This is a genomic window from Kitasatospora sp. NPDC058170 (genome assembly GCF_042883905.1).
Lineage (GTDB): Bacteria > Actinomycetota > Actinomycetes > Streptomycetales > Streptomycetaceae > Kitasatospora.
Genome location: NZ_JBHVUV010000023.1, coordinates 1 through 56,657 on the forward strand (window position 1 = coordinate 1; position 56,657 = coordinate 56,657).

Genomic DNA, 56,657 nt, shown 5'->3' on the forward strand with positions numbered 1-56,657 from the left:
AAAGGTCCTCGCCGCCCAGGGCCCCGGCGCCTGGCCCGTCTGCTCCGTCAAGGCCGGCCTCACCAAGTAACACCCCCCACACCACCCCGCACCACACGACAACGCCGCTGCACCCACCCGGAACCACACCGGGCCCGGGTACAGCGGCGTCGTGGCGTTTCCAGGGCGGACTCCGCCACCGATCGGCGGCGCCGTCGCTCCGGGTCAGCGAGGGGAGAGCAGGCAGAACTCGTTGCCCTCCGGGTCGACCAGAATCCGCCAGGAGATCACGGACTGGTCGATCCCCGGGTCGGTGGCGCCCAGGGAGCGCAGTCGGGCCTCCTCCTCCGCCAGGTCCTGACCGCGGTAGGGAGCGACGTCGAGGTGGACGCGGTTCCACCCGCTCTTGGCGTCGGGGGTGCGCACGAACTCCAGGTAGGGGCCGACGCCCTGGGCGGAGCGCAGGGAGGCGTGGTCGTCGGCTACCTCGTGCACCGTCCAGTCCGTCGCCTCGCCCCAGAACCGGGCCATCGCGCGCGGATCGGTGCAGTCGACCACCACCGCGGCGATCGGCCCGGTGTCCCCGTAGACGGGGCGGGGCTCCAGCACGCAGAACTCGTTGCCCTCCGGGTCGGCCATGACCGTCCAGGGGACATCGCCCTGGCCCACGTCGGCGAGCGTCGCGCCGAGGTCCTTCAGGCGCGCGACCAGCTCCGCCTGGTGGGCGGCCGAGGTGGTGGCCAGATCGACGTGCACCCGGTTCTTCCCCGTCTTGGGTTCCGGGTGGGCGATGATGTCGATGCAGACGGCCGCGGGGTCGGGGTAGGCGAAGCCCACGGGTTCGAGGTTCGTCACGCCGGGTCCCTCGCTGTCGACACCCCAGCCGAGCGCCTCCGCCCAGAAGCGGCCGAGCACGGAGTCGTCCTGGGCCTTCATGTTGATCTGCACAAGTCGTGTTGCCATGCAGCAGATCCTAGAAGGTGCCGCGGCCCGGGCCGCGGCAATTAACGAGTGCTCCATCAGGTACCGTCCCTGGTCAGCCCCGTCGGGACCGTGCGCGTCAGCCGTCGGCGGCGCCCGTCGGCCGGCAGAGGTCGAGGCTGAGGGAGGCCCGGCACTCGGTCTGCGCGGGCACGACCCCCGACCCCGGACTCCCGACCCCCTACCACCGACCCGCGGACACCGCGGACGTCGCGCCGCAGACGCCGGTTCCGCCCCGGGCCCGCGGCCCCAGGGGCATCCTGGGCACCAGGGCTCACAGACCGGCCCCTCCGGGCGGGAGCCGCAGGTCACCCCCGCCGCGGGCTCCGGAGCGGCACACCCCGCCGGGGCCCCGCCTCGATCGCACCCGTCCCACCCGTCGACCCGGGTTTCGCCGGCACGGTTCCCATAGCCGGGACGGCGGCCTATGATCACGCGAAATCGCGAACCGCGGACTCCCCTTCGACCAAGGGGAGTTCGTTTGAGCTGCCCACAAGGTCCGTAGCTCGGGGGGAACATGCGCTACACAGTTCTTGGACCGTTGGAAGTGTTCGACCGGGACACCGTGGTTCCCATCGAACGGCCGCGCAGGCGAGCTGTTCTGACGTTCCTTCTGCTGAACGCCAACCACCAGGTGTGCATCGAGCAGCTGGTGGACGCGCTCTGGGGCGAGCGCCCGCCGCGCAGCGCCCGCGGCCAGGTGCACACCGCCGTCTCGGCCCTGCGCAAGCTGCTTCCCGGGGCCGCCGCCCCGGCCGGCCCGGGGGAGGACACCGGGCCGATCGCCTCGCTGGCGGGCGGGTACCGCCTGTCGGTCGGCCGGCACGACCTCGACACCGTGGACTTCTGCCGGGAGGTCGCGGAGGCCCGGCGGCTCACCGGACTGGGCGAGCACGCGCAGGCCGTCCGGCATCTGCGCAACGGGCTCGGCCTGTGGCGTGGCGGCGCGCTCACCGGGATCGACGCGCCGTTCGCGGAGCCGGTCCGGGCGCACCTGGAGGAGGAGCGCTTCGCCGCCTACGAGCTGCTGGCGGACATCGAACTCGGCGCCGGACGCCACCAGGAGCTGGTCCCCGAACTGACGGCCCTGGTGGACCGGTACCCCGACCGCGAGCGCCTGGTGGAGCGGCTGGTCCTCGCCCTGTACCGCAGCGGGCGGCAGACCGACGCGTTGGCCGCGGCCCGCCGCCTGCGGGCGCTGCTCGCGGACGAGTTCGGGCTGGACCCGGGGCCCGCCCTGGTGGAGCTCGAAAGTGCCGTCCTGCGCGGTGACCCGGATCTGCAGAGCCCGCGCCGGCACACCCGTACCTGTCTCCCCCGGCTCCGCCGGCTGTGCTGCCACCCGGCGCGCGTCCAGCCGTACCACCGGCGCACGGGCCGCTGACCGGTTCGACGGTCCTGGTCGCCCGGCGGACGCACTCGCCGGGGAGGTCAGGACCGTCGCGGCGCCGCGGGCCCCTGGAAGAGGTAGGCGATGTCGTCCCACCGCACCACCAGGGCGCCCGCGGCCGCGCCCGCGGCGAGGGCCACGGCCGCCGGTGCGCTCGCCACGGCGCCGCCGGGGGCCAGCCCCGCGGCGAGCGCACCGGCGGCGAGCAGCGCGTTGCGCAGCACGAAGCCGGCGGCGCCGCCCCGCGCGGCGGGCTTCGCCCGGCCGAAGCAGCGGCAGTCCGCCGCCCGCCCGGCTCGCAGGGTCGCGACGGTGAACCCGGCCAGCAGCACCAGCGCCGCCGCCGCGCCGGCCTGTCGTACGGTCGCGAGCAGCGCCACGGTCGCCAGTTCGGCGAGGATCACGCCGACGGCGGTCGGCCGCCGCAGGCCGTCCGGCAGCCAGCGGAAGCCGGCCAGGTCGGCGGCGAACGCGGCCAGGGCCGCACGGCTGCGCGCCTTGCCGAACAGCGCGGCGCCGAACACCACCACCAGCAGGGCGCGGGCGGCCAGTTGCAGCATCGTCATGCGGTCCTCCTCGATCCGTGGGTCGTCCGGTGCCCCGAGCGGTTCAGGGACTGCGCGGGCCGCCCGTCGCGGGCCATCCGGCGGACGGCGACCCCCAGCGCGGTACGGCTCGGGACGGTGCCGAAGGTCCGCGAGTCCAGGCTGCGCGGGCTGTCGCCGAGGACCGCGAGGTGGCCGGCCGGCACCGCCGGGCAGCCGTCCGCGGCCGGGTCGCCCGCCACGCCGCTGACCCGCTTCACCAGCCAGGGCGCGTCCCCCGGGGCGCGCGGCCCGTCCGGGACGGGGATGACCACCACGTCGCCGCGGCGGAACACCGCGGTGCGGCGCACCAGCACCCGGTCGCCGTCCCGCAGGGTCGGCTCCATGCTGCCGCCCTGTACGACGACCAGCTCGAAGGAGCGGCGGAGCAGCAGCACCGTGGCTGCCACCCCGGCCAGCGCCGCAGCGGCCGCGGCGGTCGCGGCGGTCAGCGGAAGGGCGCTCACCGCACTCCTCCGGGCCGCTCAGCCTCGGCGTGCGGCGCCGCGGCGTGCTCGGCCACCGCCCGCCCGGCCGGCCGGAGCCCCGCGGGGGAGGCGGCGTCCGCGCGGTAGCCCTCGGCCTGCGCGGCGAACATCTCCGCGTACCGGCCGTCGAGGGCCACCAGTTCGTCGTGGCCGCCGCGTTCCACGACCCGCCCCTCGAAGAGCACCGCGATCAGATCGGCCTCCCGCAGCGCGGCGAGCCGGTGCGAGATCAGCAGGCTGGTGCGCCCCGCCCGGTGGCGGCGCAGCGCCTGGTGGACCTCCCGCTCGGCGAGCGCGTCGAGGCCGGAGCTGGGCTCGTCCAGGATGAGCAGCTCGCCGTCCTCGCGCATCAGCGACCGGGCGAGCGCGACGCGCTGCCACTGGCCGCCGGAGAGCAGGACGCCGTCCTGCTCGTCCTCGTCGGTGAACGTCCGGCTGAGCATGGTCCGGTAGCCGCGGGGCAGCCGCTCCAGGCTCCGGTCGATGCCGGCGCGGGCGGCGGCGGCCCGGATCCGGTCGAGGTCCTCCCGGTGCTCGACGGCGCCCAGGCCGATGTTCTCGGCGGCGGTCAGGTCGTAGGTCATGAAGTCCTGGAAGGTCGCGCCGATCCTGCGCCGCAGCTCGTCGACGGGCATCGTGCGGATGTCGACGCCGTCCCACAGGATGCGCCCGCGGTCGGGGTCGTAGAACCGGCAGAGCAGCTTGACCAGCGTGCTCTTGCCCGCGCCGTTCACGCCGACCAGGCCGACCGCGTGGCCGTGCGGAAGGTGCAGGTCGACACCGCGCAGCGCCCAGGGCGCGTCGGGGGTGTAGCGGAACCACACGTCCTCGAAGGTGATGCCGTCCCGCAGCGGGGCCGGTACCACCGTGCCGTCCGGCAGGTCCGCGGGTGAGCCGAGCAGCGCGAGGTAGTGCCCGAAGAGGCGCAGTGCCTCCTCCGCGCGCCCGAGCTGCATCACGATGGCCGACAGCGCGCCCTGGACGGCGGCCACCGCGGCGGTGAACAGCGTCATGTCGCCGAGGGTGATCCGGCCGGCGAGCACCTGCCGTGCCACGACGACGGCCGCGGTTCCGGCGACGGCCGCGGTGAGCAGGGCGAGCCCCGACTGGACGAGGACGCCGCGGCGCAGGGCGGCCAGCCCGGCGCCGGTCGTCTCGCGGAGCCCCTCGACCGCCCGCCGGCGGAAGAGCGGCCCGGTGCCGAAGAGCCGGATCTCCTTGGCGGCCCGGGGGTCGACGAGCAGCGTCCGGTAGAAGTAGTACCGCCGGGTGGCGGGGACGACGGCGGCGGCGGTGTCGGCCAGGCCCCGGGAGGTGCGCAGATGGCCGGCGACGGAGACCGCGACGCAGAGCACCAGGAGCGCGCCCATCGGCGGCCAGAACACCAGCACCGTGCCGAGGAACCCGGCGATCGTCGCGGTGCTGCGGACCGAGTCGAGCAGGAAGTCGAGGACGTCGTGCGGTGCTCCCTGGGCCGCCGTCTCGGCGAGCCGGATGCGGTCCTGGGTCGCCGGGTCCTCGAACGGGCGCAGCCCTCGGTAGGCGTTGACCCGTTCGTAGAGCCGGTCCTGCACCTCCAGGTTCACGGCCCGGCCGACCATGGCGCCGATCAGCGCCGTGAGGTGGTTGAGGACGGCGGTCGCCCCGGCGAGGACGGCTCCCGCGGCCGCGAGCCACGCCACCCGGGTGCCGTCGGCCGCGCCGGGGCCGCCCGCGCCGGCGAGGTCGTCGACGAGCAGTTTGGTGGCGTAGGCCATCACGGCGGGGAGGGCGCCGGTGAGCAGGGCGAGCAGGAGCTGGAGCAGGATCCCCCGGGGAGAGGCCCGCCAGCCCAGCCGCAGTGCGGCGCCCGCGGTCCGGACCCGCCCGGCGACCGCCGTGATCACACCGTTTCCCGGACCGGGGCCGGGCGGTCGGCGCCCGCGCGGCGTGCCGCCGCGGGCACGACGTCGGCCAGGTCGTGCCCGGCCGCGGCGATCACGCCGTCCTTGAGCCGGAGCAGTGTCGGGAAGGCGCCGATCCGGCCGAAGGCCTCGGTGGCCGGGGACTTCTCGGCGACGACGGCCACCCGGCCGACGGCGTCCAGGGCGGCGGTCATCCTGCGGGTCTCCGGGTCCTCCGGGTCGCCGACGACGAAGAACAGCGGGTCGTCGGCCCCGGTGGCGGCGCCGCCGGCCAGGGACTCGATCAGCGTGCCGCAGGGCGTGCAGCCGACCATGACGAAGCCGGCGAAGGCGTCCCCGGCGGCCACGTCGGCCACGGTGAGCTCCTCGCCGTAGGTCGTGACGGCGCTGAACCCGGTGACGGCGGTGCCGACCGCCGGCAGGGCGTCGGGGGCGCCCGTGCCGCCCTCCTCCAGCGTCCGCATCCTGCGGATGACGGCGAAGGTGAGGACGAGGTTGGCCGCGGTGGCAAGGCCGAGCGCGACGGTGGAGGCGATGAGGGCGGTGAGCATGTCGGTTCCTCTCTGGGCCGTTCGAAGGGCGACGGAGGGCGGGGGCCGCCGGGTCGGGGCCCCCGCCCCGGGGCTTGTCTGACACAAGCCCGTGCAGTCGTCAGCAGCCGTACGCGACCTTCTTGTTGTACTGGAGGCCGCCGGTGCCCTTACAGGTGCCGCCGCAGTTGTAGTAGCCGTTGCACATCGGCTGCCACCACCAGCCGCCCGAGCAGTAGCCGCCCTGCGAGTTGCAGGCGACGACACCGCAGTAGTCCGGCGGGACGCACGCGCCGGCCTTCTTCTGCTTCAGCAGCGCACCCAGCATCCGGTCGCCGAACGACGTGAGGGTCCTGGTCATGTGACCTCCTTGTGGGGTGCGACCCGTCCGATCGAGCCGCCCCACCATGCTGTCCGGGGCCTCTCTCCATCGGCTCCTCATCGGCTCTGCGGGCCCATGACCGGGCAGGCCCGGAAACGGCGACGGCCCGCCCGTCACCGCTCCCGGGGTTTCCCGGGGCGGTGACGGGCGGGCCGTCACACGGTCAGCCGCGGCGTCGCGGCGTCATGGCGCCGCTGTCGCTTCCGACTCCGTGGGGCTCGAAGGCGCGGTCAGACCAGGTCGAAGCGGTCGAGCTCCATCACCTTCACCCACGCGGCGACGAAGTCCCGCACGAACTTCTCCTTGGCGTCGTCGCTCGCGTAGACCTCGGCGACGGCGCGCAGCTCGGAGTTGGAGCCGAACACCAGGTCGGCGCGGCTGCCGGTCCACCTGACCTCGCCGGTGGCCGCGTCGCGGCCCTCGAAGGTGTTCGCGTCCGCGGAGGTCGCCTTCCAGACCGTGCCCAGGTCGAGCAGGTTGACGAAGAAGTCGTTGGTGAGCGTGCCGGGCGCCGTGGTGAGGACGCCGAGCGACGTCCCCTGGTGGTTGGCACCGAGCACCCGCAGGCCGCCGACGAGGACCGTCAGCTCCGGGGCGCTCAGGTTCAGCAGGTTGGCCCGGTCGACCAGCAGGTACTCGGCCGGCAGGCGGTTGCCCTTGCCGAGGTAGTTGCGGAACCCGTCGGCGCCCGGCTCCAGCGCGGCGAACGACTCGACGTCGGTCTGGTCCTGCGCCGCGTCCACCCGGCCCGGCCTGAACGGGACCTCGACCGCGAAGCCCGCCTCCTTGGCGGCCCGCTCGACGCCCACGCCGCCGGCGAGCACGATCAGGTCCGCGAGCGAGACCTGCTTGCCGCCGGACTGCGCCTCGTTGAACGCCTTCCGGACGCCCTCCAGGGTGCGCAGCACCGTCGCCAGCTGCTCCGGCTCGTTGACCTCCCAGCCGCTCTGCGGTTCGAGGCGCACGCGCGCGCCGTTGGCGCCGCCGCGCATGTCGCTGCCGCGGAAGGACGAGGCCGAGGCCCAGGCGGTGGAGGCCAGTTGGGCGACGGACAGGTCCGAGGCGAGGATCCGCGCCTTGAGGTCGGCGACGTCGGCGGCGTCGACGAGCTCGTGGGTCACGGCCGGCAGCGGGTCCTGCCACAGCAGGGTCTCGGACGGGACCTCCGGGCCGAGGTAGCGCACGACCGGGCCCATGTCGCGGTGGGTCAGCTTGAACCACGCCCGGGCGAAGGCGTCCGCGAACTCGGCGGGGTTCTCCAGGAAGCGCCGCGAGATCCGCTCGTAGACCGGGTCGAGGCGCAGCGAGAGGTCGGTGGTCAGCATCGTCGGGGCGTGGGTCTTCGCCGGGTCGTGCGCGTCCGGGACGGTGCCCGCGCCGGCACCCTCCTTCGGCTTCCACTGGTGTGCGCCGGCGGGGCTCTTGGTCAGCTCCCACTCGAAGCCGAACAGGGTCTCGAAGAAGGTGTTGTCCCAGGCCACCGGGGTGGCCGTCCAGGCGCCCTCAAGGCCGCTGGTGATGGCGTCGCCGCCCTTGCCGGTGCCGAAGGTGCTCTTCCAGCCCAGGCCCTGCTGCTCGATCGGGGCGGCCTCGGGGTCGGGGCCGACGTTGTCCGCCGGGCCGGCGCCGTGGGTCTTGCCGAAGGTGTGGCCGCCCGCGATCAGGGCGACGGTCTCCTCGTCGTTCATCGCCATCCGGCGGAACGTCTCGCGGATGTCGCGGGCCGCGGCGATCGGGTCCGGGTTGCCGTTGGGGCCCTCCGGGTTGACGTAGATGAGGCCCATCTGGACGGCGCCGAGCGGGTTCTCCAGCTCGCGGTCGCCGGTGTAGCGCTGGTCGTCGAGCCAGGTGGTCTCGGGACCCCAGTAGACGTCCTCCTCCGGCTCCCAGACGTCCGCGCGGCCGCCGCCGAAGCCGAAGGTCTCGAAGCCCATCGTCTCCAGGGCGACGTTGCCGGCCAGGATCATCAGGTCGGCCCAGGAGAGGTTGCGGCCGTACTTCTTCTTCACCGGCCACAGCAGGCGGCGGGCCTTGTCGAGGTTGGCGTTGTCCGGCCAGCTGTCGAGCGGGGCGAAGCGCTGCTGGCCGGCCCCGGCGCCGCCGCGGCCGTCGCTGATCCGGTAGGTGCCGGCACTGTGCCAGGCCATCCGGATGATGAACGGACCGTAGTGGCCGTAGTCGGCCGGCCACCAGTCCTGCGAGGTGGTCAGCACCTCGGCGAGGTCCCGCTTCACGGCCGCGAGGTCGAGGCTCCTGAACCCCTCGGCGTAGTCGAACTCCTCGCCGAGCGGGTTGGCCACGGCGGGGTTCTTGGCGAGGATCTTCAGGTTGAGCCGGTCCGGCCACCACTGGCGGTTCCCGCCGCCCTGCGTCGGGTGCGCCGCGCGGTCGTGCGCGACGGGACAGCCCCCGCCGCCCTCCGGCTTCGCATCGGTGACGATCGCATCATGGTTCTCAGACATGGGAATCCCTCCGGGCCGGGCGGATCACTGTGTTCAGGAACTGCGGGCGGTGAAAGAGCCGGGGCCGGGGCCCCGGTGGGTCACGGCATCGTCGGCCGGGTCGGCCTGGTGGGCCTCGTCGGCCAGGCGAGCCGTGGTCGTCGGACGCGTCCGGGGCGGCAGCCCCGCCGGTCGCACACCGCGATGCCGGACGTCCCGACACCGGGGGTCGCACGGCGGTGGTCCGGTCACGCTGTTGTCTCCTGCCGTACTGGAGTCGTCCTGTCCCTAGGCTAACGCCGGAGCCGATCCTACGATGGACAAAATCCAAGTCAAGAACCACGCAAAGCCCATCGCCGATCGGAACCGGATGCGCGTTGATACGATCCGCTTTCCCGATGACCTCAGTGAGGCGAGCCGATATGAGTGACCTGCTGGAGCGACTGCGCGGGCGCAACTGGCGGATGACCTCCCAGCGACGGGTCGTCGCGGAGGTCCTCGACGGCGAGCACGTCCACCTCACCGCCGACGAGGTGCACGCCCGTGCGGCGCAACGGCTGCCCGAGATCTCCCGGGCGACCGTCTACAACACGCTGGGCGAGCTGGTCGCGCTCGGCGAGGTCACCGAGCTCTCCACGGACGGCCGGGCCAGACGCTTCGACCCCAACGCCCACCACCCCCACCACCACCTGGTGTGCACCGGCTGCGGCGCCATCCGCGACGTCCACCCGACCGGCGACCCGCTCGCCGACCTCCCCGCGTCGGAGCGCTTCGGCTTCGCCGTCGCCGGCGTCGAGGTCACCTACCGGGGCCTCTGCCCGTCCTGCGCGGCCCCGCCCGCGCCGTAGGACGCACTCACGGCGGCGCCGCCGGAGCCGGTGACCTCTGTGGTCGGTATACCTGGATACCTAGGCCACGGCCCGGCGGACGACGCGGTGGCGGAGATAGACGACCCCCGAGCCGAAGGTGCGGGTCTCGACGAGTTCGAGATCCACCCGGCGCTCGCCCCGGGGAAAGAACGGGATACCACCGCCGACCAGCACCGGGTAGACCCGGGCCCGGTACTCGTCGATCAGACCCGCCGCGGCCGCCTCGGCGGCGAGAGTCGCACCGCCGATCGCGATGTCACCCTCCCCCGGCTCGGCCCGCAGCCGCCCGATCTCCTCCGCCAGGTCGCCGGAGGCCAGCCGGGCGCTGCCCTGCACCGTCGACAGCGTGCTGGAGAACACCACCTTCGGGAGCGGATTCCAGAGCGCGGCCCACTCCAGCATCGTGTCGTCCAGCGACGGATCCTGGTCGGCGGTCTCCCAGTACAGCATCGTCTCGTACAGCCGCCGCCCCAACAGGTGGACGCCGACCCCCCGGAACTCGTCGGTGACGAAGCGGAAGACCTCCTCGTCGGGCTCCGTCCAGTCGAAGCGGCCGTCCGGCCCGACGATGTAGCCGTCCAGGGAGACACCCATCGAGTAGGTCACGCTGCGCATCGGAAGCCCTCCTCGGGAAGAGGCTTCGACCCTACGACCGCCGGGCGCCAACCGCCGCAGGACGCATCACGGCACGCGGAGCCGTCCAGCCCCCGAACCCACCGGACTGGACACCCCCTCCCCCCGGGGCCCGGACCAGCGCGTTCGGGCCCCGGGCCGTCCAGGATCCCGCGGAGGGCTGCCGGACACCCCCCTGGACAGGAACGGTCTGCCTCATCGGCCCCGGCGAACGGCCGGCGCCCCGACCTCCCGCGAAGGCGACCACGATGACCCTCATCCAGGCCCTGTACGACACCGGCATCCGCGCAGTCGACGCCCTCGGCCCGACCGGCCTCCTCGCTCTCGTCCTCTTCCTGCTGCTGTACGCCGGCGTCGTCCTCCCGACGGTGTGGTCGCGCCATGCCTACCGCCGTACCGCGGCCCGCCGCACCCTGGCCACCCTGCTGGACCACCTCGCCAGGCTGGGGCGGGTCGTCCGGGGACTGCTGCCCTGGTGACCACGGGCCCGCGGGCGCTTCACCGGGCCCGCTACCCACGCTCCGTCGTCGGGCCGGAGTGCGTGTCCGCGTTCACGTCCTCGTCCGCGTCCTCGTCCTCGTCCGCGCGCATGTCCCACGGCTCGGCGACGGAGCCGTCGATCTCAAGGCCGTAGATCATCAGGTGTTCCGCGTCCTCCGGCCTGCCCTCGTCCTCCCAGAAGTGGGCCAGAGCGTCCACGCCGCCGCCGGCGTCCGCCACGGACCGCAGCAGCCCCTCGGTCTCGGCGGCGCCTCCCCGCCTCATCCGGGCAAGGCACCGCAACGCCTCACGGTTTCCGGCCTCGGCCGCCCGGCGGTACAGCTTCTCCGCCGTACCGGCGTCGCGGTCCTCCCAGCATGCGGCCACGCGCCCCAGCGTCTGCGGGCTTCGGCACTCGGCAAGCTGCCCCAGAACCTCGTCGACCCGTGCCTCTCCCGCCTCCTGGGCACAGGCCAGCAGTACCACGGTCGCCACGGATACACCGCTCTGCCATGGCCCCTCCACCTCGGCCGACGCATGGCGATCCGCGAAGCTGACCACGTCCCAGGAGAGCCTCTCAGCATCGGCCCGGTTGCCGGCTGCGCTCCTGTCCGCGGCCAGCAGTGCCAGCACGAACCCCTTACCCCGCTCCATGTGCAGACGCGCCAGGCGTTCGGCCTCAGCCTGGTTTCCGTTGCCCTCCTCCCAGTTGATCAACTCACCGCTGGCGTCGACGTCGCCGGCCGCAGCGCCGATCCTGAACAGACGCATCGCCTCCTCGGGATCTCCGGCATCCCTACGCAGCCGTCCGAGGGCGTGGGGCGCTTCGGACGAGCCCGCTTCCACTGCCCTGGCGAGCAGGTCCTCGGCCTCGGGGCCGCCTCCCAGCCTCAAAGCCAGGGAGACCAGAGCATCGGCATGACCCGTCTCGGCGGCCTCGCGGCAGAGCCGCTCGGTCTCGGCCACGTCGTCGGCCGCGCCGCGTTCCCAGGCCAGGAGGCACATCGCTTCGGGGTCCCCGCTCCGTAGCGCCACCCGGGCCAACCGCTCCGCCTCCACCGAGAGGCCCCGGTACTCCCTGGCCATGACGAGACCCGTCCAGGCTGCGATGTGACCCTGTTCCGCCGCCTGCCACAGGAGCAGGTCGGCGACCCGCTCGCGCCCTCGCCTGCTCGCCGACCGTGCGAGCTCGCACAGGTCGCTCGCCGTCCCCGCGTGGTGGCGCACCGCCTCCCAGAACGACGCCGGCGGGAAGCAGTGCCGACGCGCGGCGCGGCCGTAGTGGTCGAGGTAGTCGGCCAGGTGGCAGACCCCCGGCCGCGCACCCATCCCGTGGTCGTTGGCGACCTCGCCGAAGGCCGCGACCACGCCCTTCACCTTCACCCGCGCGTACGCCAGGGCGTCGGCGAACCAGTCCGCCGGCGCCTCGGCACGCTGGTCCTTCGTCAGGTAGCCCGGCGCCGAGGCCTCCAGCAGAGCGAGCGGGACGGACGGGCCGTGGCCGAGCCGGCGCGCGTCCATGGCGGCCGTGATGACCGCCCAGGCATAGCAGTCCGAGCCGGCGGCGCTCTCGTAGTGGTCGACGAGGGCCGGACCGCCGGCCAGCACCTGGGTGACGCCCCCGGACCGGCTCGCTCCGGCGGCCACGGCGAGCGACGCGTCGCCCCTGGCCATCAGGTCCGCGAGCGCCGCATCTTCGAAGGCCCCGGGGACGTGGACCACCGCCCCCGAGGCGAGCAGCCCACGGGCCTGGGGGTGGCGGTCCGGGCCCTCGACGGGGCGCTCGGCGAGCCTGCGGTGCACGTCCGGCCAGAGCGTGGCGACGATCACCAGCGGCCCGCGCTGCTCAAGGCCGCGCCGCAGCGCCGCGGCGGCGGCCTCGCCCTCCGGTCCGTCGATCACGTTCTGCGCCTCGTTCAGCCACAGGACCGTCCGCGGCCCCGCGGCATCGGCGGCCAGCAACGTGAGCAGACTTTCGGCGGTCTTCGGGAACACCAGCCGCCAGTCCCCCAGCGATGCCCGGACCGCCTCGAAGGCCGTACGCGTCTTGCCGGTGCAGGATCCCCCCTGGACGACGATCAGCGCGCTCCGCCCGTCGTCGGCCACCGCGTCCAACTGCGCGCGCAACAGCCGGTCGTGGCGCCGCTCGACGTACTCGGGGAGCACGAAGCCCGTACCGGCTTCGAAGGCGCGGCCGGGGACGGCCGGATGGACACCGAGCTGCTGCGCCGTCCACCGGGCGACCGGGCGCGGCCTGTCGGGCAGGTCGGGTTCGCGGGTGGGCGACTCCGTACCGGCGAGCGCGGCCAGGGCCTGGGCGCGCTGCACCCCGGCGCCCACGGACTGCGCACGGGCCCGGGCGACGGCCCCGTACCGGGACAGCCACTCGTCGGGGTCCAGCAGGTGGCGGTCGGCCGGCGGCAGCTCGATCCCGGCCTGCGCGGCGGCCTTCCGCAGCACGGCGACCAACCGCAGGAAGTCCTCCGGCCGTTTCGGGACCCGCGTCCCCTTCAGCCACTCGCCGACCGTCGTCGGCGACACCCCGACAGCGCGCGCGACGACCCGCAGCGAGTGCGTCCCGGCCAGCCCGGTCCGATGGACCTCCCCGAGTCGGCGGAGGTCCGCCAGGAACTCCGCCTCGCCGCCGCCACGCCGTCCGACCGCCATGCCGTCCCCACTGCCCGCCTGTCCACCGTGTCCAGGGCGTCCGCCCTGGACACGGACAGAATCCTAGGTCGCGGCCGGCGGGGTTCGGGCACCGGTGGTCATCGGGTGACGGTCGCGATCCGTGTGCCGACGCGGATCTTCGTATTCGGCTTCAGCCCGTCGGCGAAGCGGACCTTTCCGGGCTCGAACACCAGGCACATGCTGGAGCCGCCGTAGCTGAACCAGCCCAGTTCGTCGCCCTTCTTCACCTCCTTGCCGGGCCTGACCGTGATGGTCACCGACGAGATCTCGGTGATGCCGATGGGAATGACGCAGACCATGCCGATCCCCGGGTCCGGGCTCTCGATGAACACCAGACCGCGGGTGTTGACGGACGCCTGGTAGCCCTGCGAGTACGTCCCGGCGGTCGGGTCCTCGCCCGCGGACTCCGCGTTGCTGAACATCAGGCCGTCGACGACCTCGGCGCTCCGGACGACGCCGTCGATCGGCGAGCGCCAGCGGTGGTAGTCGGAGCCCGCGAGAAACGACTGGAAGACATCGCCGCCCAGGAACCTGCCGGTGTACGTGCTGCCGTTCAGCATGTCGGCCAGCGAGTAGGGCTGCCCCTTGAGCCAGAACTCGTCGGTCTCCTGGACGTTCCGCGCGATCCGGTACACGGCACCGTCGTTGGCCGACACGACGGCGGCGGGATCGGTGTCGACGGGTCGCTTCCCCGGGAGGATCTGCCGGTGGAAGAACCCGTTGAAGGAGGTGAATCCCCAGTACGGCTTCTTCCGGTCCGCTTCGGTGACGTACTCCCCGAGGCCGAACTCCTTGACGGCGGGCGCCGACAGCCAGCCGTCCTCCTGCTCGGTCAGGACACTGCGGCTCTCGGGGCTGTCCAGGTGCTGGCACCACTCCTTGAGGACCTTCTGGATCGCCCGGTTGAACTTCTCGACGCGGAACAGCGCTTCACCGGCCGGCGTCATCATCATGTAGACGAACAGCGCCGACATCGGGAAGAACACCCGCTTCTCACGGTTCGGGCTGTACCGCGGCGCGGTCGTCCTGATCCGGTTGAGGGCCGCGAGCAGTTCGGGAACGCTCTTGATGCACCGGTGCGGTGGCAGAACCTCCTCGATCATCTGGCAGACGTACATCCGGATGATCCCGTCGCGCTTGATCAGCTGCTCCAGGTCCCGCACCGCCTGGCTGAACTCCTCTTCAGCGTCGGCCAGTCGGAGGACGAAGTCCGCCTGCCACTCGTCGACGGCCTGCCGGCTCTCCGGCAGGTAACCGGCCGCGCGGGCGAACAGGTTGTCGTACCGACTGTCGAGTACAGCCTCGACATCACTCATGGATCTCTCCGTCCCGAAGTGTCCGACTCGCACATCCTCGGCCAGTGGTACCACGTGAAATGTCGATCGCACACGAAGACATGCAGGTCGGCGGGCCGCCTTCGAAGCCGACGCCGACGCCGACGCCGACGCCGATGCCGATGCCGGGGGCGCGGTGGCAGTCGCAGTCGCGGTTCAGTGCGTGGCGCGTGCCCGCAGCAGGGTGTCCAGGGAGTCCACGATCCAGTCCCAGGACTCCTGCGGGTCGACGGCGGTGTGAGCGAAGCCCCCGCTCGACTCCAGGGCGATGTAGCCGTGGACGACGCCGCCCAGCATCCGGACGGCGTGCGTCTGGTCCGGTTCGGCGAGGTCGTAGCCGCGCAGGATCGCCCGTGTCATCTGCGCCTGCCGGACGCCTCCGCTCGCGGCCGCCGTCTCGGGGTCGAGCCTGAACTGCGCGGCGGCGTAGCGGCCCGGGTGCTGCCGGGCGTAGTCGCGGTAGGTGTCCGCGAAGGCGGTCAGCGCATCCTTGCCGGCCCGCCCGGCCAGGGCATCGGCGGCGCGGTCGGCGAGCTCGTCCAGCGCGAGCAGGGCGATCCTGGTCCTGAGGTCCTGGGAGTTCCTGACATGCGAGTAGAGGCTCGCGACCTTGACGTCGAAGCGACGGGCGAGCTCGGAGACGGTCACCTGCTGGAAGCCGACCTCGTCGGCCAGTTCCGCCCCGGCGCGGGTCAGCCGTTCGGCGGTGAGTCCTACGCGAACCATGGTCTACCTCCTGCTTGGCATCACCCATTATGCGTTTGCCTAAAAGCCTTAGGCAAATTAGCCTGCGGTGTCATGGAGCAGCTGACCGAACACGACATCCGCACCGCCTTCCTGAACTGCACCAAGGGCGAGGCGAAGCGCCTGAACATCCCCCGCGACCTGGCCGAACAGCCCTGGGACGACCTCGACTTCCTCGGCTGGCGGGACCCGCAGGCCCCGGACCGGGCCTACCTCGTCGCCGAGCTCGACGGCCGCCCCCAGGGGCTCGTGCTGCGCAGCCCGGGCGCCGCCGCATGGCAGGCCCGGCGCAGCCTCTGCTCGCTGTGCCTGACCAGCCACACCGGCGGCGTCTCCCTCATGGTCGCGCCCAAGGCCGGTCCGGCCGGGCGGCAGGGCAACACCGTGGGCGCCTACATGTGCAGCGACCTGGCCTGCTCGCTCTACGTCCGGGGCAGGAAGGACGCGGGCGCCGGGGGTCGGCTGCACGAGTCGCTCTCCCTGGAGGAGCAGATCGAGCGCACCAGGGCGAAGGTCGCCGCGTTCATCGCCAAGGTCATCGACTGAGGCGCCCGAACCGGCCCGTCCGCGCGGCCGACCGCACGACCGCCCGCGCGGCCGACCCGGCACCCTGAGCGGCCCGAAGTTATCGATTGTGAAACATGGGTGACGGAGCGTCGGCTCCAGGCCCTACCGTGACGCCTGCCATCGACCCGTCACCCTCCAGGGGGCAGAATGTCCCGGAGCCGCAAGCTCCACCGTCTCAGCAGCCCCGACACTGCCGAGCGCCGCGCACAGCGCCTGCTGTTCCGTCACCTCCGTGACGACACCACCGCGAACCGCGGCCGCATGGCCAAGCGGGTTCGCGAGCTCCAACTGCTGATGGAGCTGGACCCCGTCGAGTTCGAACAGCTGATCGCCCGGCTGATGGAGGCCATGGGCATGAAGGTCGAGCTCACCGCCCGGTCGCGGGACGGTGGGGTGGACGTGCGCGGCATCGACACGGACCCCTTCCGCGGCGGGAACGTGATCGTGCAGGTGAAGCGGTACCGGGACACGGTGACGCCGTCGGCCGTGCGGGACCTGTACGGGACGCTCCAGCACGACCAGGCCGCGACCAAGGCCGTGCTCGTCACGACCAGCAGGTTCGGCCCGAGCTCGCACCAGTTCGTCACCGGGAAGCCGATCACCCTGATCAACGGTGCCGAACTGGTCGGCCTGCTCAAGCACCACGGCCTGAACGAGGTGTTCGCGGCCGCCCGGTACGGCGCCGCCGGACTCGGCGACGAGGACGACCTGCCCGGGATCGAGGTCGCCGCCGAGCCCGCCCGGCTCCTCCTCCACTGGACCGGTGAGGAGGAGTACGACATCGCCGCCCTGGTGTGCCGGGGGAACCGGGCGCTGTCGGACGAGCACCTGGTGTTCTACAACAACGGCTCGACGCCGGACGGTTCGGTGCGGCTGGTGACCGGCTACGGCGACGCGAACGCCTGCCTGATGGTCGACTTCGACGCGCTTCCGGCCGACGCCGACCGGCTCGTCGTGATCGCCGCCGCCGATGTCGAGAACCATCCGGCGGCGACCATGGCCGGGTTCGCCGGGCCGGCGCTGATCCTCGAGGCCGGCGCCGACCAGGATCCGGCCGTCGTCCACCTGGCCGACGGTGCCGCGGCCAACACCGCGATGCGGCTGGGCAGGTTCGACCGCGACGCCGCCGGGGACTGGGACTTCACCCCCGCCCTCGCCGGGTATCCGGGCGGGCTGCACCAGGCCGTCGTCGCGTACGGCCTGGAGGTCGACGAGGCGTAGTCGCCCCGGCAGCGGAGGCGGGTCGGCGGGGGCGGGCAGACGGGTAGGCCGGCAGGCAGGTCAGCCCGCCGGTTGCCAGCCGAGCGCGGGGGCGAGGCTGGTGGCGATGTCGGTGAGGATCTGCACGTAGTCCTCCTCGCCGAAGGTGAACGGCAGCGCGAAGACCACCTCGTCGACCTCCCGGAACGCGGCGTGGGCGTAGAGCCGCTCGGCGATCTCGGCGGACGTCCCGACCAGGTCCGGCGCGAACATCATCCGCGCCGGGCCCTGCGGGGCGGCGGTGCGCGGGAGCCGGCTCCGGGCGTACTCCCGGTACTTCACGCGCTGCTCCGCCGAGGCGCTGTCGGTGGGGATGACGACCAGCCCCTGGGAGACCCGGGCCCGCCCGCCCGCAGGGTGGTGGGCGCGGAAGGCGGCGATCTGCGAACGCTGGATCTCGGCGAAGTCCTCCGACTCCTCCGCCCGCACCACGTTGCTGGTCAGCAGGCTCAGGCCCTGCTCACCCGCCCACCGGGCCGATCGCAGGCTCCCGCCGCCGTACCACATGCGCTCGGCCAGGCCGGGTGCGACGGGCTGGACCCGGTCCGAGTAGACCTCGATGCCCTCGACGCCGCTGAAGTCGGTGGCCGGCTCGCCCCTGACGAAGTCCAGCAGCCGGCGCACCCGCTCGTAGCCGAACTCCTCGGCCTCGGCGGTGTCGGGGTACAGCGCGGAGGCGACCCGGTCGTAGTGGCCGGGCCGTCCGACGCTGATGCCGGGGTTGAGCCGGCCGCCGGAGAGGAGGTCGGTGGTCGCCAGGTCCTCGGCCAGCCGCAGCGGGTTCTCCCACCCCAGCGGAATGACCGCGGTGCCCAGTTGGATGCGGCGGGTGCGCTGCGAGGCCGCCGCCAGCACGGCGACGGGCGAGGATATCCCGTACTGCAGGTGCCGGTGGCGCACCCAGGCGCTGTCGAACCCCAGCTGCTCCCCGAGCTCGATGAGCCGCAGCGTCGACTCGTGCCCCCGACCCGGGTCGGCCGGGTCGAACAGCCCGATGGTCAGGAAGCCCAGCTTGCGAAGGGGCTGCGAGGGCGACGGCACCGGTTCCTCCGTTTTTCCGCGACCGGCGCGGCACCGGGCGGCGCGGATCGGCTGTCACCGCCCGGATACCGAACACCGGGCGTCCGGCCCACACTCACACGCGGCCGGGTGGCGATCAAGGGGCCCGTCGGAACCGCAATCCGGGGCAACACCCCCGTGACGCCCCCGCAGCAGACCGGCCGCCCGGGGCCGTCCCAGGTCCTGTCCGGCCGTCCCAGGTCCTGTCCGGCCGCGCCAGTCGGCCGCCTCAGCCGGTGGTGCGGAACAGCGGCTTCCCCGCGTGCAGCCGGCGGCAGATCCGCCGGTAGCTCGGGCGGCCGAGCTTGGGCAGCCGGCCCTCCCGGGCCCGCTTCGCGCCCCCGTCGTACAGCTGTGGGACGAGAATCTCCCGCGCGGCCCTCAGCTGCTCCCTGGTCGGGTCGTAGGAGTCGATCTCGGTCTCCAGCTCACCCGTGGTGTAGGAGCACGACTTGTCGGCCAGCACCAGCGCCCGACCGTGCACGGCCCCCGCGACCTCGAAGGTGAAGTCGTTGTAGTGGCCGCAGACCATGCCCTCGGCCCGGAGGTCGCCCCCGACGTACAGCGAGCCCCAGGAGACGAGGTCGCGTACGACGAGGTCACCGAGGACGACCAGCAGGCCGATGCCGCGGACGTAGTCGTCCAGAAAGCCGTGCACCACGAGGTCGCCGTCCACGATCAGCGCGAGGTCGTGGCCGAGGTTCTCCGGCACGATCAGGTCCCCGTGGTGGACGTACCAGCCGTACCCGGAGTCGTCGAGGTAGTCGGCGATGTTGGTGTGCCGGCCGATCCGCTCGGCGTACGCACCGGCGTCGGGCAGGCGGTCGAACCGGGCCCGCCAGTCGGAGGTGGTCAGCATGGCGTCGGCGTCTCCCGTCGTGCGCGCGCCCGCAGGGCCCGGACCTCCAGCAGGTCCCGGGCCTCGGCCGCGTGGTCGTCGTCCGAGCACCTGGCGATCGCGGCGAGCACGGGCACCGGCAGCTCGGGGTTCTCCAGCATGGCCGAGCAGCGCCAGTTCTCGGCGGCCCAGCCGAGCAGGACCTCGCGCGGAGCGGCGGGGTTCCTTGCGAGGTCGTCCAGGTCGTAGCCCTTCGGCGAGCGGGCGGCCTCCGCCAGCGCCTCGGGCGGGGTATGCCGATTGGCGACCGCCCGGCGCAGGTAGTGGATCGGGCTCCCGAGCATCGCAGCGAGGACCTGCTCGGGCGGCTCCGTCCCGACGGCCCGCTCGATCCGGGCGAAGCTCTCCCGTTCCTCCTCGCCCTCGACGGTGCTCTCGCAGTAGCCGAGCGCGAAGCGGGCGAACAGGTCGGGCGGCCAGTTCGGTTGGGACAGCGCGTTCCCCTCGTGGAAGTACGGGGTCAGCTCCAACGCGTACAGCCGGCGCAGCGACTCGGGCGGGGTGGCCGGGTGGTCGAGCACCTCGTGGACGAGGCGGCGCCGCTCCTCCCGCTCGTCGGGGTCGGGCTCCCGGCCCGTGGCGGCATCGGCCTCGGCGAGCCCGGCCAGCGTGTCGATCAGGCCGACGAGCGCGGCGGGCGGGGCGAGCCGGTTGCCGACCAGCCCGGCCAGTACCGTCCGGTCCGGGTCGGCCGCGAGCGCGGTCAGCTGCGCGACCGGGGTGTACCAGTTGCCCGCCGCCGCGGCCCGCACCTGCGGCTCGGCGTCCGCCGCGAGGCGGGCCAGCGCGGCCGGGTCGTGGTTGCGCCACCGGGAGGCGAGCAGCTCCCGGACGGCCGGATCCGGGTCGCCCACAAGGGCTTCCGGCAGGGGCGCCAGGTCACGGTGGCCATGGCGTTCCACGGCGGTGCGGCGAACGCTCGGGTCCGGATCGGTGAGGTCGGCGGCGCTGCCGCGGCCGAGCACCGCCAGGACGCGCCGCACCCGTGGATCCGGGTCGTCGGCCAGCGCGTCCAGCTCCTCGGGCCGCACGCCGACCCGGCGGGCGACGGCCAGCCGGACGTCCGCGCACACGTCGGCGGCCAGCACGGCGCCCACCGCGCGCGGCAGTTCCTCACGGGCGGCCAGCGCGCGGCGCACCACGGCCGAGGGGTCGGCGGCGAGTGCGTCCACGGCCGACCCGGGAGTGGCGCGGTGCACGGCGGCGGCCCGCCGCACGCCCTCGTCGGGGTGGGCCGCCAGCAGGGCCAGCCGCTCGGGGCCGGTGGCCGGCTGCGCGGCCAGCGCACGCGCCACGGCCGTCCAGGGCGGTCCGCCGGCCTCGGCCCGCAGCGCCACCTCCGCGGCCAGCTCCTCCGCCAGGTCGGCGGGCAGGCCGATCCGGGACGCCACGATCCGCGCGAGCACCGGGTCCGCGGCCAGCTCACGCAGCCGCGCCGGCGCAGTGGCGGGCCGCCAGGCCTCGTTCACCAGCAGATCCGTCGTCATCCCGTCCCCTTCCCACCGGCCCCCGGCCACGGACCGGTCCCGGTCCCGGTCCGCAGGGCAAAGCCTCGCACGCACCGCCGACACCGCCTGCGCCGCCTCGGCTCCCGGCTCCCGGAGGTGCCCGGGTCAGCGACGGGAGCGGGAGGCGGGGCGGACGGGCGGCGCGATGCGTATCCGCTTCTCGGCGGGCGCGTTCTCGAGGTCGTCGAGTTGCGCGGTGATCGTGCCGCGCAGATCGTCGTCGTCCTCGAACCGGTGGTCGTTGAACAACGTGTAGCCCGTCCACATCAGGTTGGCGCACACCCGCGCCGGCACCCGGCCGGTCCGGGCGCCCATCCCCACCAGCGCCACCGACCCGATGCTGCCCGGCGCCTGTGCGTTCTGCCGGTGGATCGCCTGGAACGCGGCGGCGCACGCCAGGGCGACGTTCAAGGTCTCGCCGACGTTCTGCGAGGAACCCTCCATCGTCGGCGTCGAGATCAGGAACCCCGGGTGGACCGCCCCGGACGGCACGCACACCGCGCTCCCCACCGGGAGCCGGCCCGCGAACCCGTCCCGGACGGCCCGCTGCACCCGCAGCTGGATGCCCGCTCCGAGATGGCGCTTGATGGCCGCGTCGACCCCGCCGTCCATCCGGCCCCGGGAGTTGGTGGGGCTGACCCAGGCGTCGACCTTCTCGTCGAGGATCGAGCCCTCGCGGATCTCGATCCCCGGGGTGTCGGCGAACGCCGCCCGCCACGCCTCCACCACCGCCGTGTTGATGTCGGTCAACACGACCCTCAGCGGTGACTCCACGTGATTCACGGTCATGGTCCACTCCGATCGGGAAGGGGCTCCTGCACTGCTCACGACGCTATCGCCCCCCACTGACAGAGCAGTGGACGGTCACTGTCGGCGGCGGTTGCTAGCGTCCACGACTGCCGGTGAGCGGACTCGCCGTCAGTCTGTCGCCGGCTACAAGGCGTTCGGACGGAACCCGGCCATGCCCCCTCGCGCCCCCTGCCCATCAGCACGGTCCGACAGTTCGGAGTACCTCCGCCATGAGCACTGCCAACACCCCCGCCGACGACCCCACCGCCAAGGACCCTGCCGCCGACACCTCCGCCGCCATGGACCCGAGCGACCCGTTGGGCCTCGCGGAGCTGTTCAAGGGCGGCGGTGAGCCCTGGCTGCCGCTGCTGAAGCCGGTCATCGAGGCACAGCCGGACGCGGCCTCGTTCATCGGACCGGGCCGCACGCCCGAGGTGGTCCCCGTCCGCGAACTGACCTTCCAGGCCCTCAAGCCCCACGCACCGCACAAGTGGAAGGTCGTGGTCTTCGGCCAGAACCCCTACCCGCGGCCGGAGAGCGCCACCGGCATCGCCATGTTCGACAACACCTTCCACCACTGGAAGGACAGCCAGTTCGGCAGGGTCGTCAGCATACGCTGCATCATCAAGGCCGCGGCGATGTGGAAGTACGGCATCCCCAAGAAGACCCCGATCTCCGACATCCGCGCGCTGCTGGAGAAGGAGGACACCGTCCAGCCGCCGGAGTGGTTCCAGGCGATGCTCACCCAGGGCGTCCTGCTCCTGAACGCCTCACTCACCGCCAGCAGCGACGGGTCGACGGGAACCGACCGGCACACCGCGTTCTGGCGGCCGGTCGCCGAGCGGATCGCCGAGGAGATCCTCAGCGCCAAGCAGGACGCCGACGAGGAGGACCGCGGTGTCGTCTTCGCCTGGTGGGGAGCCCACGCGCGCACCCTGAAGAACGCCGTCCTGCGGCTCCAGAAGAAGTACCCCGGGGTCGACGTCCGGCACATCGACCACCCCAACCCCGCGGCGCAGGGCGACGTCTTCTGCGACGGCGAGCACTTCGCCACGGTGAACTCCGCCCTCGCCTCGCTCGGCGCCGACGGGATCGACTGGCTTCCGAGCACGGGGTGGAACACGCTCGCGGCCGGGACCGGCGGTGCGGACGACGGCGTCGCCGAGCGCATGGGCGCCTTCATCGCCTCCACCATGGAGCTGCACCAGCTCTACCTCGACCGTCTCGCCGGGGTCAAGGACGAGGGCCTCGCCCTCCCCGCGATCACCGGCGTGTTCGACACCCCGCTCATGGACTTCCGCGACGCCCTCACCCCGGTCTCCGCGCTGCTGTCCGGTCTGGACCGGCAGGTCGGGCTGTCGCACGACTTCGGTACCAGGCGGGCGGAGGAGGCGGCCGGCGGGCTGTCCGGCGGCCTGTCCGCCGACGCGATCGCCGCCCTCTACCTCTACACCTGCGAGTCCGCGTTCTACCGGGAGATCAACGCCGTCCTGCGCGCCCCGGACCGGACCAGGCTCGTCCCGTACCTGCCGTACCTGCGGCTGCTGTTCGCCGCGGTGTCGCAGCTGCCCTCCCGTACCGAACCGCTCTGGCGCGGAGTGCCGCTGGACCTGCGGGCGCAGTACCCGCTCGGGGGGACCGTGACCTGGTGGGGCGTGTCCTCGTGCACCTCCCAGCCCGGCGTGGCGCGGGCCTTCCTCGGCAGCCGCGGCAAGCGCACCCTCTTCGAGGTGCTCCCGGCCCGGGCGGTGGGCATCCGCAGCTTCTCCGCGTTCACCGACGAGGAGGAGTTCATCCTCCTCCCCGGCACCCAGCTCAAGGTCACGGATGTCAGGACCGAGCGCAACGGACTGTGCACCGTGCAGCTGGCGGAGCTGGCGGAGCAGTCCCTGGTGTCCTGAGCCGCCCGGTCGGGCGCCGTCCGAGCGGCTGCCGTCCGAGCGGCGCTACGACTCGGCCGCCGTGGTCGGCGGGCCGGCGCTTCCGATGCGGCGGCCGGTGATCTCGTCCGGCTGGATGCGCACCCAGAGCGGGTGGTCGCCGCCGGCCCACGAGGTGGTGCCCGGCAGCTGCCGCAGGTGGTGGACGCCGTCCTCGTCCTCGACGTACCGCGCCCGGCCGAGGACGAGGACGCTCCAGCCCCGGCTCAGGTGGTCGTCGATCCGGTCGATCTGGAAGGACACCGGCGCCCCGTCGGCCGGAGTGGCGGCGCTCCGCGCGGCGGTGCGGAAGACGATCGTCCCGTCGTCCACGGCGTAGTTGACCGGGAAGACCGCCGGGCCCGGGTCGACGGGCAGGGCGATCCGGCCGACGCCGTGGGTGCCGATCAGGTCCCAGCACTCGGCCTCGGTGAGATGGAACAGCTGCGGGCGCGGCCCGGCCTCCGACTGCCCGGGCGGGGCGTCGGGGCGCCCTTCGAGCAACTCCTGGTAGCCGAGCCCCAGGGCGGCGGCGATCCGCAGGAACCCGCCCGGGTCGAAGGCCGGCCCGGCGTCCAGCAGGTGCTGGAGGTAACGCGGCGACATCGCCGCCTGGTTCGCCAGCACCTCCTCGGTCAGGCCGAGCCGGGAGCGCCGGTCGGCGATCCGGCGCGCGACGGCGGCGGGATCGGCGCGGCGGGCCGCTTCGAGGTCGTCGTTCTGGTTCACCGTGCACTCCTTGCTCGCGGGCCCCGGTTCGCGATCATTCCATGACGCAGAGTCAACCGGCGAATACGCTCCATCACCTCCGCCGGGCCGACCGGGCGTCAGCCCTGCCCCTGCGCCCGGTCCTGGGCCCGGTCCTGGGCCTCCAACACCGCGTCACCGTGCTGGTAGCCCCAGTCCCCCAGGGCCTCCAGGGCAGGCAGCAGGGTGCGGCCGAGCGGGGTGAGGGCGTACTCGACACGCGGCGGCACCTGCGGGTAACTGCGGCGTTCCACCAGGCCGTTGAACTCCAGCCGGCGCAGCGTCTCGGTGAGGACCTTGGCGCTGATGCCGCCGATCCGCACCCGCAGCCCGCCGGGGCGCGCGGGCTCCTCGCGCAGGGCCCAGAGCACCACCGAACTCCAGGTGTTCCCCAGCAGGTCGAAGGCGACCCGGGCCCGGCAGTCCGCCAGGAACGCCCCACCCGCCCCGGCCCCGGCTCCCGCCCCGCCGCCCGGCACCCCGTCGTCCGCCCTGCCGTCGTCCGTCACGCCGCCGGTCACACCGTCCGGCCCCCCGCGCGCCGCCATCGGCGGTCCCCCTCGCCCTCGTCGTCCACTACGCACCCGTCGTCCACTACGCACCGATCGGTAACCATCGCCGTTCCTAGAGTCATCCCCGAGTCACCCCGGAAGCGGCCCGACCGGGGCCGCGTCGGGCCCACCAAGGGAGATCTCCCATGCGGATCGGCATCATCGGAGCGGGGAACATGGCGCAGGCACTCGGCGGGCAGTGGGCCCGGGCCGGACACGAGGTGGCGTTCGGCGCCCGGGACGCGGCCCGCGCCGCCGCCGCGGCGGGCCGGCTGGGCACGGGCGCGCGGGCGCTGGAAGGCCCGGCGGCGGCCGCGGAGTTCGGCGAGGCGGTGCTGCTCGCCGTCCCGGCCGGCCAGGTGGAGCGGGTGGTCGCGGCGGCGGCCCCGCCGGCCGGGCGGGTGCTGGTCGACTGCACCAACCCGATCGTGCCGGGCAGCCTCACCCTCAGCACGGCCGGCGGGCCGTCGATGGCCGAGCGGATCGCCGCCGCCGCACCCGGCACCCACGTGGTGAAGGCGTTCAACGTCTGCCACGAGAGCGTCTGGCGGCTCACCCCGCCGGTCTTCGACGGCCGTCCGCTCGGCGTCCCGCTCTGCGGCGACGACCCGGACGCGCTGGCCCTGGTCGGCCGACTGGTCGCCGACCTCGGCGCCGAGCCGCTGCCGGCCGGTCCGCTGGCCCGCGCGGGGCTGCTGGAGGCGGCGACCGCCTTCGCCATCGGCCTCTGGTTCGCCGGCCGGGACGCCCGGGCCGTCCTCCCGCCCCTGGCCTACGCGGGCGGCCCGGCCTGACCCGGCCTCCGAGGGCCGCGGTGCCGATGACCCGCGGCCGGACCTCGCACGGGCGGGCGACACCGGCCCGCCCGCGCGAGGTGGCGCCCCGGCCGGCAATCCCCACCCCGGACCGACAGGCCGACAGGCCGACGAAGACGCCCCCTCCGCAGATTCCAACACTCCCCCGCCGCCCGATCCGGGCGGGGGTTTTCGGCCAGCCCCGGCCCGGTTCGGCCGGTAGCCGCCCGAGGGCACAGGCGGCTTTCGGACTGATCGCGGAGCGTCCGGGGCGCGGCGCCGCCCTTCCCGGGCCGGCCGGGAGGCGACCTCGGCCGTTGCGCCACACGGGGCCTGACGTCGGATCGGGCGAAGTTCGGGTGGGCCCGGGGCCCGCGGCGCGCTGCCGCGCCGGGCGGGGGAACGCGCCGGCGGGCGGTGGCCGGTTCCCGCCGATCCTCCGCCGGACAGCTCGGGGTGATCGAAGAATCCCCCTGTACGTTCCCGTCGTTTTCTGTTTAATCTTGTGGTGATCGAATACACCCCTTCAGTTCCCTCCCTGGCCCAGCGGAGCAAGGAATCTCACCATCTCCCGGCAGGGAATCGGCTGTTGCCGCCCCAGCGCCTGTTAGCGCGCACTCCGGCCAGCCATCCAACCTGAGCAGCGCCACCCAGCCCATGAGCACATTCCAACAGGTTCAAACAGGGGGATGTCGCATGCCTACCATCCAACCGGTCCCACGGACATCGGCGTCGTCGCTCGTGACCGTCGTCGTGCCGTGCTTCAACGAGGAGTCGGTCCTGCGCGAGACCCACGCACGGCTCGTCCGCGCCCTGCGGGCGGGTCGCGGGGTGACGTACGAGGTCCTCTACGTGGACGACGGCAGTACCGACGACACGTGGTCCCTCATCAGAGAGTTCGCGGCCGGATCGGAACACGTCCGAGCCGCCAGGCTGAGTCGCAACTTCGGCCACCAGGCCGCCTGCCTCGCCGGACTCCGGGACGCGACCGGCGACGCCGTCGTGCTCATCGACGCCGACCTTCAGGATCCGCCCGAACTCATCCCGGACCTGGTCAGCCGGTGGCGGGAGGGCTGGTCGGTGGTCTCGGCCCGCCGGACCGAGCGCAAGGGGGAGGGCGCCCTCAAGCGGGCCACGGCCTTCGCCTACTACCGGCTGCTGAACAGCATGTCCGACCACCCGGTGGCCCTGGACACGGGCGACTTCCGGCTGCTGGACCGGTCGGTGGTCGACCTGCTCGGCGAGCTCGGCGGCCAGGAGCTCTTCCTGCGCGGCACGATCAGCTGGGCCGGCCTCCCGGAGACCGCGGTGCCGTACCGCCGCGACCCGCGCGCCGCCGGCACCTCGAAGTACACGCTCCGCAAGATGCTCGAACTCTCCCGCTGCGGAATCATCTCCGGATCGGCTCTCCCGATCCGGGCGACGGCCGCCGCCGGCCTGGTCTCCGCGGCCGCCGCCACGGTCGTCGGGCTGGCCCGACGGGACTTCGGGACCACCCGCTGGGCCTACTCCCTCGGCGTCCAGACCCTCGCGATCGGGGTGCTCGGGGAGTACGTCAACGCCACCCTGCGCCATGCGCAGGACCGACCACCCTTCGTCGTCGGGGAGCGCATCCAGCGCTCCCGCACGGCCTCCGCGCCGCAGCCGACGATCGCCGCAGGGGTGGCCCGATGACCGCCGCACCCGAGCACCTGACGGACGGTCAGCACAGTTCCACCAAGGCAGCCGCGAACGCCGAGGCGACCGAACCGGCCGGCACCGCCGGAGCGGTCGAGAAGCCGGTCGACGTGGTGGTGGTGGGCGGCGGCTTCACCGGCCTGTCCGCCGCCCTGGAGCTCGCCGAGAAGGGTGTCGGCGTCCGCGTCCTGGAGGCCGAGGACGAAATCGGCGGCCTGGCGGCCTCGTTCACCGTGGGCGGGCAGGACCTGGAGCGCTTCTACCACCACTGGTTCTCCTCCGACACCGACATCCTGCGGCTGTGCGAGGAGTTGGGCATCGCCGACTCGGTGGAGCCGCACCTCACCCGGACCGGCATGTACTACGCCAACACGATCTTCAAGCTCTCCAAGCCGATCGACGTCCTGCGCTTCGCCCCGCTGGCGTTCACCGACCGCGTCCGGCTCGGCCTGCTGGCCCTGCGCGCCGGGCGGGTGCGGAACTGGCGGGAGCTGGAGCACCGCACGGCCGAGGAGTGGCTCGTCTCGCTCGGCGGACGCCGCGTCTACGACGTCGTCTGGCGGCCGCTGCTGGAGGGCAAGTTCGGCGACTACGCCGGGCAGGTCGGCGCGACCTGGATGTGGACCAAGCTGCACCTGCGCGGCGGCAGCCGCACCAAGTCCGGCAGCGAGACGCTGTACTACCTGCGCGGCGGCAGCAGGACCCTACTGACGGCGCTCGCACGGCGGCTGGCCGAGCTCGGGGTGGACGTGCGCACCGGCACCACCACCGAGGCGCTGCACGCCGACGAGTACGGCCTCACGGCGGTGTCGGCCGGCGGGCGGCTGCACCCGGCCCGCCAGGTGCTGGTGACCACCGCCCCCGAGCAGGCCGCGCGCCTCCTCGACCGCCCCGAGGCCTCCCACCCCGCGGTCCCGGCGCTGACCCGCCAGCTCCGCCAGGTGCGCTACCTGGCCAACGTCTGCCTGGTGCTGGAGAACAACCGCAGGCTCTCCGACACCTACTGGCTGAACGTCAACGACCCGTCCTTCCCGTACGTCGGCGTCATCGAGCACACCAACCTCGACGACCCGGCCCGCTACGGCGGACACCACATCGTCTACCTCTCCAAGTACCTGCCGGCGGACGCCGAGCTGTACCGGATGACCGACGAGCAGGTCTTTGAGTTCAGCCTGCCGCACCTGCGGCGGATGTTCCCCGGCTTCGACCGCGGCTGGGTCGACCGCTACCACGTCTGGCGCGCCGAGTACGCCCAGCCGGTCGTCACCCCCGGCTACACCCGCACCATGCCGCCGCTGCAGAGCCGGATCCCCGGCGTGTACCTCGCCGGGATGGCCCAGGTGTTCCCCGAGGACCGCGGCACCAACTACGCGGTGCGCGGCGGCCGCCAGGCGGCCCGGCTGATGGCCGAGCAGCTGGACCGCGCGGGATCCCTGACCCGAGACGGCGAGAACGGGGTGGACCATGAGTGAGCTGATCACCTTCGACGACTGCCAGGGCCTGGAGATCACCCGGATCCACGAGCTCTACCGCGCACACGTCAGCCGCAGCCAGGTGGACCTGATCGGGTCCTTCGGCTTCGGACGGGACACGGTGGACCACGCCGAGGGCGCCTGGATCCAACTCCGCGACGGCCGGAGGATCCTGGACTTCACCGGCGGCGTCGGGGTGCTGAACCACGGCCACAACCACCCGCGGATCCTCGCCGTCCGCGAACGCTTCCAGCGCGAGCAGCGGATGGAGGTGCACAAGAACTTCTTCTCCCCGTACGTCGCGGCCCTCAGCCACAACCTCGCCGCCCTGCTCCCGGGCGACCTGAACGTGAGCTACTTCCCCAACTCCGGTGCGGAGGCGGTGGAAGGGGCGGTCAAGCTGGCCTACAAGTACCACGCGGGGCACCGCGGGACGATCCTGCACAGCGACATCGCCTTCCACGGGAAGCTCCTCGGGGCCGGCAGCCTGACCGCCTCGCCCGAGATCCACTTCCCCTTTCCGGAGATCCCCGGCACCGACTCCTTCGGTTACGGCGACCTGGACTCGCTGACCGCCGCGCTGGAGCGCCACCGCGGATCCGACGGCACCAGCGACGTCTACGCGGTGGTCCTGGAGCCCTTCAGCGCCTCCAGCCTGCGCGAGTGCTCGGCGCGGTTCCTGTACGAGCTCCGCCGGATCTGCACCGAGCTCGACATCGTGCTGATCTTCGACGAGGTCTACACCGGCTGGGGCAAGACCGGGGAGCTGTTCCACTTCATGCGCCACCCGGACCTCGTCCCCGACGTCCTCGCCATGTCCAAGTCCTTCGGCGGCGGCAAGGCCTCGATCTCCGCGTACACCGCCCGCGAGGCGGTCTTCCGCCGGGCGTACGACAACCTCGCCGACGCCACCCTCCACAGCACCACCTACTACGGCTTCGGCGAGGAGACCGCCACCGCGCTGGAGGCCGTGGCCGTCGCCGTGGACGAGGACTTCCCCGGCCGGGCCCGGGAGCTCGGGGAGCGGCTGGGCGCCGGACTGGCCGACCTGGCCGCGCGTCACCCCCGCCTGGTGGCCGGCACCCGGGGCCGCGGCGCCCTGCACGGACTGTTCCTGCGCAGCGGGCCGAGGATCCCCGACCGGATCAGGTCGGCCCTGCCCGGGGGCTTCGCGAAGGACCCGCAGGCGGTGCCCAAGCTGCTCACCGCCGCGGTGGTCGCCGCCCTCTACCGGGATCACGGCGTGCTGACCTTCTTCGGGTCCAACCGGGAGATCGCCCTGATCGCCTCGCCGCCCCTGGTGGCCGGCACCAAGGACGTCGACCTCTTCCTGACCGCCCTGGACGAGGTCCTCGACCAGGGTGCCGGGCGGCTGCTGGCGGGCTTCGTCAAGGAGAAGGTGAGCAGCTGATGCGACTGCTGCGGCTGATCCACCTGACGCTCCCCACCCGGACCCACCCGACGGCCCCTACCAGGGTCCACCCGACGGCCCCCACCCAGGTCCACCCGGCGGTCCCCGCCCGCTCCGGCGCCGTGCGCGCCAGCGGCCTGCCGGCCTACTGGCAGCGCCACTACGCCTCGCTGCGGACCGCCGGTGCGGCCGACGCCGCCGAACGCCACATCCAGGGCACCATCGCCACCCTGCCGCTGCCGTACCGCCTCGGCTACTGCGCCGTCCTGCGCGCGATGCCCGCGCTGTTCCGCTGCGCGGGCGGGCACAGCCTGCACCGGGCCCCCGCCGCCGTCGACCGGCTCGCGATGGCCCGCCTCTCCCGGCTCCCGGGAGTGGCCCAGGTGCTCCGGGCGAGCACCGCGCTCGCCCTGTACGGCGCCCTGGACGGCCCCTCCCCGCAGGCGGCCGTCCGATGACGGCGCTCCGGCCGCGCGCCCGCCGCGCCACGCCGGACCGCGACTGCGACGTGCTGGTCATCGGCTCCGGCGCCGGCGGCAGCGCCGTCGCCCTGGACCTCGCCGCGGCCGGGCACCTGGTCCACGTGATCGAGGAGGGCCCGCGGGTCACCACCGACGAACTCGGCGCCGCGACACCGGCCGAGAACATGCGCCGGCTCTACCGCCAGGGCGGCCTGACCCCGATCTTCGGGCGACCCACCATCGCCTACGGCGAGGGCCGCTGCGTCGGCGGGACGACCGTCGTCAACGGCGGCCTGCTGTGGCAGCCCTCGGCCGCCCTGCTGAGCCGGTGGGCCGCCGTCCACGGCATCGACGGCTACCGGGCCGCGGACCTCGCCCCTCACCTGCAGCGGATCACCGGGCGCCTGCGGGTCGGCCCGCAGGCGCCCGACGGAGGGGACCGCGACTCCGTCCTCCTCGCCGCCGGAGCCGACCGCCTCGGGTGGCGCTGGCAGTACCCCGAGCGGGCCCTGCACGGGTGCCAGCGGCGCAACCGCTGCACCACGGGCTGCACGAGCGGGGCCAAGCAGAGCACGGCCCTCACCTACCTCCCGCAGGCCGAACGCCTCGGTGCCCGGATCATCCCCGGGGCCAGGGCGCTGCGGATCCGGCACGACGGGCGCGACGTCCAGGGCGTCCTCACCGTGGACGAGCAGGGCCGGCGCACGCTCCACCGGGCCCGGACGGTGTTCGTCGCGGCCGGACCGATCGGCACCCCCGCGCTGCTGCAGCGCAGCGGGATCCACCCGGAGCGGTCCGGCCGCGAGCTGGGCCTGCACGTCAACCTCCGGACCGTCGCCCGGTTCGCCGACCCCGTCGCGGCCGCGAACGGGACCATCTTCACCGCCCAGGTCAACGAGTTCACCGATCGCGGCATCCTCATCATGCCGTCCAACCTGACCCCCGGGAGCCTCGCCGCCGCGCTCGCCGGCCACCCCCCGCAGGTGGTCGAGGGGATCCTCGGGCAGCTCGACCGGTCCGCCGTCTACACCACCCAGGTGCGGCTGCGCGGCCGGGCCCGGGTCACCGCGCTGCCGCTCGGCGGGACCCTGCTGCGGCACGGCATGACCGCGGAGGACCACACCGCGCTCCGCACGGCCTTCCGCGACACCGCGCGGCTGCTGCTGGCCTCCGGGGCCGTCGAACTCGTCCCGCCGGTCGCCGCAGCGGGCCCGCTGCGCACGGCGGCCGACGTCGAGTCGTTCTGCGCGGGCGTCCGCCCCGCGGACTGGGAGCTGGTCTCCGTCCACGGGATGGCGTCCTGCCGGATGGGCCGGCCGGAGCGCGGCGGCGTGTGCGACGAACGCGGCCGCCCGCACGGCTTCCGCAACCTCCACGTCAGCGATGCCAGCGTGCTCCCCGGCGTCACCGGGATCAGTCCGCAGGGCACGATCATGGCCTTCGCCCACGAGATCGCCGCCAGGTTCCTGAACACCTGACGGCCCGCCGGGGCCGCCTCGCCGTCGAGGCCACCAGTCGAGGCGGCCCCTCCCCTCCCCCTGCCCGTCCCCGTCCCATCCCCACCCACCTCACCCACCTCACCCGGAGAGCCCTATGCACACCCTGTCCGCCCGGTCGGCGAAGGCCGGGAGCGCCGACCGCTGGTTCAGCACGCCGGCGATCGTCGCCTCCTGCGTCGGCTTCATCCTGATCGGCGCACTGCAGTCGCTGTACGGGCCGGCCCTCCCGGCCCTGCGGGAGGAGTTCGGGCTGTCCCCCTCCGGCGCCGGACTCGCCCTGAGCGCCCACTTCATCGGCGGCGTCACCGGCGTCCTCGCCTTCGACCGGGCGTACGGGCGGATCGGCAACCGGGCCCTGCTCGGCGTCTCCTACGCCTTGATGGCCGTCGGAGGCATCGCCTTCGCGCTGGCCCCGAACTGGCCGCTCGCCCTCCTCGGCGCCCTGGTCACCGGCCTCGGCTTCGGCGGGATCGACTACGGGCTGAACCAGCTCTTCGCCACCGGTTTCGGCAGGCGCAGTCCCGCCATGCTGAACATCCTCAACGCCCACTTCGGCATCGGTGCGATCATCGGCCCGGCCCTCATCGGCGCGCTGGGCGCCGACCGCTACCCGGCCGTGTTCGTCGTCTTCGCCGTCCTCGCCGCCCTGCTGCTGATCCCGCTCGGCGGCGTCCGCGACCGCACCCCCGACGGCGGGCCGCAGCCGGCCTCCGCCACCGCTCCGGCCGCCGGTGTGTCGGCCCGGACCGCCTCGCTGCTCGGCGTGTTCGTGCTGCTGTACGTCCTGCACGTCGGCGTGGAGGCGGGTGTCGGCGGCTGGGAGCCGACCCACCTGGAGGCCGTGGGCTACGGGACGGCGCTGGCCGCCTCGGCGACCTCGGTCTACTGGCTGATGCTCACCCTGGGCCGCTTCCTGGTGGCACCGCTGACGCTGCGCTGGTCGGAGCCGGCCATCATCGCGGTCAGTTGCGCGGGCATGTCGGTCTGCCTGCTGGCGGCGGTGCTGCCCGGTGCGGCCCCCTACGCCTATGCCGGCGTCGGCCTGTTCATCGCGCCGATCTTCCCCACCGGGCTGCCCTGGCTCAAGCGCGCCGTGCCCGCGGCGCAGCGGGCCGGCGCGCTGGTCATCGCCGCCTCGATGGTGGGCGGGGTGGCGGCCGGCCCGGTGCTGGGCCGGGCCATCGAACTCTTCGAGGTGCGGATGGTGCCCGCGGTGCTCTTCGTGCTCGCCGCCGTGTGTCTGGCGGCGACCTGGTGGCTGACCCGCGCCACCCGGGCCGTTCCCGGGGCGCCACGGGGGTGAGTCCCGCGCCGCGGGGGCGGGCCCTGCCGGACCGCGGTCCGGCAGGTCGTTTCACGGGCAATCATTTCCCTTACCACCTGGTCAAGTTGACTCTGCTAGCGTGAGGATCGGACTCTCCGTAACGGACCGAACGGCGGACCGGGGTCCCCAGTACCGCGAGGAGGCATCGCAGGATGCTCACCGTTTCAGTTGTCGGCCTCGGAGTCATGGGAAGCCGGATGGCGCGCCGCTTAGTGGACGCCGGCTACCCGACCTTCGTCTGGAACCGCTCCGCCGACCGCGCCGCGCCGCTGGTCGAGGCCGGTGCGAAGGCCGTGGCCACCCCGGCGCAGGCGGCCCGGGAGGCCGACGTCACGATCGTGATGGTCTCCGACCCGGCCGCGCTGGCCGAGGCCACCGAGGGGCCCGACGGTGTGCTGAGCGGCTGTGTGCCCGGCCGGACGGTCGTGCAGATGTCCACCGTGTCGCCCGAGGCCACCGCCCGTCTGGCGGCGCTGCTCCCGGCGGGGGTGGCGCTGCTCGACGCGCCGGTCATGGGCAGCATCCCGCAGGTCGAGAGCGGCACGCTCACCGTACTGACCGGCGGTGACGGCGAGACGGTGGAGCAACTGTCGGCGCTGCTGTCGGTGTTCGGCGAGGTCCACCACGTCGGCGGGGTCGGCGCCGGGACGGCGGCCAAGCTGGTCGCGAACTCCGCACTGATCGCGATGGCCTCGCTGCTCGGCGAGTCGCTGGCGCTGGGCGGCGGCCTGGGGCTCTCCCGCGACACCACCTTCGACGTGCTGTCGCGGACCTACCTCGGCGAACTGTCCGACGGCTGGCGGCCGGTGATCGAGGCGGGCGAGCACCGGCCCAGTTTCTCGCTCGCGCTGGCGGCCAAGGACGCCGCCCTGGTCGACGACGCCGCCCGCGCCGCGGGCACGCCGCTGCCGGTGCTCGCCGCAGTGTCCGACTGGTTCGCCGGGGCGGAGCGGGCCGGCCACGGCGCGCTCAACATGTCCGCGGCGGTTACCCACATTCTGCAGAGCAGGGGGATCTGATGACCGAGCTGCGCCACCACCAGGAGGTCCCCGGCCTCAAGACCGCGAACGGGTACAGCCACGTCGTCTCCGGCACCGGCCGAATCGTGGTGACGGCGGGCCAGGTCGCGCTGGACGAGAAGGGCGAGCTGGTCGGCCCGGGCGACATGGAGGCGCAGACCCGGCAGGTCTTCACCAACCTCCGCTCGGCGCTGGCGGCGGAGGGCGCGACCTTCGACAACGTCCTCAAGATCACCTGCTACGTCACCGACCTCAGCCGGCTTCCCGAGGTCTACGCCGGCAGTGACGAGTTCCTCGACCTGAGCCGGCCGCCGGCGAGCGCGACCGTCCAGGTGTCCGCCCTCGTCCGGGAGGACTTCCTGATCGAGGTCGAGGCGCTGGCGATCGTCTAGAGCTCTTCGCAGACGCGCGACGGCCCGGGCCTCCCGCCTTCCGGTGGGGGGCCCGGGCCAATTCGGGCGGGCGGCGTCAGACGCGGGCGCTGTTGGCCAGGACGTGCTCGGCCAGGTCGTCCACGGTGGAGAGGCCGTCGGCGAACTCGTCGCCCACCTCCAGGCCGAACCGCTGCTCCAGCAGGATCAGCGCCTCGGCGATCACCATCGAGTCGATGTTGAGGTCGGTGAAGAGGGACGCCTCGGGCCGGACGGCGGCGGCGTCGACGTTGCCGACCTCGTGGAAGGCCTCGGCCAGGGCCGTGAGCACGTCGTTCTTGGTCATCGTGATTCTCCTCGGTGCAGGCGGGCGGCGTCCGGGCCGGCCGCCAGGTCGGTGGCGGCGGCCACCACCGCGTCCAGCAGGCGCTCGGCGGTGGCGGCGTCGAACAGGTGCTCCTGGTAGGTGAGCGTGAACTCGAGGTCCGCCGCGTGGTCGGTGGCGGTGAGTTCGAGCTCGTACTTGCTGTGCAGCGGTTCCAGCGGCAGCAGCCGGGCCGACACCCCGGGACCGAAGTCCCCCGGCCGGGTCGGGGCGTCGGAGGCCGCCAGGTAGACGGGGGTCAGCGCCGGGCGGCTGAGGTCGCGGTCCGGGTGCAGGGCCGACACCAGCTCGTCGAAGGGCACGTCGGCGTTGCGGTAGCAGACCGTCGCGGCGGCCTTGATCCGACCGAGCAGCTCCCGCCCGCCGGGCTCGTCGCGCAGGTCCACCCGCAGGACGAGGGTGTTGACGAACATCCCGACGGTCTCGGCGTCGCCCGCCTCACGGCCCGCCCAGGGGAAGGCGAACAGGAAGTCTCGCTGTCCGCCGCCGCGGGCCAGTGCGGTGGCGAGCACGGCGGCGGTGAGCATGAACGTGGTCGCGCCGGTCTCGGCGGCGAGGGCCCGCAGCCGTCCGGTCGTCTCCGCCGGGAGCCGGACGCCGCGCTGGCCCGCGCGGGAGCCCTGGGCGGCCCCGCGCGGCCGGTCGTGCGGCAGGACCGCGTCGGTCGGCGCGCCCGTCAGCTGGGCGACCATCGCGGCGAGGGAGTCGGGGGACGCCCCGTCCGCCCCGGCTACCCCGGACCGCTCGGAGCCGGCCGGCCCGCCGGCGGCGGCCACCACGGCCTCCCCCGGCCGCCGGTACTCCTGCCCGAACCGCTCCAGCAGCAGGCCCAGCGACCAGCCGTCCAGCACGATGTGGTGGGCCGTGAACACCACGACCGTCCGCTCGCCGGCCGTGATCACCTCGGCCCGGGCGGGTGCCTCGACGGCCAGGTCGAAGGGCGTCCAGCAGACCTCGCCGATGTGCTCGGCCAGCGCCTCGGGCGACCAGTGGGCCGCGTCGGTGACGGTGACCTCCGGCGGGGAGCCCGCCGTGGAGCGGACCACCTTCCGCAGCTTGCGGTCGAGGGTGAACCGGGTGCGCAGGGCCGGGTGGCGGCCGAGCTCCGCCGCCAGCGCCGCGGCCAGCGCCGCGGCGTCCACCGGACCGGTCAACTCCAGGACGGTGGGCAGCAGGTAGGCGCTGCGGACACCCGGCAGCCGGTCGATGAACCAGAGCCGCTGCTGGACGGAGGTGGCCACGCCCCCCTCCACCGCGCCCTGCTCCACCGCGCCCTGCTCGGACGCGGACGATGCCGCCCCGGACGCCGGACCGGCGGCCCGGTCCGCCCGGTCGGCGCCGGCCAGCAGCCGGCCCAGTCCGGCGACCGTCGGGTCGGCCAGGAAGTCCCGCAGCGCGACCGGCGCGCCGGCCTCCCGCTCGGCCTCCGCGAGCAGCCGTACCGCCAGCAGCGAGTGCCCGCCGAGACCGAAGAAGTCGGTGTCCGGCGCGAAGCCGGTGTCCGGCGCGAACACCCGGCCGGTCGCCTCGGAGAGGATCCCGGCGATCAGCCGGGCGGCCCGCCGCTCGTCCGGGCCGAGGTCCGCACGGGCGGCCCGCCCCTCCGGCAGCAGCACGGCGGGCAGCGTGGTGAGCGCCGCCGTGTTCAGCTTGTCGTTCTGGGTGAACGGCAGCTTGGCCACCGCGTACACCTCGGCGGGCAGCACCGCGGGGGGCAGCCAGCGCCGCAGCGGGGCCACCACCTCGTCCCGGGTGGGCGGTTCACCGCCCTCGTGCAGCTCCAGGTAGCCGACCAGCCGCTTGGGCTCGCCGACCGCCAGGACCGCGGCCGCCCGGACCCGGGGGTGCTCCTCCAGCAGACGGCGGACCTCCCCCGGCTCGATCCGGTTGCCGAGGATCTTCACCTGGTCGTCGACCCGGCCGACGTAGTCGAGCCGGCCGTCCGGCCGCAGCACGACCCGGTCGCCGGTGCGGTACATCCGGTCGTCCGGGCCGGTGCCGAACGGGTCGGGCAGGAAGGCCTGTTCGGTGAGGTCGGGCCGGCCCAGGTAGCCGAGCGCGAGGCCGACACCGGCCACGTACAGCTCGCCGGGCACGCCGACGGGCAGCTCCTCGCGGTGCGGGCCGAGGAGGTAGGCGCGGGTGTTGGGCAGCGGGACGCCGATCGGCGGCCGCTCGTCGGCGGGGTCCACCGTGCCGCAGGTGCTCAGGCAGGACGCCTCGGTGGGTCCGTAGGCGTTGCGGACCTCGGCGCCCCACCGGCCCGCGCAGGCCGCGGCGAGCTGCCGGGTGACGGCCTCGCCGGCGAGGTAGGCGGTGCGCAGCGTGGTCGGCCCGCCGCCGCCGTCGGCGTCGAGGGCGGCCCGCGCCATGCTCGGCGTCATCGAGGTGGAGGTGATCCCGAGCGGTCCGCGGACCAGTTCGGCGAGGGCGCCCGGGTCGCGCCGCTGCCGGTCGTCGGCGAGGACCAGCAGCGAGCCGGCCGCCAGCGAGCGGATCACGTCGAAGTTGGCGACGTCGAAGGAGGTGGAGCAGGTGCAGAGCAGCCGGCCGTCCGGGCCGAGGCCCTCGTCCTCGATCCACCACAGGACGGTGTTCAGCAGGCCCTGGTGGGAGACCAGGACGCCCTTGGGCCGGCCGGTGCTGCCGGAGGTGTGGATGACCATCGCCGGGTCCCGTCCGCTCAGTCGCGGGGGGACGGCCGGTGCGCTCGTGCCGCGCAGCGGCTCCAGGGGGAGCAGCGCGGGGCCGGGGGAGCCGGTCAGTGCGGCGCCGGCGGCGTCCACCACGACGGCCTTGGCGTCGAGCCGCTCGATGATGTGCGCCAGGCGGTCGGACGGGGTGTCCAGCCCGATCGGGGCGTAGGCGGCGCCGCTGCGCAGGACGCCGAGCCAGCCGGCCACCAGGGCGCCGCCGCGGGTGGCGACGACGGGCACGTGGTCGCCGGGGCCGATGCCGAGGTCGCGCAGGCCGGCCGCGACGGCCCAGGACCAGGCGTCCAGCTCGCCCCAGCCGAGGTCCACCCCGTCGCAGGTGACCGCCGGGGCGGCCGGGTCGGCGGCGGCGATGCGGGCCGCGATGGCGTCCAGCACCGTCGCGTGCGCCGGGTCGACGCCGCCGAGGTGGCGGCCCACCAGGTCGCGCTGCTCGCCGGGGACGACGCAGGCGGGCAGTTCGCCGGGCGCCCGCTCGGTGACGGGCAGCCGGGCGAGGGCCTGCTGGGGCGCCGCGACGGCCGCCGAGAGCAGCGCCCGGAAGGCCTCGGCCAGCCGGTCGGCCAGCGCGGGCGGGTAGCAGTCGGTGTCGTACTCGATGGTGCCGGTGACCCCGGTGGGCGTCTCGTCGAGGATGAACAGCAGGTCGAACTTGGCGGCGCCGGTGGGCAGGAGCTCCGCCCGCTCCCAGCGCGGCGGCCGGGAGTAGCGGGGCACGGGGTAGTTCTGCAGGGCGAAGCCGATGTTCACCAGGGCGCCGCGCGGGGTGTCGGGCAGGGCCGCGGTGAGCCGGTCGAACGGGATGCGCTGGTAGCCGAGGCTGTCGAAGGCCTCGGTGCGCACCGCCGCGCAGAGCTCGGCGAAGGAGTCCTCGGGGTTCACCGTGCAGCGCTGCGGGACGGTGTTGACGAAGAAGCCGACCAGGTCCTCCAGCGACTGCTCGGGCCGGTCGGCGGCGACCACGCCGAGCAGGAAGGCGTCCCGGCCGGACCAGCGCTGGACGACCGCCTGGAACGCGGCGAACACCACCACGAACGGGGTGACCCGCAGGTCGCGGGCGAGGTCGCCGACCCCGGCCCAGAGCTCGGCCGGCAGGTCGAAGACGTGCTCGGCGCCCGGGCGGTCCCCCTCCCTCGGGGTGGCCGGGGCCCGGCCGGCCAGGGCGAGCCCGGAGGGGACGGCGGACAGCTGCCCGGCCCGCTCGGCGAGGAGTTCACGGGCCTCCTCGCCGGCCAGCTCCTGGCCGTCCCAGATCGCGAAGTCCGTGTACTGGATGGGCAGTTCGGCGAGCTCGGGGTGGTGCCCGGCGAGCGCGGCCTCGTAGCCGGCGGCCAGGTCCTCGAAGAGCACGCCGAGCGACCAGCCGTCGACGGCGATGTGGTGGATGGTGAGCAGCACCGCGTCGCCGCCGGGCAGGCCCTGCCAGACGGTGCAGGCGATCGGGGGCCGCTCGGCCAGGTCGAAGGGCTGCCGGGCCGCCGCGGCGGCCTGTTCGTCGAGCCGGCGCAGCGGCTCCGGCTCGCCGGACAGGTCGACGACGGCGAGCTCGACGGGCCCCTGGTCCCGCACCTCCTGGACGGGGCGGCCGTCGGCCACCCGGTAGGTGGTCCGCAGCACCTCGTGCCGGGTGACGACGGCGGCCAGCGCGGTGCGCAGCGCCGGGACGTCCACCGGCTCGTGCCAGCGCATCAGCAGCGGCACGTTGTAGGTCACCGAGCCGTGGGCGGCGGCGTCGATGAACCAGAGCCGTTCCTGGGCGGCGGACAGCGGCGCGCTGCGCAGGCCGTGGCGGACCGGCCCGAAGGGGTCGTCGGCCGGGTGGTCCGGCGGGGTGTGGTCGTGGGACAGGCTCACGGTGGTCCTCCGGCCTAGTAGGAGATGGCCGGGGCCGACTCGTGGGACAGCTCGACGATCTCGTCCGAGACGTCGCCGAGGTCCACGGCGACCTCCAGCACCGCGATCCCGCCCTTGCCGTGTACCGCCACCGCCTGCCGCAGCGCCTCGCGCAGCTCGGCGACCGGGGCATCCGGCCCGACCGGCAGGTGGTGGACCCCGTCGAGGTCGGGCACGTGCAGGCGCTCGGCGTCGTGCGTGAAGCGGAACCGGCTCGGGGTGCCGCGTTCGTCGAGCTGGCGCTGGAGCCAGCCGTACCCGCCGTTGCGCAGCACCACGTAGATCACCGGGGCGCCCTCCCGGGCGAGGGTGCGCAGGTCGTTGGCGACCATGGCGAAGGCGCCGTCGCCGACCAGTGCGACCACCGTGCGGCCGGGCGCGGCGAGGGCGGCGCCGCCCGCGGCCGAGGCGCCGAAGCCGAGGCTGGTCTGCTCGGAGGGCACGATGGAGCCGGCGGTGGGGCCGCAGACCCAGTACGGGTGGAAGTAGGACCACATGTCCTGCAGCCCGTTCTCCTGCACGAGGATGCGGTCCGGGCCGACGGCCTCGTCCAGCTCGGCCAGGACCTGCGCCACGGTGATTCGGCCTGCGGCGGCCGCGGCGGCGAGCCTGGTCCCGGCGGCCGCCCTGACCCGCTCGCGGGCGGTGTCGATGGCGGCCCGCCGGTCCTCGTCGGGGGCGGCGCCGGCCTGCTCCAGCCGGGCCAGCCAGCCGGCCGCCGTACTGGCCGCGTCGCCGACCAGCCGGGGCCCGGCGAACTCGTGGGAGAGTCCCGCCGGGTCGGTGTTGACCTGGACGACGGGGACGCCGGCCGGGGCGAAGCCGAGCGGGTAGGTGGCGGTCTCCTCCAGCCGGGAGCCGAGGGCGATCACCGCGTCCGCGGTCTGCCACAGCTCGCGGGCGGCCTGCGGGGTGTAGAGGCCGGCCAGTCCGGCGAAGGCGGGGTGGTGCTCGTCGAAGGCGCCGCGTCCCGAGGCGGTGGCGAAGACCGCGGCGCCGGTGCGGTCGGCCAGCCGTTCCAGGACGCGGTCCTCGTTGCGGCCGCGCAGTCCGCCGCCGACCAGCAGGACGGGCCGCCGGGCGGCCGCCAGGACGGCGTACCCGGCGTCGTCGGCGAGGGCGGCGCTCGGCAGCCGGACCGGCACCGCGGCCCACGGGCGGTCGTGCGGCACGGCCTGCTCCAGCAGGTGGTCCGGGATCTCCAGGTAGACCGGCCCGGGCACGCCGGCCGCGGCGAGCGCGGCGGCCTTGTCGAGCGCGGCCGGCAGCCGGGCCGGGTCGTCCACCCGGTGCGCCCAGCTCACCAGCGGCTGGACCACGGCGAGCTGGTCGAGCTCCTGGAAGGCACCGGCGCCGCGCCGGTCGGCGCCGGTGCCGCCGGCGATCAGGACCAGCGGCACGCCGCCGGTGCGGGCCTCCAGCAGGCCGGTGAGGGTGTTGGTGAGCGCCGGGCCCTTGCCGACGACGCAGACCCCGAAGCCGCCGGAGGCCAGCGCGTACCCGGTGGTCATGAACACCGCGTTGCGCTGGTCGCGGCAGAGCACCAGCCGGGTGTCGGCGTCCTCCAGCGCCTCCAGCAGGCCGAGGTCGTCGCCGGGCAGTCCGAAGACGGTCCGCCGGTCGTGGAAGCGCAGCCAGTCGGCGACCGCGTGCCAGGGCGTCCGGTGGGAGGCCTGCTGCGCGCCCTGGTCGGGCTGTCCGGCCTGCGTCGGCTGGTGGGTCAGGTCCTGCTGTGTCATCACTCGCCTCGCCCGAAGTAGTCGGAGACGACCTTCGACAGCAGCAGCGGCTCGGCGGTGCGAGTCCCGTTGAAGCTGACGTAGTTCGCCATCATGCCGCGGCCGCCGAACGGCCGGTTCCCGTCGTCGATGTCCAGCAGGGTGCGGTCGACCGCCACCGAGTGCCGGCCCGCCAGCAGCTCCCGCAGCTCCTCGTCCAGGCCGTAGGCCATCGCCCCCATCGCGCGCTCGCTCATGAACGGCGAGCCGAGCTCTCGGCGCAGCGTCTCGCGGTCGGCGTAGCCGACGACGTTGAACATCGGGGAGAAGAACTCGCTGATCGCGGGGCCGTCCGCCAGGTCGCGGACGAAGACCGTCGGGTCCAGCCGGCCGGTGCGGAAGTCCGCGGTGCCGCCGTGGACGATGGCGTGCCGGTTGCGCTGGAGGTACTCGACGGAGTCGGCCAGGGCGTCCTGGTAGTACAGCGGGCCGTAGTCGGCGTCCGGGTCGGCGTTCTCGCCGAACCGCAGTTCCGACAGGCGCTTGCACAGGCCGGCCACGAAGGCGTCCCGCAGCTCGCGGGGCACCAGCAGCACGTCGGGGGCGAAGCAGTCCTGGCCGGAGTTGTGCAGCCGGATCCGGATCGCGTCCTCGACGGCCAGCTCGACGTCGGCGTCGGGGCCGAGCACGAAGGGGTTGACCCCCTGGCCGAAGAAGACGAACACCTGCTCCCGGCTCAGGGCGGCCCGTACCCGCTCGGCGTTGGCGTAGGTGCCGGTGAACACCAGCAGCCCGGCGAGGGCGCACGGCCCCTCGACGAACTTGCGCTGGGAGAGGTCGCTCAGCTCGATCGGCAGGCCGTGCACGGGGGCCAGCAGCTCGTGCAGCTGCCGGGTCTGTGCGGCGACCTTGCTGGACGGGCGCAGGGTGATGTCACGGACGTACAGCGAGGGCACCAGGGCGTACATCACGTAGGAGTAGAGCAGCACGTTGGACGGCATGAAGACGGCCATCCGCTCGACCGCCTGGGGGCGGTTGCCGGTGATCTCCGCCAGGGCGCCGTCCAGGGTGGCGAGGGCCGCCTCCAGTTCGAGCTCCACGGAGCGGTAGGTGGCCATCGAGGTGAGCGTCTGGAGGACGGCGTCCGGCCGGCCGCGCAGGAAGTCCACCGTGCGCCGCAGCGCCGCCACCCGCTCGGGGAACGGTATGCCGTCGCCGTCCGGGGCGGCGGCGGGCACCGCGACGGCGCCGGCCTGCTGGTCGGCGGGCACGGCCTGCACGGCCTGCACGGCCTGTTCAACCTGCTCCGCCTGCACGGCCTGTTCAGCCTGCTCGGCCGTGGGCTGCTCGGCCGGGCCGGTCGCGGGCTGGTCGGCGGGCTTGGCGGTGGGCTCCTCGGCCAGCCGGGCCAGCGCGAACTGGCGCAGCCCCGCGAGGTCGGGCTTGCCGGTGGACTTCAGCGGGAACTCGTCGACCACCAGCACCCGGTTGGGCTGCTCGTACCCGGGCAGCAGGGCGTTGATCGCCTCCTGCCACCTCCGGGGCGTGCCGCCGTCCGGGTCGGCCACCACGAAGACCAGCTGGGCGCCGCGCCGGGCGTCCTCGAAGGCGAGCACCTTCACCGGGGCGCCGCAGGCCTGCGCGCGGGCCTCGATGGCGCTCGGGTAGAGCGTGTGCCCGAAGCGGTGCACGGCGTTGGCCCGGCCCACCACGAAGAGGTGTCCGGCGGCGTCGAGGTAGCCGAGGTCGCCGGTGGCGTAGAACGGCTCCTCGGCGCCGGCGACGGTGCCGTCGGCGAGCAGGTAGCCCTCCATCAGGGCGGGGGTGCGCACCAGGATGCGTCCGATGCCGCCGGCCGGGACGGCGGCGCCGTCCGGGTCGACCACGCTGACCTGCACGCCGTCCAGCGGGCGGCCGCAGCCGACCGCGCCGCCGGGCGGGGCCAGCGCGATGTTGCCGGCCTCGCTGCTGCCGTAACCGTCCAGCAGGGGCAGCCCGAAGGCGGCCAGGAAGTCGTCGGCGAGCGTCTCGGACAGCGGTGCGCCGCCGACGCACCACATCCGCACCCCGGCCAGGCCCTCGCCCAGCTCCGGGTGGCGCCCGGTGACCCGCAGGATGCTGTGGTAGGTGGCGGGTGTGGCGTCGACGACGGTCACCCCGGCCTCGCGGGCCAGGTGCAGCGCGCGGTCCAGCCGCCCGGCCGTGGTGAGCGCCAGCGAGCAGCCGAGGCGCCACCAGAGCATCAGCAGGGTGAGGCCGTAGAAGTGGGTGAACGGCAGCAGCGGCAGCAGGACGTCGTCACTGCGGTAGTCCATCCGGTCGGCGGTGGCCGCCAGGTTGTCGAACAGGGCCCGGCCGCGGCGCACCACCGCCTTCGGGTCGCCGGTGGAGCCGGAGGACCAGGTGATCAGCGCGTCCGCCCGGCGTGACCAGGCCTCGAAGTCGAGCCGCTCGTCGGCCGGTTCACTGCCGTTCGGTTCACTGCCGTTCGGTTCGCTGCCGGTCGGGGCGCCGTCGGCCGGGGGCCCGTCGGGCGCGCCCTGGACGAGGTCCGCCAGCCGCATGCAGACCACCTGCTCGCCGGCGCTCTCCTCGCGCTGGCCGAGCAGCCAGCGGGCGCCGGTCAGCCGGGCGCCGCGCTCGACGTCGGCGGCGGTGAGCTGGTTGTCCAGCAGGCTGACGGAGGTGTCCAGGTGCAGCAGCGCGAGGAACGCGGCCACCGTCTCGACGCTGTTCTCCGCCTTGAGCATCACCCGGTCGCCGGAGCGGACGCCCCGGGCCCGGAGCCGGGCGGCGGTGCGCAGCGCCAGCCGCGCCACCTCGTCGCGCCCGTGCGAGAAGGTCGTGCCGATCAGCCGGCCGGAGCCGCCGCCGTCCTGGGTCGCCATCATTCGCCTGTCCCTGCGTGGGTGCGTGCGTCGTCGGTGAGCGCCTCGGAGTACCGGACGTGGCCCGCCTTGCCCAGCCGCTCGCGGCCGCCGGCGCCGGTGGTGCGGCGCAGCAGGGTCACGCTGTTCTGCATGAGCTTGTGCGGTTCCAGCAGGTTCACGATCTCCAACTCCCCCGGGTGGGCCTGCTGGTAGCCGCGGAAGTAGCGCAGCACCGCCTCCCCCTCGGGGTAGGTCATCAGGTAGTGCATGGCGAGCAGGCCGCCGTCGGGGTTGATCCGCTCCCAGTAGTGGTCGAAGAAGTACAGGCACTCGTAGGCGTCCACCCAGGCCAGGTCGATCGGGGTGAAGTCCGCGGGCAGGTGGTCGTCCGCCTCGGTGAGGTCGCAGTTGGCGACCGTCACCAGGTGGTCGAGGCCGAGCTGCCGGAGCACCTCGGTGACCCGGCCGGCCGACGAGCCCTCGATGGAGAGGTTGTCGACGGCGACCATCCGCGGCTGGTAGCCGTCCAGGTGGAAGTCGGGTGCGGCGAGCGGCGGTTCGGCGAACAGCCAGTCGTCGCCGAGGCCGTCGCCGGCCAGGGCCCGGCGGCTCTTGGCGGCCAGTGCGGCGGACTCCACGCGGGTCTGCTCGGCGGCGGAGGCCAGTGCGGCGGCGAGGTACGGCGTGGTGTAGCCCATGCCGACCTCCAGCACGTTGCGCGGCCGGACCAGGCCGACCAGCGCGGCCAGCCACGGGCCGGCGGCCTCGGTGCCCGCCCCTGCCACCCGCAGCGGCTCGACGGCCGCGTGGAACTTGTCGTCGAAGATCCCGTTCAGGACCACTGTTGCTCCTCGGATCTGATGCCGGGTCGGTGGGTCGTCGGTGAGTCGTCGTCCGGGCGGGCGGCCGCTGCGCGGGTCGCCGGTGCAGGGGTGGCCGCCGCGCGGGTCATCGGTGGATCAGGGCGGTGACGCCCCAGCTGAAGCCGGTGCCGCTGGTCGCCAGCAGCACCAGGTCGCCGCTGCGCAGCCGCTGTTCGGCCTGTAGGTCGGCCAGGGCGAGGAAGGTGTCGCCGCCGCCCATGTGGCCCAGCCGGTGGTAGTTGAAGACGCTGCGCTCGACCGGGATGCCGAGCGAGGTCAGCACCCGCTCGTGCACCCGCCGGTCCATGTGGTTCATCAGGAACCAGCCGACGTCCTCGACGCCGCGGCCGAGCGCGGTGAGGGTCTGCTCGGCGAGCGCCCGGTAGTTCTTCACGTAGGTCTGCGGCAGGTTGAGCCGGCGCGCCCGGCGGCGGACCACCACCCGGTCGTACTCGTACTCGCCGACGTAGTGGCCGTGCCAGCTCGGGTCGGTGCGGATCCGCGAGTGCACCAGCTCGAACTGCGGGTCCTCGGTGCCGACCAGGACGGCCACCACGGAGTCGCCGGTGTTGAACAGCGCGACCGACTCCGGGTCGGCGTAGTCGACGCTGCGGCTCAGCCGCTCGCCGACCAGCACCAGGGAGTGGGTGACCCGCCCGGCGGCGACGGTGTCCGCGGCGATCTGCAGGGCGGTCGCCGGGGAGTTGCAGAAGTTGACCACCTCGAAGCACTGCGCCCCGGTGATGCCCAGCTCGTGGGCGATCGTCGCGGAGGGCGACCAGGCCGGGTGGTCCCACTCCCCGGAGCCGGCCACGATGACCTGACCGATCCGCTCGGGTGCCACGCCGGTGCGCTCCAGCACCCGGCGCGCGGCGGTGCTCAGCAGCTCCCAGGCCGTCTCGTCCTCGCCGAACACCGGGATCTCGCTGCAGTGCGTCCAGCCGAGGATGTCCTCCAGCGGCACCCCGGACTCGGCGTGCATCCGCTTCACGTCGATGCGGCCCGCCGGCAGGGCGGTCTCGAAGTCGAGGATCCCGGTCATCGGGCCACCCCCGCGCTCTCCTGGGTTCCGCCGGTCGCCTGGGTTCCGTCGGTCTGCCGGGCCCCGCCGGTCTCCTGGATCTCCTGGCGCAGTTTGGCGAGGTGCGGCAGGGCGCCGAGCACGGTGGCGCCCGGCAGGCCGAAGTCGATCAGGCAGGCCATCTCGTCCACCCCCAGCTCGGCGAACTCGGCGGCCACGGACCGGAGTTTGTCCACGGTGCCGAGCAGTCCGCCGTGCTCGTAGTAGCGCTCGAAGGAGCGGTTGACGATGAACTCGGTGTCCTGCTCGGAGAGTTTCGCCGGGTCGATCTTCCGCTTGCCGTCCACCTGGGCGCCCAGCAGCAGCCCCAGCGAGCTGCGCAGGTAGCGGGTGAGCGGCTCGCGCACCAGCTCGCGCACCTCGTCCTCGTCCTCGCCGACGAAGGCGTGCACCATCAGCACCACGTGGCCGCGTCCGCCGTCGGCGCCGGGCCGCTCGGCGTAGGCCTCCCGGTAGGCCGCGATCCGCTCGGCGAGCTGGGCCGGCTCCTGGCCGAGCAGGTGGGTCAGCACGCCGGCGCCGGCCCGACCGGCGTTGCGGAAGGTCTCCACCCCGCCGGCACTGGTCAGCCAGACCGGCAGCTCCGGCTGGACGGGCCGCGGGTGGACGGTCAGTTCGCAGTCGTTGCCGACGCCGTCCAGGGTGCGCATCGGCTCGCCCCGCCACAGGGCGCGGACCTGCTCGATGTACTCCACGGTCAGACGGCGGCGGTCCGCGTAGTTCTCCGGGCGCAGCGCGAAGTCCGTCGCGTGCCAGCCGGAGGCGAAGGACAGGCCCACCCGGCCGCCGGAGAGGTTGTCGACCACCGCCCACTCCTCGGCGATCCGCACCGGGTGGTGCAGCGGGGCGACCACACTGCCGGCCCGGATCCCGATGGTGCGGGTGACGGCCGCCAGCGCGGCGCCGGTCACCGCCGGGTTCGGGTACAGGCCGCCGAACGGGTGGAAGTGCCGTTCGGGCGTCCAGACCGCGGTGAAGCCGTTCTCGTCCGCGAACCGGGCACCGTCCAACAGGAGTTGGTAGCGGTCGGCGCCGTTCTCGCGGCTGTCGTCGGCGAAGTAGAACAGACTCAGGTCCATCAGGCGATCCCTCCCTGGCCTTCTGCGACCGCGACGGCGGCCGGCTTGCGGGTGCGCTGGGCCCAGCGGGCGGCGCTCGGTACCAGGGCGCCGGTCACCGCGAACAGCACGGCGAACACCAGCCAGCCGGAGGCACCGAAGCGGGTGAGCAGGACGGTGGCCAGCACCGGGGTGATCATCGAGCCGAGCTGGGTCGACATGGCGAACATGCCCTGGTACTGGCCCTGGGCGTGGTCGGGTGCCAGGCCGAAGCTGAGCGACCAGGAGCCGGCCGCGTGCAGCATCTCGCCGATCACGTGGATCATCGCGCCGAGCACCAGCACCAGCACCGCCAGCCAGGGGGAGCGGCCGCCGGCCAGCGCGAACAGCGCGCAGCAGCCGGCCAGCAGGAAGCCCGAGATCCGCATCGCCCGGGCGCCGCCCGGCACGTCCTCGGTGCCCTTGCTCACCCGGACCTGGAAGAACACCACCGAGGCGGCGTTGATGATCACGACCAGCGGGAAGAGCCAGGCCGGCGCGTCGGTGTGCTCCGAGATCCAGATCGGCAGCGCGACGATCAGCACCCCGGAGTTCATGATCAGGACGCTGTTGGTGAGCGCCACCGCCGCGAACGGCGCGTCCCGCAGCACCGGCCAGATCGGGCCCTCGGCCTCCTCGGCCGGCGCCGGCTCCACCCGCGGCACCGACAGGTACGCGATCCCGGCGACCACGAACAGCGCGCCGGCGCCGAACAGCAGTGTCAGGTAGGCGGCGTGGGTGTCCAGGTAGAGGCCGATCGCGCCGGCCGCGGCACCGATCGCCACACTGAGGTTGGCCGCCGCCCGCATGTACGAGACGGCGGTCACCCGCTCGTCGGCCGGGATCAGCCCGGCGATCAGCGCGCCGACCGAGGCGTCCACCGACGACTCGACGGCCAGGACCAGCGCGCTGATGGCCAGCAGTCCGGTGAAGTCCCCGACCAGCGGGTAGCCGCAGACGAACACGCCCATCAGGCAGAGCAGCACCACCGTGGTGTTGCGCGGCCCCACCGAGTCGGCCAGCCGCCCCGCCGGGACGGCGGCCAGCATGCCGACCACCGCGCCGACGCTCAGGGCCAGGCCCACCCGGTCGGCCTCGATGTGCACGGTGCGGGTGAAGTAGAGGACCGCGACGGACATCAGGATGCCGTGCGCCGCCGTCTTCGACACATGGCTCAGGCAGAGCACCCGGATCGGGCCCGGCGGGGGGATCAGCTCTTTCAGGGAGGCCATTCGTTCTCAGCTCTCAGTTCTCTGCGGGTGCGGGGGGACGCGGTGTTCGGGGCAAGCGGTAGCGGTGTGCACGGGCGGAGCGGTGTGCACACGGGCGGAGCGGTGGGTCCGGGCGGAGCGGTGCCGGCCGGGGCGGTGCCGGCCGGGGCGGGTCCGAGCGGCCTCAGCCCTGGAGGGCCAGATCGCGCAGCGCGCCGCGGTCCGTCTTGCCGTTCGGGTTCAGGGGCAGGGCGTCGAGCCGGTGGAAGCGCCGCGGCACCATGTGCATGGGCAGCCGCTTGCGCAGCCACCGCACCAGCTCGCGCGGCTCCTGCTCGGCGCCGGTGTAGTAGCCGACCAGCTCGATCTGCCCGCCCGCACCGGAGTCCGGGCCCGGCCGCACCGGCACCACGACCGCCTGGACGACCTCGGGGTGGCGGCACAGGACCGCCTCGATCTCCCCGAGTTCGACCCGGTAGCCGCGGATCTTCAGTTGGTTGTCCAGCCGGCCGAGGTGCACCAGTCCGGCCGGCTCGAAGCGCACCCGGTCGCCAGTGCGGTAGTAGTGCGCCGCGGTCAGCGGGCCGGTGCCGTCGTACCCGGTGGTGCGGCCCTGCTCGTGGGCGAGGAACCGGTCGGCGTTGTCGGCCGGGTCCAGGTAGCCGTCGAAGCGCTGCGCGCCGCGGACGCACAGCTCGCCCTCGTCGCCCGGTCGGCCCTGCTCGTCCAGCAGCAGGTACTCCAGGAACCCGTAGAGCGGGCCGATCGGCACCGAGTCGTTGGAGGTGTCGGGCCAGTCGGCGGGGTCGGCCGGCAGCCGGTGGGAGGTGCAGGCGACGGCGAGTTCGGTCGGCCCGTAGACGTTCTCGATCACCGTGCCCGGCGCCGTCTCCTGCCAGCGCCGCGCCTGCCGGTAGGAGAGCGGCTCACCGATGAAGACGCTGTGGCGCAGCCCCTCGACGGCCCCGGCCGGCAGGTTGCCCAGGTCCGCGCTGACCGACACCACCGACGGCACCGAGAACCAGTGCGTGATCCGGTTGGCCACCAGGTAGTCCACCGGGGTCAGCAGGTCGGTCGGGCCGGGGACGACCAGGGTCGCGCCGCCGCCCCAGGTGACGAACAGGTCGAACACCGAGGGGTCGAAGGTGAGGTCGAAGGTGTGCGACGTCCGGCAGCCCGGACCGACCCGGTACCGGTCGACGTTGTACGCCACGTAGGGCGAGACGTTCCGGTGCCGCACCGGCACCCCCTTGGGGGTACCGGTGGAGCCCGAGGTGAACAGGATGTAGGCGACGTCCTCCGGGCGGCCCGCGTAGGGCGGCAACTCGTCGGTCTTGGTGTCGAGTTCGCCGTCGGACAGGTTCAGCAGCGGCACCGGAAGCCCGGTCGGCCAGGGCCGGCCGCCCGGTCCGCTCTCGTCGGCCAGCACCAGGTCCACCTCGGCCAGCTCGCACACCCGCTGGTTGCGGACCTGCGGGAAGGACGGGTTGAGCGGGACGACGGCCGCGCCGAGCCGCAGCACGGCCAGGTAGCCGGCGAAGGCCACCAGGCTTCGGTTGGCCAGCAGGGCCACCCGCCGCGGCGGGCCGTCGCACTCCCGCAGGATCCGCCCGGCCAGCGCCTCGGCGTAGCCGTGCAGGTCCCCGTAGGGCACGTCGACGCCGCCGAGGTGCACCGCGACCGCGTCGGGGGTGCGCTGCGCGGACCGCTCGAACCACTCGTAGAGTGTGCGCCCGTGCTCCGCCGGCAGCGCCGTCACGACGCCTCCCGTCCGGCCTGCGACAGCTGCGGGGCGTGCAGCCGCATGGTGGTCGGCTCCGGCTGCGCCACCGGCTCGATGTGCAGCCGCTGGACGCCCTCGGCGTCCGGCCCCGGAAGGGCGGCCAGGCAGTCGCAGTCCCGGTCCTCGAAACCGGCGAAGCGGTAGGCCACCTCCATGATCCGGTTGCGGTCGGTGCGCCGGAAGTCCGCCGCCAGGTGGACCGAGGCGGCCGCGGCCTGGTCGGTCAGCCAGCGCAGCAGCACCGCCCCGGCGCCGAACGACACCACCCGGCACGAGGTGGCCAGCAGCTTCAGCCGCCACACCCCCGGGTGCTTCTCCAGCAGCACGATGCCCACCGCGCCGTGCGCGCCGAAGCGGTCCGCCATGGTGACCACCAGCACCTCGTGCCCCGGGTCGGCCAGCAGCGCGCGCAGCGCGTCCTCCCCGTAGTGCACGCCGGTGGCGTTCATCTGGCTGGTGCGCAGGGTGAGTTCCTCCACCCGGGCGAGCTGCGCCTCGGTGGCCCGCACGATCGTCATCTCGATGGCGAGCGAACGCAGGAACGCCTCGTCGGGGCCGGAGTACTCACTGCGCGCCGCCTCCCGGCGGGCGTTCTCCTGGTACATCGGCCGGCGCCGGGCCGAGTCCTCGGTCACCTGGGTGGGCGTGAACTCCGCCAACCCGGTGAGTTCCAGGGCCTGTTCGGCCTCGTAGCAGCGCACGTCCGGCAGGTGGAACGCCACCTCGGCGCGCTCGGCCGGCTGGTCGTCGATGAAGGCGATGGTGGAGACGGCGAAGTTCAGCTCCTCGGCGATCCGCCGGATCGACTCCGACTTCGGCCCCCAGCCGATCTGCGGCACCACCAGGTACTCGGCGAGGCCGAGCTTCTCCAGCTGTGCCCAGGCCAGGTCATGGTCGTTCTTGCTGGCGACGGACTGCAGGATGCCCCGGGCGTCCAGCTCCAGGACGGCGGCGCGCAGCTCCTCGGCGAACCGCACCTCGCCGTCCTCCAGCAGGGTGCCCTGCCAGAGCGTGTTGTCCAGGTCCCAGACCAGGCACTTCACACCTCCCACAGGGTCACCGCCCAGGCCGCCACCGGACTGTTGTTCAGGACGAGCACCAGATCCCCCTCGGTCAGCTCCCGCCGCGATAGCAGCGCCTGCAGGTTGAGCACCACATCCATCGCGCCCAGGTGTCCGTACGCCGCCAGGTGTTCCCCGCAGACCGGGTGGACCGGCAGGCCGAGCAGCGTCTCGTAGAACCGGTAGGCGCTCGCCGCGACGTTCTGCATCAGCGTGGCGGCGATCCGCTCCTTGCCCACCCCGGCGTCCGCCAGGACCTGCTCGACCAGCGAGGCCAGCCGGTTGCGGCTGTGCAGCGCCAGCTCGAAGCGGTACCGGTCCGGGGAGGTGCAGACCTCGCGCCACTCGTACCAGGGCACGCTGCGGTAGTCGATCTCGAACAGGTCGTGGAAGGTCCCGTCGGTGGCCTGCCGGTGCGCCCGCAGCCTCGGCCGGCCGCCGCGCACCAGCGTCATCGCGTAGGCGCCGTCGCCGATCACGGTGACCGGGTAGCGCACCCGGTCCAGCGCCGCGGGGCGGCTGGCGTGCGCGATCAGCACGCTGTGCCGGGCCGGGTCGGCGAGCAGGAGGTCCCGGGCGAGCGCCCAGGCCGAGCTGGAGCCGGTGCAGCCCAGGCCGTCCAGGGTGAAGGCGAAGGCTCCCTCCAGCTTGGCCTCGGCCTGCACCCGGGCCGCGTCCGAGCTCAGCAGCACCTCCGGCGCGCGGGGTGCCACCAGGACGAAGGTGTCCGGGACGGCGCCGGGCCGGTCGGCGAGCAGCTCGCGGCAGGCGCGGGCCGCGAGCTCCGCGGCACTCGTCTCGATCACGCCGACGGTGCGCACCCCGCTGCCGGCGACGAACTCGGCCTGGTCGTGGTCCAGCGCCGGGTACTCCGGCAGCTCCTCGACCGGGACGAGGGTCTCGGGCAGGACGCAGTGCACCGCGCCGATGCCGATGCCGTCCGCCTGGGCCTGCGTCATGACCACACCGCTTCCGCGTGCTTGGCGAGCAGCAGCTGACAGATCTCGTCGCTGCCCTCGATGATCTGCATGAGTTTCGCGTCGCGGTACGCCCGCGCCACCGCCGAGCCGTCCCGGGCCCCGGCCGAACCCAGGACCTGGACGGCGGCGCTCGCGCCGGCCGCGGCGCTGCCCGCGGCCAGGTGCTTGGCCAGCACCGCCGCGTTGACCAGCTCGGGCGAGCCCTCGTCCCACAGCCGGGAGGCGTGCTCGCAGTACCGGGTGGCGGCCTGCTCGGCCACCACCAGTTCGGCCAGGTGGCGGGCCACCAGCTGGTGCTCGGCGAGCGGCCGGCCGAACTGCTCCCGCCCGCGCGCGTGCCGGGTGGCCGCGGTGAGGCAGGCCCGCAGGATCCCGACGCAGCCCCAGGCCACCGACAGCCTCCCGAAGGAGAGCGCCGGGGTGACCAGGAAGTCCACCGGCAGGCCGGCCCCGCCCAGCAGGTTGGCGGCGTCCACCCGGACACCGTCCAGGGCCACCTCGCTGTGCCCGGCGGCGCGGCAGCCCATCGGTTCGGGCACCGGGCGGATGCGCACGCCCGGCGCGTCGGCGGGCACCAGGACGGCGGCCGCGCCGGAGCCGTGGCGCCCGAACACCAGCACCAGGTCGGCGTAGGCGGCCGCGGTGATCCAGGTCTTGCCGCCGTCCACCACGACGGCGTCGCCGTCCGGGCGGATGGTGGTGGTCATCGCGGACAGGTCGCTGCCGGCCCCGGGCTCGCTGAAGGCGACCGCGCACAGCGAGCCGCCGGCCAGCCGGGGCAGCCAGGCCGCGCGCTGCTCGGCGCTGCCCATCCGCTGGACCGTCCAGGCCGCCATGCCGTGCGAGGTCAGCAGCGAGCGCAGCGAGGAGCAGTGCGTGCCGACGTGCGCGGTGAACTCGCCGTTCACGGCGCTGCTGAAGCCCTGGCCGCCGTACTCGGGCGGGATCTGCGCGCCGAGCAGCCCGGCGACGGCCAGCTCCTTGACCACCTCGGTCGGGATCCGCCCGGCGCGGTCCCAGTCGTCGGCCTGGTCGCCCACCAGCCGGGTGACCAGGGCGCAGGCCTCGGCCGACTCCGCTCTCACCGGCCCTCGCCCTTGAGTCGGCGCACCAGGGCCGCCATCGCGTCCACGGTACGGAAGTTGTCGAGCGTGAGGTCCGGGCCGTCCACCGTGACGGCGAAGGTCTGCTCCAGGTGGACGAGCAGCTCCATCGCGAACAGTGAGGAGACCAGGCCGGTGGCGAACAGGTCGGCGTCCGGGGCGAGTTCGGTCTTGGTGCGGTCCTGGACGAAGGCGGTGATGGCGCCCTCGACGGTCCGATCGGCTTCGACAGTCATGGGTATCGACCTTTCCTGGCTGGCTAGTTGGCTGCGTAGGAGTGGAAGCCCTGGCCGTTCTTGCGGCCCCAGTGGCCGTCGGCGACCTTCTTCAGCAGCAGGTCGCAGGGCTGGTAGCCGGCGTCGCCGGTGCGCTCGGCGAGGACCCGCAGGGAGTCCGCGACGTTGTCCAGGCCGATCAGGTCGCCGGTCGCCAGCGGGCCGGTGGTGTGGCCGAGGCAGCCGGTGAACAGCGCGTCGACCTGCTCGGGGGTGGCGATGCCGTCCTCGACGATCCGGGCCGCCTCGTTGATCATGCGCTGGAGGATCCGGTTGATCACGAATCCGGGGCCGTCGCCGACCACCACGCCGTCGCGGTCCAGCGCCGCCAGCAGGTCCAGGGTGGCGGCGACCGCCTCGTCCCCGCTGCGCGGGCCGCGGATCACCTCGACGGTGCGGATCATGTACGGCGGGTTCATGAAGTGGATGCCGACCAGGTCCTGCGGGCGCTCCAGCGCGGCCGCCTGCTCGTCGATCGGCACCGCCGAGGTGTTGGACACCAGCAGGGTGCCCGGTGCCACCACGGCCGCGGCCGCGCGCAGCACCTCGCTCTTCAGGTCGGCGAGTTCGGTGACCGCCTCGATGACCACGGTGGCGTCGGCGATCGCCGCGAGCTCGGTGGTGGCCGTCAGCTCGCCGGGGGTGCGGTCCCGCGCCAGCCGGCCGGTCATCTGTGCCAGCCGCAGCTGGCCGCGGACCTTGCCGGGCGCCTGCGCCACCACGTCCGGGTCCACGTCCACCAGGGTGACCGGCAGTCCGTGGCCGACGGCCAGGGTGGCGATCCCGGTGCCCATCACGCCGGCGCCCAGCACCGCGATCCGCGGGCCCGTGCTCTGCGGGCCCGTGCTCTGCGCTTCCGTCATGGCGTCTCGTCCTCCTCGTCGTCTCGTACGGCCTCGTCCCGTGCGGCCCCCGCCTGTCCCGCTTCCGCCGCTCCTGTCGGTGCCGCCGGTGCCGCCTGAGGCAGGTCGGCCAGCAGCGTCCCGAGGTCGGGGTTGCGCTCCGCGAGGAAGGCCAGCGCGCGGCGCAGCTGCTCGCCGCTCACGGCCGCGGTCAGCCCGTACCGGCGCAGCCAGGGCGTCCAGTTGCGGGCGGCGATGCCGTCCACCGGGTACTCGTGGCCCTCCAGTTCCAGCAGGGCGGTGGCGGCCAGCGCGGAGCTGCCGGTGCGCCGGGCCTCGTCGGCGACCAGCTGCTGCCACTGCGGGTAGGGCAGCGGCCTGGTCGGCACGCCCGCCTCGGCGAGCTGCTCGAACAGCCCGCGCAGGCTCACCGAGCGGTCGTCCACCAGGTGGTAGGCGCGGCCCACCGAGTTGCGGGCCAGGCCGAGTTCGACCACCGCGCGGGCCACCAGGTCCACCGGGGCCACCGGGTGCAGCCGGTCGTCGGTAGGGTGTGCGCCGACCGCCAGCCCGCTGGCCAGGGTCAGCCAGATCAGGTCCTTGTCGTTGCAGGCCCCGGACTCGGCGGCGGCCATGATCAGGCCGGGCCGGAACACCCGGACCCGCATGCCGTCGGCGTCCGCGCGCTCCAGCAGCCGCTCGCAGACCCACTTGCCGATGCCGTAGGCGTCGAGCTCCGGATCCAGCGGCTGGTCCCTGGTCTCCAGGACCCGGCCGCCGTCGAGCGGGGCGGTGGCCACCAGCGAGGAGACGAAGCTGAAGTCCCGGATGCCGTGTCCGCGCATCCAGTTGAGCAGCGCCACCGTCGGCAGCACGTTGTCCTGGCGCAGCACCTTGTAGGGCTCGGTGAACACCACCTTGGCGGCGCAGTGGAACACCTGGCGTACCCGGGTGGCCAACTCCCCGTCCCGGTAGGCCGCCAGGGCCTCGCCGACGCTGCGCAGATCGCCCGGGACGGCCCGGACCCGCGCGGGGTCCGGCGCCGGCAGCCCGAGCCGGGCGGCGGCCTCGGCCAGCCGGCGCAGGCCGGCCTCCTCGTCCGCGGCCCGCACCAGGCAGTAGACCGTGTCCTCGGTGACGCGCAGCAGCTCGTGCAGCAGGAAGGCGCCCAGGTAGCCGGTGGCGCCGGTCAGCAGGGTGTCGCGCCCGGCGGCCTGGCCGGCGGCCAGGGGGACCAGCGGCAGTTGCAGGTCCGCGTCGACGAACGCGCTGTCCTCGGCGTCCAGCGGCCCGTCGTCGACCTGCTCGCCGCCGGCGGCCCGCAGCCCGCGGATGATCGCCGCGGTCTTCCGGACGGTCGCCTGACTGCCGCCCGCGCGCTGGAAGTTGACCAGGACGCCGTGCTCGCGCTCGATGTCCAGGACGAGTTGCACGGACAGCAGGGAGGTGCCGCCGAGGGCGGCGAACTCCTGGTCGGGGCCGACCTGTTCGACGCCGAAGGTGCGCGACCAGAGGTCGGCGAGCTGCTGCTCCAGCGCGTCCCCGGCCGACCCGTCCGCCTGGCCTGCCTGGCCCGCCTGGGCGGGCGGCGCGGCGGTGAGGGCGTCCTGGGCGAGCCGGTCGAGCGCCCAGTAGCGCTTGCGGGTGAACGGGTAGGTCGGCAGCGCCACCCGGCGGCCGGTGCCCCGGGAGTGCGCCTCCCAGTCGACCGTCACCCCGGCGAGCCAAGCGGCGGTCAGCGCCTCCTCCAGCTGCTCCTCCAGCCCGGCCGCCGGGTCGACGGCGTGCCGCTGCGGCCCGGGACGTCCGCCGGCGGGCAGCAGGGTGAAGAGGTCGGGCGAGTCGCTCGCGGCCGGCTCGACCGGTGTCGTGGTGTGGCCCGGGAGCGCGGCCAGCAGCCGCCGCACCAGTTCGCCGGACGCGCCGCCCTCCGGCGGGAGGACGACGAGGGCCTGCCGGGGCTCGGACTTCGCGGTGCGGGTCTGCGGCGGCCGGGGCAGCCGCAGCGCGGCGCTCAGCGCCTGCGGC

The 56,657-nt window shown here is 74.0% G+C and carries 47 protein-coding genes (1 of these 47 running past the window's edge); 15 read left to right on the top strand and 32 right to left on the bottom strand.

The features are described 5' to 3' along the window. Positions 1-204 precede the first annotated feature (204 nt). Positions 205-942 carry a VOC family protein gene (locus tag ACFVVX_RS25020; protein ID WP_387948846.1) on the bottom strand — a complete coding sequence of 246 codons (738 nt, stop codon included), beginning with the start codon at positions 940-942 and terminating at the stop codon, positions 205-207. Between the two features lie 565 nt (positions 943-1,507). On the opposite strand from ACFVVX_RS25020, the gene ACFVVX_RS25025 reads away from it, so the two are divergent. Further along, a complete protein-coding gene (locus tag ACFVVX_RS25025) occupies positions 1,508-2,344 on the top strand; it encodes a BTAD domain-containing putative transcriptional regulator (protein ID WP_387948978.1) in 837 nt (278 codons plus the stop codon). Between the two features lie 47 nt (positions 2,345-2,391). On the opposite strand, the gene ACFVVX_RS25030 is transcribed toward ACFVVX_RS25025, so the two are convergent. The 6 genes from ACFVVX_RS25030 to katG all read right to left on the bottom strand — a co-directional run bounded on the left by ACFVVX_RS25030 (position 2,392) and on the right by katG (position 8,700). Further along, positions 2,392-2,916, bottom strand: coding sequence for a MauE/DoxX family redox-associated membrane protein (locus ACFVVX_RS25030; protein WP_387948847.1), 525 nt, complete (start codon positions 2,914-2,916; stop codon positions 2,392-2,394). Next, positions 2,913-3,401, bottom strand: a complete 489-nt coding sequence (locus ACFVVX_RS25035) for a S26 family signal peptidase (RefSeq protein WP_387948848.1) — start codon at positions 3,399-3,401, stop codon at positions 2,913-2,915. Before ACFVVX_RS25035 ends, ACFVVX_RS25030 begins: the two co-directional genes overlap by 4 nt. Next, positions 3,398-5,308 (bottom strand): ABC transporter ATP-binding protein, encoded by a 1,911-nt coding sequence (locus ACFVVX_RS25040; RefSeq protein ID WP_387948849.1) that lies wholly within the window; start codon positions 5,306-5,308, stop codon positions 3,398-3,400. The genes ACFVVX_RS25035 and ACFVVX_RS25040 overlap by 4 nt, the downstream gene beginning before the upstream one ends. Next, positions 5,305-5,877, bottom strand: coding sequence for a hypothetical protein (locus ACFVVX_RS25045; RefSeq protein WP_387948850.1), 573 nt, complete (start codon positions 5,875-5,877; stop codon positions 5,305-5,307). Before ACFVVX_RS25045 ends, ACFVVX_RS25040 begins: the two co-directional genes overlap by 4 nt. 100 nt (positions 5,878-5,977) lie before the next feature. Further along, positions 5,978-6,217 carry a hypothetical protein gene (locus ACFVVX_RS25050; RefSeq protein ID WP_387948851.1) on the bottom strand — a complete coding sequence of 80 codons (240 nt, stop codon included), beginning with the start codon at positions 6,215-6,217 and terminating at the stop codon, positions 5,978-5,980. Between the two features lie 251 nt (positions 6,218-6,468). Beyond that, positions 6,469-8,700 carry a catalase/peroxidase HPI gene (gene katG, locus ACFVVX_RS25055; protein ID WP_387948852.1) on the bottom strand — a complete coding sequence of 744 codons (2,232 nt, stop codon included), beginning with the start codon at positions 8,698-8,700 and terminating at the stop codon, positions 6,469-6,471. A 401-nt stretch (positions 8,701-9,101) separates the two neighbouring features. Between katG and ACFVVX_RS25060 the strand changes: the two genes are divergently transcribed. Next, complete coding sequence (locus ACFVVX_RS25060) at positions 9,102-9,527, top strand: Fur family transcriptional regulator (protein ID WP_387948853.1); 426 nt, start codon at positions 9,102-9,104, stop codon at positions 9,525-9,527. Positions 9,528-9,587: 60 nt separating this feature from the next. Here the strand turns inward: ACFVVX_RS25060 and ACFVVX_RS25065 are convergent, their stop codons facing one another. Then, entirely contained in the window at positions 9,588-10,163 is a 576-nt protein-coding gene (locus ACFVVX_RS25065) for a dihydrofolate reductase family protein (RefSeq protein WP_387948854.1), read from the bottom strand. 266 nt (positions 10,164-10,429) lie between these two features. Between ACFVVX_RS25065 and ACFVVX_RS25070 the strand changes: the two genes are divergently transcribed. Continuing rightward, a complete protein-coding gene (locus ACFVVX_RS25070; protein WP_387948855.1) occupies positions 10,430-10,660 on the top strand; it encodes a hypothetical protein in 231 nt (76 codons plus the stop codon). 31 nt (positions 10,661-10,691) lie between these two features. Here the strand turns inward: ACFVVX_RS25070 and ACFVVX_RS25075 are convergent, their stop codons facing one another. The 3 genes from ACFVVX_RS25075 to ACFVVX_RS25085 form a co-directional block, all read right to left on the bottom strand. Beyond that, complete coding sequence (locus tag ACFVVX_RS25075; RefSeq protein WP_387948856.1) at positions 10,692-13,328, bottom strand: tetratricopeptide repeat protein; 2,637 nt, start codon at positions 13,326-13,328, stop codon at positions 10,692-10,694. 98 nt (positions 13,329-13,426) lie between these two features. Next, positions 13,427-14,665, bottom strand: a complete 1,239-nt coding sequence (locus ACFVVX_RS25080; RefSeq protein WP_387948857.1) for a phosphatidylserine decarboxylase family protein — start codon at positions 14,663-14,665, stop codon at positions 13,427-13,429. A gap of 174 nt (positions 14,666-14,839) precedes the next feature. Continuing rightward, positions 14,840-15,409: a TetR/AcrR family transcriptional regulator gene (locus tag ACFVVX_RS25085; RefSeq protein WP_387948858.1), complete on the bottom strand. Its 570-nt coding sequence runs from the start codon at positions 15,407-15,409 to the stop codon at positions 14,840-14,842. A gap of 72 nt (positions 15,410-15,481) precedes the next feature. On the opposite strand from ACFVVX_RS25085, the gene ACFVVX_RS25090 reads away from it, so the two are divergent. Further along, the gene (locus tag ACFVVX_RS25090; RefSeq protein ID WP_387948859.1) at positions 15,482-15,973 is read left to right on the top strand and encodes an FBP domain-containing protein; all 492 of its coding nucleotides are present in this window, start codon (positions 15,482-15,484) and stop codon (positions 15,971-15,973) included. A 282-nt stretch (positions 15,974-16,255) separates the two neighbouring features. Then, complete coding sequence (locus ACFVVX_RS25095) at positions 16,256-17,215, top strand: restriction endonuclease (RefSeq protein WP_387948860.1); 960 nt, start codon at positions 16,256-16,258, stop codon at positions 17,213-17,215. A gap of 60 nt (positions 17,216-17,275) precedes the next feature. On the opposite strand, the gene ACFVVX_RS25100 is transcribed toward ACFVVX_RS25095, so the two are convergent. From ACFVVX_RS25100 to ACFVVX_RS25115, 4 genes are all read right to left on the bottom strand, one after another. Further along, positions 17,276-18,295: an LLM class flavin-dependent oxidoreductase gene (locus ACFVVX_RS25100; RefSeq protein ID WP_387948861.1), complete on the bottom strand. Its 1,020-nt coding sequence runs from the start codon at positions 18,293-18,295 to the stop codon at positions 17,276-17,278. 247 nt (positions 18,296-18,542) lie between these two features. Further along, a complete protein-coding gene (locus tag ACFVVX_RS25105) occupies positions 18,543-19,172 on the bottom strand; it encodes a hypothetical protein (RefSeq protein ID WP_387948862.1) in 630 nt (209 codons plus the stop codon). After that, positions 19,166-20,698: a hypothetical protein gene (locus tag ACFVVX_RS25110; RefSeq protein ID WP_387948863.1), complete on the bottom strand. Its 1,533-nt coding sequence runs from the start codon at positions 20,696-20,698 to the stop codon at positions 19,166-19,168. The genes ACFVVX_RS25105 and ACFVVX_RS25110 overlap by 7 nt, the downstream gene beginning before the upstream one ends. 126 nt (positions 20,699-20,824) lie before the next feature. Continuing rightward, positions 20,825-21,508 (bottom strand): macro domain-containing protein, encoded by a 684-nt coding sequence (locus ACFVVX_RS25115; RefSeq protein ID WP_387948864.1) that lies wholly within the window; start codon positions 21,506-21,508, stop codon positions 20,825-20,827. Positions 21,509-21,738: 230 nt separating this feature from the next. Between ACFVVX_RS25115 and ACFVVX_RS25120 the strand changes: the two genes are divergently transcribed. Continuing rightward, positions 21,739-23,409: an ADP-ribosyltransferase domain-containing protein gene (locus ACFVVX_RS25120; protein WP_387948865.1), complete on the top strand. Its 1,671-nt coding sequence runs from the start codon at positions 21,739-21,741 to the stop codon at positions 23,407-23,409. Positions 23,410-23,454: 45 nt separating this feature from the next. On the opposite strand, the gene ACFVVX_RS25125 is transcribed toward ACFVVX_RS25120, so the two are convergent. Both ACFVVX_RS25125 and ACFVVX_RS25130 read right to left on the bottom strand, forming a co-directional pair. Continuing rightward, entirely contained in the window at positions 23,455-24,156 is a 702-nt protein-coding gene (locus tag ACFVVX_RS25125; protein WP_387948866.1) for a helix-turn-helix domain-containing protein, read from the bottom strand. A gap of 98 nt (positions 24,157-24,254) precedes the next feature. Continuing rightward, positions 24,255-24,653: a winged helix-turn-helix transcriptional regulator gene (locus ACFVVX_RS25130; protein WP_387948979.1), complete on the bottom strand. Its 399-nt coding sequence runs from the start codon at positions 24,651-24,653 to the stop codon at positions 24,255-24,257. A 218-nt stretch (positions 24,654-24,871) separates the two neighbouring features. Here ACFVVX_RS25130 and ACFVVX_RS25135 point away from each other — a divergent pair, with 218 nt between their 5' ends. The 9 genes from ACFVVX_RS25135 to ACFVVX_RS25175 all read left to right on the top strand — a co-directional run bounded on the left by ACFVVX_RS25135 (position 24,872) and on the right by ACFVVX_RS25175 (position 34,774). After that, on the top strand, positions 24,872-25,519 hold the full coding sequence (locus ACFVVX_RS25135) for an NADPH-dependent F420 reductase (RefSeq protein ID WP_387948867.1): 648 nt from the start codon (positions 24,872-24,874) through the stop codon (positions 25,517-25,519). 741 nt (positions 25,520-26,260) lie between these two features. Then, positions 26,261-27,193 carry a glycosyltransferase family 2 protein gene (locus tag ACFVVX_RS25140; RefSeq protein ID WP_387948868.1) on the top strand — a complete coding sequence of 311 codons (933 nt, stop codon included), beginning with the start codon at positions 26,261-26,263 and terminating at the stop codon, positions 27,191-27,193. Further along, the gene (locus ACFVVX_RS25145) at positions 27,190-28,668 is read left to right on the top strand and encodes an NAD(P)/FAD-dependent oxidoreductase (RefSeq protein WP_387948869.1); all 1,479 of its coding nucleotides are present in this window, start codon (positions 27,190-27,192) and stop codon (positions 28,666-28,668) included. Before ACFVVX_RS25140 ends, ACFVVX_RS25145 begins: the two co-directional genes overlap by 4 nt. Further along, positions 28,661-30,079: an aspartate aminotransferase family protein gene (locus tag ACFVVX_RS25150; RefSeq protein ID WP_387948870.1), complete on the top strand. Its 1,419-nt coding sequence runs from the start codon at positions 28,661-28,663 to the stop codon at positions 30,077-30,079. Before ACFVVX_RS25145 ends, ACFVVX_RS25150 begins: the two co-directional genes overlap by 8 nt. Then, complete coding sequence (locus tag ACFVVX_RS25155; protein WP_387948871.1) at positions 30,079-30,537, top strand: hypothetical protein; 459 nt, start codon at positions 30,079-30,081, stop codon at positions 30,535-30,537. The genes ACFVVX_RS25150 and ACFVVX_RS25155 overlap by 1 nt, the downstream gene beginning before the upstream one ends. Then, entirely contained in the window at positions 30,534-32,018 is a 1,485-nt protein-coding gene (locus ACFVVX_RS25160) for a GMC family oxidoreductase N-terminal domain-containing protein (protein WP_387948872.1), read from the top strand. The genes ACFVVX_RS25155 and ACFVVX_RS25160 overlap by 4 nt, the downstream gene beginning before the upstream one ends. A 115-nt stretch (positions 32,019-32,133) precedes the next feature. Then, a complete protein-coding gene (locus ACFVVX_RS25165; protein ID WP_387948873.1) occupies positions 32,134-33,342 on the top strand; it encodes an MFS transporter in 1,209 nt (402 codons plus the stop codon). Positions 33,343-33,515: 173 nt separating this feature from the next. Continuing rightward, a complete protein-coding gene (locus tag ACFVVX_RS25170) occupies positions 33,516-34,382 on the top strand; it encodes an NAD(P)-dependent oxidoreductase (protein ID WP_387948874.1) in 867 nt (288 codons plus the stop codon). Beyond that, positions 34,382-34,774 carry a RidA family protein gene (locus tag ACFVVX_RS25175; RefSeq protein WP_387948875.1) on the top strand — a complete coding sequence of 131 codons (393 nt, stop codon included), beginning with the start codon at positions 34,382-34,384 and terminating at the stop codon, positions 34,772-34,774. The genes ACFVVX_RS25170 and ACFVVX_RS25175 overlap by 1 nt, the downstream gene beginning before the upstream one ends. Positions 34,775-34,850: 76 nt before the next feature. Here the strand turns inward: ACFVVX_RS25175 and ACFVVX_RS25180 are convergent, their stop codons facing one another. The 15 genes from ACFVVX_RS25180 to ACFVVX_RS25250 form a co-directional block, all read right to left on the bottom strand. Next, a complete protein-coding gene (locus ACFVVX_RS25180) occupies positions 34,851-35,099 on the bottom strand; it encodes an acyl carrier protein (RefSeq protein WP_387948876.1) in 249 nt (82 codons plus the stop codon). Next, entirely contained in the window at positions 35,096-39,706 is a 4,611-nt protein-coding gene (locus tag ACFVVX_RS25185; RefSeq protein ID WP_387948877.1) for an amino acid adenylation domain-containing protein, read from the bottom strand. Before ACFVVX_RS25185 ends, ACFVVX_RS25180 begins: the two co-directional genes overlap by 4 nt. A gap of 14 nt (positions 39,707-39,720) precedes the next feature. Continuing rightward, complete coding sequence (locus ACFVVX_RS25190; RefSeq protein WP_387948878.1) at positions 39,721-41,484, bottom strand: thiamine pyrophosphate-binding protein; 1,764 nt, start codon at positions 41,482-41,484, stop codon at positions 39,721-39,723. Next, complete coding sequence (locus ACFVVX_RS25195) at positions 41,484-44,354, bottom strand: aldehyde dehydrogenase family protein (RefSeq protein ID WP_387948879.1); 2,871 nt, start codon at positions 44,352-44,354, stop codon at positions 41,484-41,486. Before ACFVVX_RS25195 ends, ACFVVX_RS25190 begins: the two co-directional genes overlap by 1 nt. Continuing rightward, positions 44,351-45,175 (bottom strand): hypothetical protein, encoded by an 825-nt coding sequence (locus ACFVVX_RS25200; protein ID WP_387948880.1) that lies wholly within the window; start codon positions 45,173-45,175, stop codon positions 44,351-44,353. Before ACFVVX_RS25200 ends, ACFVVX_RS25195 begins: the two co-directional genes overlap by 4 nt. A 106-nt stretch (positions 45,176-45,281) precedes the next feature. Beyond that, positions 45,282-46,238 (bottom strand): 3-oxoacyl-ACP synthase III family protein, encoded by a 957-nt coding sequence (locus ACFVVX_RS25205; RefSeq protein ID WP_387948881.1) that lies wholly within the window; start codon positions 46,236-46,238, stop codon positions 45,282-45,284. Beyond that, complete coding sequence (locus tag ACFVVX_RS25210; protein ID WP_387948882.1) at positions 46,235-47,356, bottom strand: MupA/Atu3671 family FMN-dependent luciferase-like monooxygenase; 1,122 nt, start codon at positions 47,354-47,356, stop codon at positions 46,235-46,237. The genes ACFVVX_RS25205 and ACFVVX_RS25210 overlap by 4 nt, the downstream gene beginning before the upstream one ends. After that, complete coding sequence (locus ACFVVX_RS25215; protein WP_387948883.1) at positions 47,356-48,606, bottom strand: MFS transporter; 1,251 nt, start codon at positions 48,604-48,606, stop codon at positions 47,356-47,358. Before ACFVVX_RS25215 ends, ACFVVX_RS25210 begins: the two co-directional genes overlap by 1 nt. Before the next feature lie 163 nt (positions 48,607-48,769). Beyond that, complete coding sequence (locus ACFVVX_RS25220) at positions 48,770-50,344, bottom strand: amino acid adenylation domain-containing protein (protein WP_387948884.1); 1,575 nt, start codon at positions 50,342-50,344, stop codon at positions 48,770-48,772. After that, positions 50,341-51,420, bottom strand: coding sequence for an HAD-IIIC family phosphatase (locus tag ACFVVX_RS25225; protein WP_387948885.1), 1,080 nt, complete (start codon positions 51,418-51,420; stop codon positions 50,341-50,343). Before ACFVVX_RS25225 ends, ACFVVX_RS25220 begins: the two co-directional genes overlap by 4 nt. After that, complete coding sequence (locus tag ACFVVX_RS25230; RefSeq protein WP_387948886.1) at positions 51,408-52,388, bottom strand: 3-oxoacyl-ACP synthase; 981 nt, start codon at positions 52,386-52,388, stop codon at positions 51,408-51,410. The genes ACFVVX_RS25225 and ACFVVX_RS25230 overlap by 13 nt, the downstream gene beginning before the upstream one ends. Beyond that, positions 52,385-53,494 (bottom strand): acyl-CoA dehydrogenase family protein, encoded by a 1,110-nt coding sequence (locus tag ACFVVX_RS25235; protein ID WP_387948887.1) that lies wholly within the window; start codon positions 53,492-53,494, stop codon positions 52,385-52,387. The genes ACFVVX_RS25230 and ACFVVX_RS25235 overlap by 4 nt, the downstream gene beginning before the upstream one ends. Beyond that, positions 53,491-53,748, bottom strand: coding sequence for an acyl carrier protein (locus ACFVVX_RS25240; protein ID WP_387948888.1), 258 nt, complete (start codon positions 53,746-53,748; stop codon positions 53,491-53,493). The genes ACFVVX_RS25235 and ACFVVX_RS25240 overlap by 4 nt, the downstream gene beginning before the upstream one ends. A 23-nt stretch (positions 53,749-53,771) precedes the next feature. Next, positions 53,772-54,650, bottom strand: coding sequence for a 3-hydroxyacyl-CoA dehydrogenase family protein (locus ACFVVX_RS25245; RefSeq protein ID WP_387948889.1), 879 nt, complete (start codon positions 54,648-54,650; stop codon positions 53,772-53,774). Then, positions 54,647-56,657: the 3' portion of a thioester reductase domain-containing protein gene (locus ACFVVX_RS25250; RefSeq protein ID WP_387948890.1), read on the bottom strand. 1,493 nt of this gene lie beyond the right edge of the window; only the last 2,011 of its 3,504 coding nucleotides appear in the window; its start codon lies off the right edge, out of view; it ends in the stop codon at positions 54,647-54,649. The genes ACFVVX_RS25245 and ACFVVX_RS25250 overlap by 4 nt, the downstream gene beginning before the upstream one ends.

Excerpts from the sequence above, each read along its gene's own strand:
- ACFVVX_RS25105 (WP_387948862.1), bottom strand. The coding sequence starts at position 19,172 with ATGCTGACCACCTCCGACTGGCGGGCCCGGTTCGACCGCCTGCCCGAC.
- ACFVVX_RS25240 (WP_387948888.1), bottom strand. The coding sequence starts at position 53,748 with ATGACTGTCGAAGCCGATCGGACCGTCGAGGGCGCCATCACCGCCTTC.
- ACFVVX_RS25230 (WP_387948886.1), bottom strand. The coding sequence starts at position 52,388 with ATGACGCAGGCCCAGGCGGACGGCATCGGCATCGGCGCGGTGCACTGC.
- ACFVVX_RS25180 (WP_387948876.1), bottom strand. The coding sequence starts at position 35,099 with ATGACCAAGAACGACGTGCTCACGGCCCTGGCCGAGGCCTTCCACGAG.
- ACFVVX_RS25175 (WP_387948875.1), top strand. The coding sequence starts at position 34,382 with ATGACCGAGCTGCGCCACCACCAGGAGGTCCCCGGCCTCAAGACCGCG.
- ACFVVX_RS25095 (WP_387948860.1), top strand. The coding sequence starts at position 16,256 with ATGGCCAAGCGGGTTCGCGAGCTCCAACTGCTGATGGAGCTGGACCCC.
- ACFVVX_RS25155 (WP_387948871.1), top strand. The coding sequence starts at position 30,079 with ATGCGACTGCTGCGGCTGATCCACCTGACGCTCCCCACCCGGACCCAC.
- ACFVVX_RS25135 (WP_387948867.1), top strand. The coding sequence starts at position 24,872 with ATGCGGATCGGCATCATCGGAGCGGGGAACATGGCGCAGGCACTCGGC.
- ACFVVX_RS25090 (WP_387948859.1), top strand. The coding sequence starts at position 15,482 with ATGGAGCAGCTGACCGAACACGACATCCGCACCGCCTTCCTGAACTGC.
- ACFVVX_RS25075 (WP_387948856.1), bottom strand. The coding sequence starts at position 13,328 with ATGGCGGTCGGACGGCGTGGCGGCGGCGAGGCGGAGTTCCTGGCGGAC.
- ACFVVX_RS25115 (WP_387948864.1), bottom strand. The coding sequence starts at position 21,508 with ATGACCGTGAATCACGTGGAGTCACCGCTGAGGGTCGTGTTGACCGAC.
- ACFVVX_RS25195 (WP_387948879.1), bottom strand. The coding sequence starts at position 44,354 with ATGATGGCGACCCAGGACGGCGGCGGCTCCGGCCGGCTGATCGGCACG.
- ACFVVX_RS25165 (WP_387948873.1), top strand. The coding sequence starts at position 32,134 with ATGCACACCCTGTCCGCCCGGTCGGCGAAGGCCGGGAGCGCCGACCGC.
- ACFVVX_RS25120 (WP_387948865.1), top strand. The coding sequence starts at position 21,739 with ATGAGCACTGCCAACACCCCCGCCGACGACCCCACCGCCAAGGACCCT.
- ACFVVX_RS25045 (WP_387948850.1), bottom strand. The coding sequence starts at position 5,877 with ATGCTCACCGCCCTCATCGCCTCCACCGTCGCGCTCGGCCTTGCCACC.
- katG (WP_387948852.1), bottom strand. The coding sequence starts at position 8,700 with ATGTCTGAGAACCATGATGCGATCGTCACCGATGCGAAGCCGGAGGGC.
- ACFVVX_RS25060 (WP_387948853.1), top strand. The coding sequence starts at position 9,102 with ATGAGTGACCTGCTGGAGCGACTGCGCGGGCGCAACTGGCGGATGACC.
- ACFVVX_RS25215 (WP_387948883.1), bottom strand. The coding sequence starts at position 48,606 with ATGGCCTCCCTGAAAGAGCTGATCCCCCCGCCGGGCCCGATCCGGGTG.
- ACFVVX_RS25245 (WP_387948889.1), bottom strand. The coding sequence starts at position 54,650 with ATGACGGAAGCGCAGAGCACGGGCCCGCAGAGCACGGGCCCGCGGATC.
- ACFVVX_RS25110 (WP_387948863.1), bottom strand. The coding sequence starts at position 20,698 with ATGACGACGGATCTGCTGGTGAACGAGGCCTGGCGGCCCGCCACTGCG.
- ACFVVX_RS25070 (WP_387948855.1), top strand. The coding sequence starts at position 10,430 with ATGACCCTCATCCAGGCCCTGTACGACACCGGCATCCGCGCAGTCGAC.
- ACFVVX_RS25210 (WP_387948882.1), bottom strand. The coding sequence starts at position 47,356 with ATGGACCTGAGTCTGTTCTACTTCGCCGACGACAGCCGCGAGAACGGC.
- ACFVVX_RS25170 (WP_387948874.1), top strand. The coding sequence starts at position 33,516 with ATGCTCACCGTTTCAGTTGTCGGCCTCGGAGTCATGGGAAGCCGGATG.
- ACFVVX_RS25030 (WP_387948847.1), bottom strand. The coding sequence starts at position 2,916 with ATGACGATGCTGCAACTGGCCGCCCGCGCCCTGCTGGTGGTGGTGTTC.
- ACFVVX_RS25085 (WP_387948858.1), bottom strand. The coding sequence starts at position 15,409 with ATGGTTCGCGTAGGACTCACCGCCGAACGGCTGACCCGCGCCGGGGCG.
- ACFVVX_RS25145 (WP_387948869.1), top strand. The coding sequence starts at position 27,190 with ATGACCGCCGCACCCGAGCACCTGACGGACGGTCAGCACAGTTCCACC.
- ACFVVX_RS25065 (WP_387948854.1), bottom strand. The coding sequence starts at position 10,163 with ATGCGCAGCGTGACCTACTCGATGGGTGTCTCCCTGGACGGCTACATC.
- ACFVVX_RS25080 (WP_387948857.1), bottom strand. The coding sequence starts at position 14,665 with ATGAGTGATGTCGAGGCTGTACTCGACAGTCGGTACGACAACCTGTTC.
- ACFVVX_RS25205 (WP_387948881.1), bottom strand. The coding sequence starts at position 46,238 with ATGACCGGGATCCTCGACTTCGAGACCGCCCTGCCGGCGGGCCGCATC.
- ACFVVX_RS25050 (WP_387948851.1), bottom strand. The coding sequence starts at position 6,217 with ATGACCAGGACCCTCACGTCGTTCGGCGACCGGATGCTGGGTGCGCTG.
- ACFVVX_RS25150 (WP_387948870.1), top strand. The coding sequence starts at position 28,661 with ATGAGTGAGCTGATCACCTTCGACGACTGCCAGGGCCTGGAGATCACC.
- ACFVVX_RS25020 (WP_387948846.1), bottom strand. The coding sequence starts at position 942 with ATGGCAACACGACTTGTGCAGATCAACATGAAGGCCCAGGACGACTCC.
- ACFVVX_RS25190 (WP_387948878.1), bottom strand. The coding sequence starts at position 41,484 with ATGACACAGCAGGACCTGACCCACCAGCCGACGCAGGCCGGACAGCCC.
- ACFVVX_RS25160 (WP_387948872.1), top strand. The coding sequence starts at position 30,534 with ATGACGGCGCTCCGGCCGCGCGCCCGCCGCGCCACGCCGGACCGCGAC.